Source organism: Polymorphobacter multimanifer (genome assembly GCF_014205635.1).
Taxonomy (GTDB): Bacteria; Pseudomonadota; Alphaproteobacteria; order Sphingomonadales; family Sphingomonadaceae; genus Sandarakinorhabdus; species Sandarakinorhabdus multimanifer.
In genome coordinates this window covers 1-46,876 of sequence record NZ_JACIIV010000028.1, presented here as the reverse complement: position 1 = coordinate 46,876, position 46,876 = coordinate 1, and the positions used below count along the sequence as shown (strand labels likewise).

38 protein-coding genes and 2 pseudogenes are annotated in these 46,876 nt (G+C 61.2%); 17 read left to right on the top strand and 23 right to left on the bottom strand.

The window, feature by feature from the left end; genetic code table 11:
• From FHS79_RS15680 to FHS79_RS15640, 9 genes and pseudogenes are all read right to left on the bottom strand, one after another.
• Positions 1 to 548 (bottom strand): annotated as a pseudogene (locus FHS79_RS15680) (hypothetical protein); the annotation flags it as partial.
• A 97-nt stretch (positions 549 to 645) separates the two neighbouring features.
• Positions 646 to 1,467 (bottom strand): DEAD/DEAH box helicase family protein, encoded by an 822-nt coding sequence (locus FHS79_RS15675; protein ID WP_184202286.1) that lies wholly within the window; start codon positions 1,465 to 1,467, stop codon positions 646 to 648.
• A 32-nt stretch (positions 1,468 to 1,499) separates the two neighbouring features.
• The gene (locus tag FHS79_RS15670) at positions 1,500 to 1,766 is read right to left on the bottom strand and encodes a hypothetical protein (RefSeq protein ID WP_184202285.1); all 267 of its coding nucleotides are present in this window, start codon (positions 1,764 to 1,766) and stop codon (positions 1,500 to 1,502) included.
• A 1,026-nt stretch (positions 1,767 to 2,792) separates the two neighbouring features.
• The gene (locus FHS79_RS15665) at positions 2,793 to 3,869 is read right to left on the bottom strand and encodes a DNA methyltransferase (RefSeq protein WP_243452940.1); all 1,077 of its coding nucleotides are present in this window, start codon (positions 3,867 to 3,869) and stop codon (positions 2,793 to 2,795) included.
• Between the two features lie 321 nt (positions 3,870 to 4,190).
• The gene (locus FHS79_RS15660) at positions 4,191 to 5,912 is read right to left on the bottom strand and encodes a flavin-containing monooxygenase (protein ID WP_243453356.1); all 1,722 of its coding nucleotides are present in this window, start codon (positions 5,910 to 5,912) and stop codon (positions 4,191 to 4,193) included.
• A gap of 236 nt (positions 5,913 to 6,148) precedes the next feature.
• Positions 6,149 to 6,301, bottom strand: a complete 153-nt coding sequence (locus FHS79_RS19465; RefSeq protein WP_207792390.1) for a hypothetical protein — start codon at positions 6,299 to 6,301, stop codon at positions 6,149 to 6,151.
• Between the two features lie 73 nt (positions 6,302 to 6,374).
• On the bottom strand, positions 6,375 to 7,622 hold the full coding sequence (locus FHS79_RS15650) for a thiolase family protein (RefSeq protein ID WP_184202281.1): 1,248 nt from the start codon (positions 7,620 to 7,622) through the stop codon (positions 6,375 to 6,377).
• Positions 7,619 to 9,151, bottom strand: coding sequence for a class I adenylate-forming enzyme family protein (locus tag FHS79_RS15645; protein WP_184202279.1), 1,533 nt, complete (start codon positions 9,149 to 9,151; stop codon positions 7,619 to 7,621). The genes FHS79_RS15650 and FHS79_RS15645 overlap by 4 nt, the downstream gene beginning before the upstream one ends.
• Before the next feature lie 40 nt (positions 9,152 to 9,191).
• The gene (locus tag FHS79_RS15640; RefSeq protein WP_184202277.1) at positions 9,192 to 10,412 is read right to left on the bottom strand and encodes a cytochrome P450; all 1,221 of its coding nucleotides are present in this window, start codon (positions 10,410 to 10,412) and stop codon (positions 9,192 to 9,194) included.
• 157 nt (positions 10,413 to 10,569) lie between these two features.
• On the opposite strand from FHS79_RS15640, the gene FHS79_RS15635 reads away from it, so the two are divergent.
• Complete coding sequence (locus tag FHS79_RS15635; RefSeq protein ID WP_207792389.1) at positions 10,570 to 10,887, top strand: EthD domain-containing protein; 318 nt, start codon at positions 10,570 to 10,572, stop codon at positions 10,885 to 10,887.
• An 11-nt stretch (positions 10,888 to 10,898) separates the two neighbouring features.
• Positions 10,899 to 11,639, top strand: a complete 741-nt coding sequence (locus FHS79_RS15630) for an SDR family oxidoreductase (protein WP_184202271.1) — start codon at positions 10,899 to 10,901, stop codon at positions 11,637 to 11,639.
• A gap of 3 nt (positions 11,640 to 11,642) precedes the next feature.
• On the opposite strand, the gene FHS79_RS15625 is transcribed toward FHS79_RS15630, so the two are convergent.
• The 3 genes from FHS79_RS15625 to FHS79_RS15615 all read right to left on the bottom strand — a co-directional run bounded on the left by FHS79_RS15625 (position 11,643) and on the right by FHS79_RS15615 (position 16,735).
• On the bottom strand, positions 11,643 to 13,217 hold the full coding sequence (locus FHS79_RS15625) for a fatty acyl-CoA synthetase (protein WP_184202268.1): 1,575 nt from the start codon (positions 13,215 to 13,217) through the stop codon (positions 11,643 to 11,645).
• 74 nt (positions 13,218 to 13,291) lie between these two features.
• Positions 13,292 to 15,709, bottom strand: a complete 2,418-nt coding sequence (locus FHS79_RS15620) for a TonB-dependent receptor (RefSeq protein ID WP_184202265.1) — start codon at positions 15,707 to 15,709, stop codon at positions 13,292 to 13,294.
• Between the two features lie 69 nt (positions 15,710 to 15,778).
• Complete coding sequence (locus FHS79_RS15615; RefSeq protein WP_184202262.1) at positions 15,779 to 16,735, bottom strand: alpha/beta hydrolase fold domain-containing protein; 957 nt, start codon at positions 16,733 to 16,735, stop codon at positions 15,779 to 15,781.
• Between the two features lie 245 nt (positions 16,736 to 16,980).
• Here FHS79_RS15615 and FHS79_RS15610 point away from each other — a divergent pair, with 245 nt between their 5' ends.
• Positions 16,981 to 18,024, top strand: a complete 1,044-nt coding sequence (locus tag FHS79_RS15610; protein ID WP_184202259.1) for an AraC family transcriptional regulator — start codon at positions 16,981 to 16,983, stop codon at positions 18,022 to 18,024.
• Between the two features lie 31 nt (positions 18,025 to 18,055).
• On the opposite strand, the gene FHS79_RS15605 is transcribed toward FHS79_RS15610, so the two are convergent.
• Positions 18,056 to 19,636 carry a flavin-containing monooxygenase gene (locus FHS79_RS15605; protein WP_243453357.1) on the bottom strand — a complete coding sequence of 527 codons (1,581 nt, stop codon included), beginning with the start codon at positions 19,634 to 19,636 and terminating at the stop codon, positions 18,056 to 18,058.
• Between the two features lie 367 nt (positions 19,637 to 20,003).
• On the opposite strand from FHS79_RS15605, the gene FHS79_RS15600 reads away from it, so the two are divergent.
• Positions 20,004 to 22,115, top strand: a complete 2,112-nt coding sequence (locus FHS79_RS15600) for a PQQ-dependent dehydrogenase, methanol/ethanol family (RefSeq protein ID WP_184202257.1) — start codon at positions 20,004 to 20,006, stop codon at positions 22,113 to 22,115.
• Between the two features lie 75 nt (positions 22,116 to 22,190).
• Here FHS79_RS15600 and FHS79_RS15595 read toward each other — a convergent pair.
• Positions 22,191 to 22,963 (bottom strand): annotated as a pseudogene (locus FHS79_RS15595) (IS5 family transposase).
• On the opposite strand from FHS79_RS15595, the gene FHS79_RS15590 reads away from it, so the two are divergent.
• Positions 22,962 to 23,315 carry a hypothetical protein gene (locus tag FHS79_RS15590; RefSeq protein WP_184202254.1) on the top strand — a complete coding sequence of 118 codons (354 nt, stop codon included), beginning with the start codon at positions 22,962 to 22,964 and terminating at the stop codon, positions 23,313 to 23,315. The pseudogene FHS79_RS15595 and the gene FHS79_RS15590 overlap by 2 nt on opposite strands.
• Before the next feature lie 37 nt (positions 23,316 to 23,352).
• A complete protein-coding gene (locus FHS79_RS15585; protein ID WP_243453358.1) occupies positions 23,353 to 23,607 on the top strand; it encodes a winged helix-turn-helix domain-containing protein in 255 nt (84 codons plus the stop codon).
• 128 nt (positions 23,608 to 23,735) lie between these two features.
• Here the strand turns inward: FHS79_RS15585 and FHS79_RS15580 are convergent, their stop codons facing one another.
• Both FHS79_RS15580 and FHS79_RS15575 read right to left on the bottom strand, forming a co-directional pair.
• A complete protein-coding gene (locus tag FHS79_RS15580; RefSeq protein ID WP_184202251.1) occupies positions 23,736 to 24,971 on the bottom strand; it encodes a serine hydrolase domain-containing protein in 1,236 nt (411 codons plus the stop codon).
• Complete coding sequence (locus FHS79_RS15575) at positions 24,968 to 25,477, bottom strand: MarR family winged helix-turn-helix transcriptional regulator (protein WP_184202248.1); 510 nt, start codon at positions 25,475 to 25,477, stop codon at positions 24,968 to 24,970. The genes FHS79_RS15580 and FHS79_RS15575 overlap by 4 nt, the downstream gene beginning before the upstream one ends.
• Before the next feature lie 309 nt (positions 25,478 to 25,786).
• On the opposite strand from FHS79_RS15575, the gene FHS79_RS15570 reads away from it, so the two are divergent.
• Positions 25,787 to 26,095 carry a hypothetical protein gene (locus FHS79_RS15570; RefSeq protein ID WP_184202244.1) on the top strand — a complete coding sequence of 103 codons (309 nt, stop codon included), beginning with the start codon at positions 25,787 to 25,789 and terminating at the stop codon, positions 26,093 to 26,095.
• Positions 26,096 to 26,338: 243 nt separating this feature from the next.
• On the opposite strand, the gene FHS79_RS15560 is transcribed toward FHS79_RS15570, so the two are convergent.
• The 3 genes from FHS79_RS15560 to FHS79_RS15550 form a co-directional block, all read right to left on the bottom strand.
• Entirely contained in the window at positions 26,339 to 26,539 is a 201-nt protein-coding gene (locus FHS79_RS15560; RefSeq protein WP_207792388.1) for a hypothetical protein, read from the bottom strand.
• Positions 26,540 to 26,666: 127 nt separating this feature from the next.
• Positions 26,667 to 27,059 (bottom strand): thiol-disulfide oxidoreductase DCC family protein, encoded by a 393-nt coding sequence (locus FHS79_RS15555; protein ID WP_184202239.1) that lies wholly within the window; start codon positions 27,057 to 27,059, stop codon positions 26,667 to 26,669.
• Between the two features lie 169 nt (positions 27,060 to 27,228).
• Positions 27,229 to 27,627, bottom strand: a complete 399-nt coding sequence (locus tag FHS79_RS15550) for a hypothetical protein (protein ID WP_184202236.1) — start codon at positions 27,625 to 27,627, stop codon at positions 27,229 to 27,231.
• Positions 27,628 to 27,704: 77 nt separating this feature from the next.
• Here FHS79_RS15550 and FHS79_RS15545 point away from each other — a divergent pair, with 77 nt between their 5' ends.
• From FHS79_RS15545 to FHS79_RS15535, 3 genes are all read left to right on the top strand, one after another.
• Positions 27,705 to 28,622 (top strand): hydrogen peroxide-inducible genes activator, encoded by a 918-nt coding sequence (locus tag FHS79_RS15545; protein WP_184202234.1) that lies wholly within the window; start codon positions 27,705 to 27,707, stop codon positions 28,620 to 28,622.
• Positions 28,623 to 29,024: 402 nt separating this feature from the next.
• Positions 29,025 to 29,324: a TFIIB-type zinc ribbon-containing protein gene (locus FHS79_RS15540; RefSeq protein WP_207792387.1), complete on the top strand. Its 300-nt coding sequence runs from the start codon at positions 29,025 to 29,027 to the stop codon at positions 29,322 to 29,324.
• A 450-nt stretch (positions 29,325 to 29,774) separates the two neighbouring features.
• Entirely contained in the window at positions 29,775 to 31,178 is a 1,404-nt protein-coding gene (locus FHS79_RS15535) for a trypsin-like peptidase domain-containing protein (RefSeq protein WP_184202231.1), read from the top strand.
• 609 nt (positions 31,179 to 31,787) lie between these two features.
• Here FHS79_RS15535 and FHS79_RS15530 read toward each other — a convergent pair.
• A complete protein-coding gene (locus FHS79_RS15530; protein WP_184202228.1) occupies positions 31,788 to 33,692 on the bottom strand; it encodes a hypothetical protein in 1,905 nt (634 codons plus the stop codon).
• Between the two features lie 3 nt (positions 33,693 to 33,695).
• Positions 33,696 to 34,316 carry a recombinase family protein gene (locus FHS79_RS15525; RefSeq protein ID WP_184202226.1) on the bottom strand — a complete coding sequence of 207 codons (621 nt, stop codon included), beginning with the start codon at positions 34,314 to 34,316 and terminating at the stop codon, positions 33,696 to 33,698.
• A 476-nt stretch (positions 34,317 to 34,792) separates the two neighbouring features.
• On the opposite strand from FHS79_RS15525, the gene FHS79_RS15520 reads away from it, so the two are divergent.
• The 3 genes from FHS79_RS15520 (at position 34,793) to FHS79_RS15510 (ending at position 37,883) form a co-directional block, all read left to right on the top strand.
• Positions 34,793 to 34,936: a hypothetical protein gene (locus FHS79_RS15520; protein ID WP_184202223.1), complete on the top strand. Its 144-nt coding sequence runs from the start codon at positions 34,793 to 34,795 to the stop codon at positions 34,934 to 34,936.
• A 409-nt stretch (positions 34,937 to 35,345) separates the two neighbouring features.
• Positions 35,346 to 36,056 (top strand): lasso peptide biosynthesis B2 protein, encoded by a 711-nt coding sequence (locus FHS79_RS15515; protein WP_184202220.1) that lies wholly within the window; start codon positions 35,346 to 35,348, stop codon positions 36,054 to 36,056.
• On the top strand, positions 36,057 to 37,883 hold the full coding sequence (locus FHS79_RS15510; protein WP_184202217.1) for an asparagine synthase-related protein: 1,827 nt from the start codon (positions 36,057 to 36,059) through the stop codon (positions 37,881 to 37,883).
• Between the two features lie 245 nt (positions 37,884 to 38,128).
• Here FHS79_RS15510 and FHS79_RS15505 read toward each other — a convergent pair whose 3' ends face one another.
• Positions 38,129 to 39,019, bottom strand: coding sequence for an ROK family protein (locus FHS79_RS15505; RefSeq protein ID WP_184202214.1), 891 nt, complete (start codon positions 39,017 to 39,019; stop codon positions 38,129 to 38,131).
• Between the two features lie 52 nt (positions 39,020 to 39,071).
• On the opposite strand from FHS79_RS15505, the gene FHS79_RS15500 reads away from it, so the two are divergent.
• Positions 39,072 to 40,088: a substrate-binding domain-containing protein gene (locus tag FHS79_RS15500; protein WP_184202211.1), complete on the top strand. Its 1,017-nt coding sequence runs from the start codon at positions 39,072 to 39,074 to the stop codon at positions 40,086 to 40,088.
• Here the strand turns inward: FHS79_RS15500 and FHS79_RS15495 are convergent.
• On the bottom strand, positions 40,058 to 41,329 hold the full coding sequence (locus FHS79_RS15495; protein WP_184202287.1) for an MFS transporter: 1,272 nt from the start codon (positions 41,327 to 41,329) through the stop codon (positions 40,058 to 40,060). The genes FHS79_RS15500 and FHS79_RS15495 overlap by 31 nt on opposite strands.
• A gap of 243 nt (positions 41,330 to 41,572) precedes the next feature.
• On the opposite strand from FHS79_RS15495, the gene FHS79_RS15490 reads away from it, so the two are divergent.
• From FHS79_RS15490 to FHS79_RS15480, 3 genes are all read left to right on the top strand, one after another.
• Entirely contained in the window at positions 41,573 to 44,059 is a 2,487-nt protein-coding gene (locus FHS79_RS15490; RefSeq protein ID WP_184202208.1) for a TonB-dependent receptor domain-containing protein, read from the top strand.
• Positions 44,060 to 44,063: 4 nt separating this feature from the next.
• The gene (locus FHS79_RS15485; RefSeq protein ID WP_184202205.1) at positions 44,064 to 45,107 is read left to right on the top strand and encodes a glycoside hydrolase family 68 protein; all 1,044 of its coding nucleotides are present in this window, start codon (positions 44,064 to 44,066) and stop codon (positions 45,105 to 45,107) included.
• A 644-nt stretch (positions 45,108 to 45,751) separates the two neighbouring features.
• Entirely contained in the window at positions 45,752 to 46,618 is an 867-nt protein-coding gene (locus FHS79_RS15480) for a lysozyme inhibitor LprI family protein (protein ID WP_184202202.1), read from the top strand.
• Positions 46,619 to 46,876 lie beyond the last annotated feature (258 nt).

Below are 46,876 nucleotides of genomic sequence, written 5' to 3'. Positions count from 1 at the left end.
CCCGATCGGGGGCCTTTTTGCAAACAACCGGGCCGCACCGAAAATGGCCTGCTTTTACACCGCCACACTGGCCTGGAATCCGACCGCCGTTGACAGCCAGCCGTGATGTCTTCAAGGGCCGTATCGCCAAAGAACGGCAAGAGGTGGACGCGGATGAGATCGGACTTCGACTTCACATATCCAGCATTGCGTTCGCCTAGCGTGATAACCTCAAACTCACTGGTGAACGCATTGGCGGCATCCTCGAAACTCGGACCAGTTGGCGTTCGCCGACGCCGACCATCGGCCGACGCGCCGGGTCCGGCGATAAGAGGCTGGACGGGGCTGTCCAGCAAGGGAACGCCCCCACGTCGGCGTTGGCGATCCTCTACGCAACGCTCCATATACCAGTCGCGTGCGAAGTCCTTGGCGGCAGCAAGGCTGACCTCTTTGGTGGTCTGCCGATGATTGAGGCTGCCCAGATAGGTCGAGCATTGCCAATAGCGACTGTTCTCACGCCGATAGACGTGAAGCGCTCCATCCATCAGCAGATGGCTTTCTGTCGGCATTACGAGAACTCCAAAATGTGTAAGACATGTGTAAGTCTTTTTGGAGGTCTCGTCCTTGCTCAAACCATTGGTTCTAAAGGGTTTTTGGCTTATTTTTTTAGGCTAAACACAATTTTGAGACGCAATGCGCCTCGTCGAGTACCCAAAGGCTGACCTCCCGCTGTTGCAGCGCTGAGCGGATCGAGGGAGAGCGCAACTGTTTTGGCGAGATCAGCAAGATCGCCGCGTCGCCCATCCGGACGCGTTCAAGCGCGTCATGGCGTTCGGGTATCCCTGATAGCGCATACGCCATTGGCCAGCCGATCCGCTCGTCCGACAGGCGGCCAAGGGTCTGCTCTAAACGGTGGCTGCAAGCGACACCCATCAGCAGTCGGCGGATGGCAGCATGCGCAGCAGGGAAATCGGGCGCAGGCCCGCGGAGGTGCCGAAAAAGGGCGTCGAAGCCGACTGATCCCTCGCCGCGCGACGTCAAGTAATGATACGCGAGCAGCGCGTCCGGCGCCTGCTGCGCCAGTTTTGCGAAAGCGCTGATCTGATCCGCAAGCAACTGCAACGCCAGCCGTGCGTTTGCGTCCTTCTCGGGATCGTTGATATGTCCCGCCTGGAGCCGCCCGTCACGGTAATGTTTGACGAGATGGTGGTAAGGATTTCGCGGAAAGGCCAACGGGTTGAGCCAGAGCGTGTCAACCGGCGCCGCCGCCAGAACAGCCAGCCGAGCCCTGTTGGCGACAAGATGCGGGATGTCATGGCGCAGGATATTGTGGCCGATGATGTGCTCGGCTTTTTCGCAGAACACCTCCAGCCGATCGAGTGCGGGATCAAGCGCGCCGCCGTTATGCCTGATCGATGCGTCACCATGAACGGCGGCAAAGGCAAAGAGCCGCGCCGACTTTGGATGGATTTCCAGATCGACCGACACGCAACAAGACAGGAACGGAGCGGGATCAGCTATCAAGCGCTCATCATCTCGGTGGGACGGATGACCGATACAGGAGGCAGCACTAGTGAGCCCAGACCACCAAGTACGCCTGTTTGCAAAGACCGATCGACCGCGTGAATGGCTACCGAGATTTCACTGATACAGTAAAAAACTAATGGGACCCCTGCCTCGGTGACACAGTTTCCAAAGCCGTAGACATCGGCTGGGTACAGCAGCCGTTCGCTCGTTTTAACACTGCCATGTTCGAGCATGGCAGTAACGAAGCCAGCCATTTCCACCAATGCTCAGTCCCCCGACCCCAAGCACCGTATTTGTCAGATATAGTGGGGTGCGCAAGTTCTGATTCAGCGTCGATCTCCGCCACTGTCCATCTACTTTCGATAAAATCGGTCACGAGCATCGGAGAAGCTGTCGCAGGCGGAGCCGGGGACGACATCCGAGAAAGCTTCTCGGCCGTGTCGTAGTGACTGGAAAGTAGGAAACGATCGTGGCTTACCTTGGGCTTTTTGGCGTGAGGTTTCGATGGTTTCCTTCTGGAGTCCAGAAGCAGCCTCGTGATGGCCGGTATCGAGATCAGCAGGTTGAAGCGCGAAGGTTATCTCGAATTCACACCCGCGCTTCAGGCATAATTCACGGTGACGGCAAAGGGTCGCGACTGGGTCGTCGACGCCAAGCCAGACATGTAACCGACCAGTCAATGATAGCCGGTTGATTTTGCCATCAGCGAAACCACTTGCTTGTTAGCAGCTACAGGCGCTTTGCCGTTGCACAACTAGATACCAACCTCGAGTCGTGACCGATCAGAAGTTGTTTCACACCCGATGATCGAATCAATCAATGTCACGACAGCACGCAACGCCGCTCCTGATCGCACATGGTGGAACAACGTCTACGCCGTTGGTCCCCTTGGCCATGGGCCTTGGCGGCCCCGGGATGAGCGAGGCTGCTATCCAAGATCTGGTGCAGAGCAATCCATCGTGCCTGCCGATTGCCGAAATCGATCCGCTATTCCTTAATCCCGTGCCCATGTGCAGAGAGCTTGCGACGATGCCCTAAGCATCCCCGTCCACGACCGCATCCACCGCGCGACAATTTCCGGCGAAACTTTCCACGATCTTGCCGGCGCCATTGCGGCAACGTCGGGCTGGGCGTTTCCGCGCGCCTAGGGGACGCCGTGTTGTTCGGTACCTCTGCCGGCTCCACGATTACCGGACTATCGACGTCATTTTCCCAGTCTTCCATGAGGGCCATAGCTTCGCAGACTTGATCATCGGTACTGCATCCCGACACGTCCCAACCGTTGTCTAGACACCCGCCAGCTTGGTGCGCACCTCGGCCGTGGTCGGCACCAACCCGCGCAGATGGCTGGCAGGCACTTCCACCTTGGGCAGCAGGAAGGCCGCCATATACAGATCGCAGGCCACCGCCACGTTCCACCTGGCGGGATCGGCCTTCCAGGCTTCGAACGCGGCGCGCTTTTTCTCGACTTGCCCCACAGTATCTTCAGGCATGGATTTGATGGTGCCCAGCCCCGCCGCCATCCGCCGGGGCGGCATCGCGCCGCCGCCCGCAGCGAAATCAAGCTGGCCCTGGCCCTTTTTGGCATCACGATTGCGCTGCAAATAGAACTTCGCCGCGTCCTTGTTGTCCCCGGTCCGTGGCTTGTAGGCCTCATCGGGAATGCCGTCGTCGAGCGCCCCGAGATCGAAGACGCCGAGCAGAGCATCGCCGCAGCGGATATTGGCATCGAGGAAACCAAGCGGCTGGCCAGGCGAGACGCTTTCGATCCACAGCGCCACCTTGGCGAGCTCGACCGCCATGGGGTTGCGGTCAACGCCGTGGATGCAACGCGACACGACATCGCGAAGTGCTGCCTGTACATCTTCCTTGCCGGCATCCTCGTTACGCAGCCGGGCGAACCGGTCGGCCATCCGCCGCGCCGCACCGAGCAGGAAATGACCTGAACCGCAGGCGGGATCTATAACCTTCAAGGCCAGGATAGCCGCGACCTTCTCGGCAGCCGTGGCGCCGCTAGCCTCGGCGCGCTCCAGCACCGGATCGAGCGCGGAATCGAGCAGGCATTCGACGAGGCTGTCAGGCGTGTAATAGCTGCCCGAGGTCTTGCGATCATTGCCCTTGGCGCCGCTGCCGAGCTGGAACTCGCCGGCTGCGCTGAGGCTCGGGCGGATCTCGAGCAGGCTTTCATAGACGCTGCCGAGTTCCTCGGTCTTCAGATCGCGCCAGTTGATGCGATGGGTGACGCCGTCCTTCCGGATAAATCCGAGGCAGAAAAGCGCTGCGAGAAAGCGCCGGTTGGGAATCTTGGCATCGTTGAGACTGGGCGTCGTGCTGGCGGCAAAAAGCCCGCCGAGCGCGGGCAAGCCAAGCAGGTCCTGCCCGCGCTCGAGACTGGTGGCCTGAGAGGCCTCTGGCGGTGGTTGATAAGGCCTCCCGGCTGCTTCATTTGCCCCCGGCAACTGGGGACTCGGGCCCCGGACCCCAAGATTTCGTGTGGCACCAGCTTTCGGCGGGCGGCGCGCTTTCAATAGACTGCGGCGCGGGATCGGTTTCGTCGTTCTGCCCATGAATGGAGCCTGAGGCCCTAGTCGTCGGAGGCTTTCTCGGCCACCGCCGCAGGCATCCCAAACAGCTGTCGGATGCAGCTTGGCTTTGCCGCCCTCACCGCAGAACCTCGCGGCGTTCTACTCCGCCGCTAGGTCTTGGCCAGCGCGGGCGGCTTCGAAGGCTTCAAGGCGCTCGGTGATGATCGGCAGCAGCGGCTCTGGGATAGGGGCTGGATCGGGCAAGCTGTTGAACTCGGGCTGGGCGGAGAGGATCTGTTCGCCGCGGCGGATGATGCAGCCTTCATAGCCTTTGGCGGCAACGGTGTTGCAGATGTCAGTGTAGACATTGAGACCGCCGGCGTAGGGCATGAAGCGGCGTGGCTTGCCAGGAATGTTGGCGCCCATGTACCAGCTGTTGGCGCGGGGCATGAGCGTGATGGCGGCTGTTTGATCGACGTGCAGGGACCATGCGTGTTGCGCCTGTTCGCTGGCCTCGACGCTGCCGGCCTGTGAGGCGGCGAGATGAGCAATGCAATCACTGACCCATTCGACATGCTGCTCGATGGCATTGAGCATGTTGGTGAGCACCGAGGGGCTGCCGGGGCCGGTGATGGTAAACATGTTGGGGAAGCCGGCGACCAGCAGACCGAGATAGTTGACCGGGCCTGCGGCCCAGGCTTCCTTGATGGTGCGGCCTCCGCGGCCGCGGATGTCGATGCGTTCGATGGCGCCGGTCATGGCGTCGAAGCCTGTGGCGAGGATGACGGTATCAAACGGGAATTCCGTGTCGCTGGTCTTGATACCTTTAACGGTAAAGGCTTCGATGGGGGATTCGCGCAAATCGATGAGGGAGACGTTTTCGCGATTGTACGTGGCGTAATAGCCGGTATCGACGCAGGGGCGTTTGGTGCCGAAGGGATGATCCTTGGGCGTGAGCTTGTCAGCGACGACCGGGTCTTTGACCTGTTCACGGATTTTCCGAGCGATAAAATCGGCGACGATCTTGTTAGCGTGTTCGTCGATGCCTTGATCGGCGAAGGCGCTGAGGATGCGGAAGCCGCCTATTTGCCAGCGGCGCTCAAGCTCGGCCTCGATTTCTTCAGGCGTGGCGCTTGAGATGAACTTGTCTTCGCGAACTTCATTCTGGAAGCCGTAGGGGCTGGCCTTGGAGGCGGCGGCATAGCCACGCGGATCGGCCTTCCAGCGCGCCATCTCGTCTTCGGGCACCGGACCGTTGTGGGCGGGTGTGGAGAAATTAGGGGTGCGCTGGAACACGGTAAGGTGTGCGGCCTGGGCGGCGATTTCGGGAATGGACTGGATGGCCGAGGAGCCTGTGCCGATGATGCCGACGCGCTGGCCGGCGAAATCGACGCCGTCCCGCGGCCAGCTTGAGGTGCGGATGATTCGGCCATGATAATCCTCGATGCCGGGGAAGGTGACGTCGGTGGGGACCGACAAGCAGCCGGTGGCGAGGATGAAGTGGCGGGCGGTTAGGGTTTCACTGCTGCCAAGTGTGACCAGCCAATGCTCTGCGGCTTCCTGCCAATGGGCGGCGGTGACGCGGGTGTGGAAGCGGATGCTGCGGCGCAGGTCGAACCGGTCTGCGACGTGACTGGCGTAGGCGAGAAGCTCGGACTGGGGAGCATAACGCTCGGACCAAACCCATTCCTGCTCGAGATCGGGATCGAAGGAATAGCTGTATTCGATACTTTGCGTATCGACGCGGGCACCCGGGTAGCGGTTCCAGTACCAGGTTCCGCCAACATTGCTGCCCGCCTCGATCGCCTGGACCGAAAGGCCCAGCTCCCGCAGGCGATTGATTAGGTACATGCCGGAAAAGCCTGCGCCAACGATGAGCACATCGAGATCGGTCGCGTGTTCAGTGGTCATCAGTGTCTCCCCAACGCCGTGTTTTTCTAAGCTAGCAGCGCTTTTGGCAGGAGGGTAGTTGGCGATGTCGAGAGGGCGGACAACAAGCCCGGGGCGTTGCGGCCCCCAGGCTGATTTGTCGCGCGCTGCAGCCGGTCAAGCGGCAGGTTTGGCCTCGATGGCGGCAAACGGCTTCGGCGCCATCGGCAGAACAGCTTAGATGGCTTCTACCGCTGCGTCTGCGGCGGAAGCGGAGGCTGGCATCGGCATATTGTGCGCAGCCTTGAGAGTTGGATAGTGCTTCCGCATTTTGGCGCGCCAAGCGGACGGTTGATGCCGTGGTGGCAAGTAACGCAGTTGACCTTAAGGGGATCGCCCACGGGGCCACGACGTGATGTCCGGATGTCGGTCAGCCTAAAGGGAGGTTGCCACTCAACCCGGAGCAACGCCGCCTCATCGCTGCAAGATGATCACTGAGCACGCCGCTTCATCAAAGCCCATGACACCGCCGCCATTCTCCGCCAGCGCCGTGCGGGCGCCTAAAACTTGCCGCGCACCAGCCTCTCCGCGCAGTTGCAACACCAATTCATCAATCATCGAAAGCCCCGTCGCCCCCACCGGGTGCCCCTTGCTCACCAGGCCGCCGGAAAGGTTGATGGGAATAGCACCTCCATGCGCAGTCTCACCGCTCTCCGCTAGCCGCCCACCCTCGCCAATGCCGCAAAAGCCAAGCATCTCGCTTTGATAAATCTCGCAGAACGAGGTCGCGTCATGAACTTCCGCCACGTCGATGTCCTTCGCCGTCAGGTCCGCCGCCCGGTAGGCCCGTTCAGCTGCCAGCTTCGAAAGCCCCGGTTCGTCCAGTCGCCGATATTTACCGGCAGTCATGGTGCTGGCGGCAATCCGCACCGCCCGCCCCCGCACCGCTTCTGGCTGGCGGGCCAGCCACGCGCCAGAGCACACCAGAGCCGCCGCCGCCCCGTCGCCGATCGGCGCACACATCGCCCGGGTCAGCGGCCAGCTCACCGGCCGGTCCACCAGCACCTCGTCGGCCGTCATTGCAAAGCGATATTGCGCTTTGGGGTTGTGCACGGCCGCCTGGTGGTTCTTGGCGCAGGCCATCGCAATCTGCCGCTCAGTGGTGCCATATGTGCGCATGTGCCAGGCAGCCTGCATGGCATAGGTATCCATGAAGATCGTTCGGCCTGGCCCCGGCGCAAATGGCTTACCCGCTGCCACACCGGCCGCGGCATAATAGCTCAGCCACTCCTCGCGGTCGTATTGGTCGATCCCGCCATCAAACAGCTGCACCGTCTTCTCCGGCGCACCGAGCGAAAACGTCTTTTCCACGCCCATGGCCAGGCTGAGGTCAGTCTGCCCGCTCAACACATCCTTCCATGCACCATGCAGCGCAATCGAGGCGGTGGCACATCCCCCTTCCACATTTATCACCGGCACCCGCTCCGGAAACAGCCCCTCTCGTACCAGCGGCGTCAGACAAACCTGCCCGCGAATGCTGCCCTGGCCGTCCGTCCACATCCCGCAATTGCCAAACCAGGCCATGCCGATGTCGTTGCCATTGGCCAGCCCGGCATCCGCCAACACGCCCATGTAAGCCTCGCGCGCCAAGTCCTTGTGGGATCGTTCGGAAAACTTGCCGAAGCGGCTCGAATAGCTGCCAACGATATAAACGTCTGTCATGCTGGTTGTTCCCAGGCGGCGCGCAATTCCCGCTTCAGCACCTTTCCGAGAGCATTGCGCGGAAATTCGGTCCGCAATTCGAGCCCCGCCAGCCGTTGGGTCCGCGCCAGCCGCTCATTGGCCCATGCCAGCAGCACCACCGGATCCGGCGTCCCGCGCGGGATCACCAGCGCCATCGGCGTCTCCCCCCATTTGGGGTGCGGAACGCCGATCACCGTCACATCCTGCACATCCGGATGCTCGCCGATCACCGCCTCGAGGTCCGCCGGATAGATGTTGAAGCCGCCCGAAAGGATCATGTCTTTCTTGCGGTCAACAATATGCAAAAATCCCTCGTCATCCACAAAGCCGAGATCGCCACTTCGCAAGAAGGCCCCGCCGGCCGCGTCCCGCCACATGATAGCCTCATCAAGGTCCGGTCGGTTGTGATAGCCGATCATGGTGCCTGTGCCACGGCCCACAATCTCGCCGATCTCCCCCGGCCCACACTCGACGTCATCGCTGCCCACAATGCGCATATCAAAGCCGATCACCGGTCGCCCTACAGCACCCAGACGGCGCGGTCGGTCCTGCGGCTTGCGCATCGTCGCGAAACCCTCGCTGAACCCGTAAAGTTCAAAAAGATTGGGCGTCATCCGCGCCACCACCGCATCGCGCGTGTCGGCCCGCAGCGGTGAGCCGGCCGAGAGCAACCCCTTCAGGCTCGAAAGATCATGCGCATCACATGCCGGATCATCCAGCGTTACAATGCACTGGGTCGGCACCATGAACGCATGGGTCACCCGATGCTGCTCGATCAGCGCTAGCGCGTTCGCCGCGTTGAACTGCTTCATGATCACAACGGTGCCACCCAGCAGCAGCGGCGGCAGCACCATGAACATCGTGCCGTTGGAATAAAGCGCCGTCGTCGCCAGCGCCACACTGTCCCGCGACATGCCAAGCTCAAGCGCATTGGACCACGCAAAATGCGTGCGCGCGCTGTGGCTCTGCACAATCCCCTTCGGCAAGCCGGTCGTCCCGGAGCTGTAGATGATGTTGAAGCGGTCCTCCGGCCGGCTCCACACCCCTGGATCGTCCGCGCTGGCCCCGGCCAGAAGCGTGTCGCCATCCACCCAGCCATCCGCCGAAAAACCGATGGCGATCCGCCGGATTTTGTCCGACAGCCCGGCAGCCTCCACCAGCCCGCGACAGTCTTCCGAAACAAACACCGTCTCGGCCCCGCTGTCCGCCAACATTCCCGCCAGCTGGGGCGGCGCCAGCATCCCGCTCACCGGCACCATGCAGGCCCCGGCCTTTACGATGCCGAACATCAGAAGCAGCATTTCCAGCGAATTGCCCATCACCAGTGCCACAGGCACATTACGGCCTGCCCCAAGCGCCAGCAGCGCATTGGCCACCCGGTTGGTTCCGCGGTCAAATTCGCCCCAGCTCAGCTGCCTGTCGCCGCAGATCGCTGCCGTCCGGTCAGGCGCAAAACGGGCGTGGGTCGCCCAGATTGTTGTCAGACTGGCAAAGGCCGCTTCCGTCATCGCAGGATCTTTTTCGCTATCAATCCATGAACATACCGCATCAACTGGTCAGCATCCACATGTCCCGCACACCGCGCATGGTCAGTGTGTCCATGTAAACTGCCGTATCGCTCTCTACCTTGGCATCAGGGAAGCGCGCCAGAAAACGGCCAATGGCAATGCGCCCCTCCGACCGGGCCAGAGGCGCACCCAGGCAGAAATGGATGCCATGGTTGAAGGTCAGGTGCCGGTTGGGCGTGCGCCCAATGTCAAAACGCTCAGGCGCCTCGAACACAAGGGGATCATGGTTGGCGGCATTCACCATGGCAAAAACCCGGTCGCCTGCTTTGAGCATCTTCCCGCGCAGTTCGAACGGTGCCTTCACCACGCGCACAACGGCACCCGTAGGCCCTTCGTAGCGCAGCATTTCTTCCACCGCGCCAGCAATCAGCCCAGAATCTGCAACTAGCCGCGCCTTCTGTTCCGGATTGGCGAGAAGCGCTCTGATGCCATTGCCAATAAGGTTCGTGGTCGTCTCATGGCCGGCGAACAGAAACAGGATGCACGATCCAATCACCTCATCATCGCTGATCTGCCCGGCCTGCTGCAGGCTGACAAAATGCGAAATCACATTCTCGCGCGGCCGTCGCTGCCGGTCCGCAACGGCATCCCGAAAATAGTCGGCCATCGCCACAATCCCGGCCCGTCCACTCTCATATTTGTCGTCCGAAGCTGTCGCATTGCCGAGAAATGGCTGCAAAAGCATCGACCAGTCGCGCAGTGTGTTCATGTCTCCCCGCGGAACGCCCAGCAGGTCCATGATCACGCTCGCCGGCAACGGATTGGCAAACTCACTGATACATTCGAACCGACCATCGCCACGCGCCGCAATCCGGTCAAGCAGCCCATCAGCCAGTTCGGCAATACCCTCCTCCAGCCCGCGCATCACGCCGGGCGTCACCACCTTGTTCAGCAAGCCGCGCAAACGCGTATGATCAGGCGGGTCCTTGAAGGCGACCCAGGTGTTCAGATAGTGAACAAGATCTCGCAGCTTGGCCTGTTCGGCGCCCGGCTGGTTTTCGAAAAACGGCGTCAGCCTGTCCGACGAAATGCCCTGGTTCAATTGCACGGCCTTCACATCGTCGTGCCGGGTCAAAACCCAACCCTTCAGAAGCGGTGACCAATGCACGGGATCATCTGCTTGCAACCGCAGCAACGTCTTCAGAGGCTGTTGAATCACATCAGGATCGCGCGGATCGAAAACCAGATTTTCGCTCGGCATGCGCTGCTCAAGCCTCCCCGAAATATGGCTTGCTGGTATCAGCCAGCCGTTGACATGGCAACCACTTGTTGGCTACGGTAAGCCATTAAAAAACAGGGTGAAACGCGGTTTTTCGGAGCTTCGCCAAGCCTGTATTCTTGCCTTGGGGAATATGCTCATGTTCAAGCTCATTGCACTCTGGTCGTCACCAAAAGCCGAAGACCTCTCGGCCTTCGAAACGGCATATACGAACGTACACGCGCGCCTCGCCCGCGCCCTGCCAAATCTCGCCGGCCTCGAAACCATCCGGCTCGGCGAAGGCCTTGAAGGCGCCGCCCCCGATTATCACCGCGTTGCCATCATGAGCTGGGCCGACAAGGCCGCGTTCGAACGCGATGGTCTCACGCCGGAATGGACCGCGTTGCGCACTGACGCCGGCCAGATGCTGGAACGGTTCGGCGTCTCGCTCAATTCATCCATGGGCGAAGACGCCTGAGGGCGCCGGCCATGGCCATCCTCGTCACCGGCGGCACCAAGGGCATCGGCCTCGCCATCGCCCGCCGTTTCGCCAAGCCGGACACTGATGTGTTCCTCAATTTCCGCGCCGATCTCGCCGCCGCCAATCAGGCCCGGGCCGAAATCGAAGCAGCCGGCGCCCGCTGCCATCTCGTCCAGGGCGATGTAGGCACGCCCGAAGGTGCTGCCGCCGTTCTCGCCGCCGTTGCCGCCCAAACCGATCGCCTCGACCAGCTGGTCCACTGCGCCGTCAAGGTTGTGCCAGCACCGCTGCTCACCATCGATCCCGCAGCCCTCACCGAAGCGATCAACCTCAATGGCACGGCCCTTGTCTATCTGGTGCAGGCCGCCCGGCCGCTGTTCCAGCCCGGCAGCACAGTTTTCTTCCTCTCAAGCCGGGGCAGCCGCACGCCGCTTCCCAACTATGCCGCCGTGGGTGCGGGAAAATCGCTGGCCGAAAGTCTCATCCGCTATCTCGCCATGGAGCTTGCCCCGCTCGGCGTCCGCGCCAATTGCGTCGCCCCCAGCGCCGTCGATACTCAAGCCCTGCGTCAGGTCTATGGCGACAAGACCCCCGAAATCATGCGCCAGTCTGCCGCCACCAACCCTTCGGGCCGCAACGTCGTCGATGATGATTATTGCAGCCTGATCGAGTATCTCGCCAGCCCGTCGGCCGCCATGATCCAGGGACAGGTCATCTTCGTCACCGGCGGTTCCTACCTCGCCGCCTAAACCTCAACCCCCCACAAGCGACAGTCGCAGATCCCGCTTCAAAATCTTGCCGCTCGCGTTGCGCGGCAGATTCTCAGCAAATATCACCCGCTTCGGCGCCTTGAATCCTGCCAGATGCTGCGCACAATGCGCCATCACCTCAGCCTCGCTCGGCCTATGCCCATCGCGCAGAACAATCACCGCCGTCACAGCCTCAATCCATTTGGGGTCTGGCAGCCCGATCACCGCAACTTCACTGATCGCAGCATGGCGGTAGAGTGCCTCCTCCACCTCGCGCGACGCAACATTCTCGCCGCCAGTCTTGATCATGTCCTTCTTGCGATCGACCACGGTGATATAGCCCTCGGCATCATGCGTGCCCAGATCGCCGCTATGAAACCACCCGCCCGCAAAGGCCTCCGCCGTCCGCTCCGGGTCCTGCCAATAGCCGCTCAGCAACTGCGGCGAGCGATGCACAATCTCGCCAATCTCGCCCACCGCCACCGGGTTCATCGCATCATCGACAATGCACGTCTCGACATGCAGCGTCGGCCGACCCGCCGATCCCAGCCGCTGCGCATGTTCCTCGGGAAAAAGGATCGTCGCCACAGGGGCAATCTCGGTTTGCCCATAAAGATTCCACAGCCTGAGCTGCGGCAGCAATTCGCGCAGCTCGCGCAGCACCTCCACCGGCATGATCGACGCGCCATAATATCCCTTGACCAGTCGTGACAGGTCGCAGCCACCAATATCGGGTGATCGCAACAGCGAAATCCACACTGTCGGCGGCGCAAAAAACGACGTGATCCGATGCTCGGACAGCAGCTTCAGCACATTGTCCGCCGCCGGCGAACTGGTGATGATGTTGCGTGCGCCAACATGCAGCGCCGGCCCGATCATCGCATCGAGCTGCGCACAATGAAACAGCGGCATCGCATGCAGCGCCACCGTGTCGGGTGTCCATTCGCAGTCGATGATGCAGCTCTGATACTGCCACAGCACGCTGTTGTGGGAGAGCATCGCCCCCTTGGGCCGCGATTCCGTGCCGCTGGTATAGACAATCTGCAGCAAGTCCTCGCCGCCGCGCGCTTCAGGCGCCAGCCCCGCATCGCTCCGCAGGCTCACCCATGATGGCACATCTGCCGGTGGTGACAGTCCCTCTCCGTCCATGCCAAGCAAATGCGAAACCAGCCCGGCGCCACCACCGCGCGCCGTCTCGATGGTGTGCATATCGGCAAACAGCACCCGCGCCCCGGAATGTTCAAGGATGTAGCGCACATCATCGACCGTCAGCATGAAGTTGATCGGCACCAGAACCGCATCGGCCCGCGCAATCGCAAAGCGCAGGGCCATGAAGGCATGGCTGTTGCGCGCCAATATCGCCACACGGTCGCCGGGCATCACGCCCAGCGCGCGCAGTCCCGCCGCCAGACGCTCCATCTCTTCATGAAATTCGGCATAGCTCCAGGTCACGTCGCCGCAGATGATCGCCGTCTTGTCGCCGTGCCGCTCTGCCGCCCGGCGCAGCATGGTCGAAAGCGACTGCGCCCGCGCCTGCGCGATGGCTGAGGAGTCGGTCCGGTTTGTCTCTGAGGCCATGGTCAGCTTTCCATCGTACGCAAAAACAAAGGGAGGCATGCGGTCCGCACGCCTCCCTTCAGACGGCGGAGATCTCAGTTCCAGCGGACCCGCAAAGACATCCCGTAAGTGACCGGCATGCCCACCGCCTGGGTGATGATGTTGTTGTAGGAGATGATGTTCTGGACATTGAAGGTGTTGAAGATGTTCTTGCCCCAAGCCGTCACCGTCAGCTTCTCACCCGGAAAGGTATAGCCGATCCGCGCATCGACCAGCGTGTAGCCGTCGATGTTGAACGGCACCCGGTTGGTCCAGCGATTGACGCCATTGTCGGGGATCGCCAGCTCGTCACCGGCGATATAGGCCGCCTGATCGGTGCGGAAATTGACCGAGGTGCCAACGAAGAATTCGCCGTCATTTGCCGTCGGGATGCGGTAGTCGATGTCGCCGATCAGCGTCCATTCGGGCGCGAACGGCAGCTTGCTGCCAGCAAAGTCCTTCTGGTCGCCGAACACGGTGATGCCCGAATATTCCTGGACCTTCGTCTTCAGGTAGCTCGCCGAACCGGTCAAGGTGAGACCATCAACCGGGCGGACCACGATGTCTGTTTCAAAGCCAAGGATATACGACCGCGGAACGTTATCGAGCCGCTGCAGCAGCCCGAACAAGCCGGTATTGACCGTGCCCTGGATCTGCTTGTTGCGGTAATCCTGATAAAAGGCCGCGCCCCTCCATGTGATGGCATTGTCGGCCAGCCGCGTCTTGAAGCCCGCCTCGTACGATGTCACCGATTCCTGCGTGGCCGGAAAGAACACCGCCTGCGTCGACCCTGTGATCACCGGGAAGGCGCCGGCCTTGTAGCCGCGCGAGATGTTCGCATAGAGCAGCGTATCGTCGGTCACCTGGTAGTCGATCCCGCCCGTGAACGAGATGTTGTCCTGCTTCAGGTCGATCAGCAGCGGCCCGCCGGGCACCCCGCCGGTGCCGATCGGCAGATTGTTCTCGTTCAATGAATAGCAGTCGCCCGGCCCGAGCGGAACGGTCTGGCCGGCGAGCAGCTCGCCCAACAGGGTGAACAGCTCCTGCACATTCTGGCTGGGCACAAGGTCGGTATTGCACATCGAGTTGGCGTTGCTGGTGTTCGTGTAGCGGACGCCACCCTTCAGTTTGATCCGGTCCGTCACATCATATTCGCCGCTGGCAAACGCAGCATAGTTGTTCATCACACCCGAATTCTGAATCGTGCTGATGAAGATGAAGTTGTTGGCAGCACTCGCCAGCGAGTTGGCACCATAGGTGATGTCCTGCTCCTGATCGACTTCGCTGTAATTGTATGTGGCACCCACGGTCCAGCGGAACTGCGCCCCCGACGCCGCGTTTGAAAGACGGACTTCCTGGCTGAAGTCGAAAATCCGGCCATTGTCGCGCGGGTTATCGACCAGTTCGAACCGCGAGCCGTCGAGGTCGAACGACATCTGCTGGCTCAGCGTGTTGAAGGTGGTGATCGAGGTCAGGTCGATGCTGTCCGAGACCTCATAGTCGGCGCGCAGGAAGCCCTGGAACAGGCGCCGGTTGCCACGCGGGTCGGGATTGGCCGTCGGGTCCTGAAACTCATTGCCTACACGGCCCGTCGTCGACCAGTCGGCGGCACGCAGGTCGCGCGGCGTCAATGGCGTTGTCAGTTCCTCAACCGTGGGCGCGGCGGGGTTGGAGGGCAGCGAGGCGATTATCTGCAGCGCTTGCGGCTGCGACCTGTCCACCGAGCCATTGAGGTTCAGCTCGAACTTCAGCTTGTCGGTCGGCTCCCAAACCGTGATCAGGCGGGCGGCGACATAGCCCTGCTGGCCGTTGGTGTCGGGCCGGGTGAAACTATACTGCCAGTCATCGCGGTGCCCGGCGTCTATGGCAAGGCGCATGCCAATCGTGTCGCTGATCGGGCCGCTGATAAAGGCTGTCCCGTTGATCTCGTTGAAGCGGCCATAGTTGATGTTGAACCCGGCCTGCAGCTCATCGGTCGGCTTTGCAGCCACGAAGTTGATCGCACCACCGGTCGAGTTCTGGCCGAACAGCGTGCCCTGCGGCCCCTTCAGGACCTCGACACGCTCAAGGTCATACATCGAGCGGCCCGAAAGCACGGGGAAGGACATCGGCGCCTGGTCCATTGAAAGGCTGACGGCGGGATAGACGCCGAGCGAGTCCGCGTTGAAGCCGACGCCGCGCAATGTCCAGACCGGCGTGCCGTGTGTCGATGGCGATAACGCAAGGCTCGGCACCGAGCTCGCAAGCTCTTCGATCCGCACGATATTCCGATCCTGCAGCATCGAGCTGTCGAACGCCACCACGCTCGACCCGACCTTGCTCAGGTTCTCGGCGCGCTTGTTGGCGGTCACGATGATCTCGCCGTACATCTGCTGCTCTTGATCAGCAGCAGCCGCGGCAAAAGCCGGTTGCGTGGCGCAAAGTGCGATCAGCGCAGTGGAAGAGGCCAATACACAATAAACGATCTTCTTCATATAACTCTCCCCAGGGTCTATACGATTTTTTTGTTTTTATTATTGTTATTATTCAATAACTTTTTGTAATTAGCGACGAATGGTGTCAGCGAATAACAAAACAGCCCTCCGGATGATCCGGTCAGCCGTCGGAAAGGCCGCCCGCATGGTGGCAATGCCGTGAATGAGACCGCTCGCCTCCACCAGATGCGTTTCAATACCCATAGCCGCCATCCTCGCCGCCAACGCCCGGCCCTGGTCCCGCAACGGGTCAAGCCCTGCCGTCACGATGACCGCAGGTGCCAGATCAGCCGGCAGCGGATGCAAGCCCGGCGAGGCTTCCGCGCCACCCCGGTCAGCATGGTTGGGCAGATAGTCGTCAATAAACCGATCCATCAACTTCCGGTCGAGAATGAAGCCCTCGGCGAAGTCGAGGTATGAGCCCTGCTCCGGCGCAGTGGAATCGACCAATGGATAGATCAGCAGCTGCGCCACCACGGTGCCGACCATCTCGCGCGCCACATACAATGCCAAATTGCCACCAGCGCTGTCTCCCGCCACAGCCAGCCCCGTCACGTTCGCCTCCAGCTCTGCGGGGCTGCCCGCCAAGTAGCGCGCAGCCACCATGCAGTCATCATGCGCCGCCGGGAAAGGATGCTCGGGCGCCAGACGATAATCCACCGCCACCACCCTTAGGCCGGTCGCCGCCGCCAGCAGCGTGCAGAGCGGATTATGTGTATCGAGATCACCGATCACCCAACCACCGCCATGCGTGTACAAGATCACCGGGCCAGCCTCGGCCACTCCCGGAAAATAGGCCCTCATCCGGCAGCCGGCCGCCACAAAGTCGCTCGTTCGCACGCTGGCTTCGGCCGGCACATCGAACACCGCCCCCATCTGCAGATAGGTGGCCCGCATATCGGCCGCGGTCATGTCCGCCAGATGAGGACCGCCCTGCTCGGCCACCCCGGCCAGAACAGCGGCAGTTTCAGGAAGGATGAAAGGACCGCTCATTCGCCGCGCTCCATCAAGCAGCAGCACGAGCACCACGCCACCGGCCGGCCTGGCATTTGCTGCATCTTCAGCGCCGCAGCAAACTGCGGGCGGCCATCCAATTTCGTCACGGCATGTGATTGAAAAATATACATACCCCCCCCTATTCTTCTAGGACAAGGTTGATGGCTTTGCGCTCGTGCCACCATGACTATAGTCGCCAACTTATTGACACATGCGGCCAACGGCCGGTAGCGTTCCCGCAATAAAAAAACACAGTTCTTCGGGGGGTGGACAGTATGGACACCAAGGCTCTCTACGCGGCGCTGCCGGATTTGAGTGCGCGTATCATGCGTAACGCGCTGGTGAACGATTTTAACCTCGATTGGAGCGCCTTCTGCCGGAACAGCAGCCTCCGGCCGGTGCTCCTCGATGATCTGGCAAGCGAGCTTTTGGTCCAGGAGGAAATTCTGCTTCAGCAGGGGTTTGCCGATTTCACCGCCAACGCACCCACCATCTGGTTCGATATCGGCCTCCGCTATCGCTCCATCAAATACGGCTCGCTCGGTCTCGCCATGATGACAGCCGGAACCTTGGGGGAGGCGCTGCAGATCGCCTGCCGCTACCAGTCGCTCACCTATTCGCTGATCAACTATCACTATGTTCCGAATACCAACGGCGCCTGCGCGCTCGTCGGCTCCTGGAGCGGCAGCTTCCTCAATCTCCACGATTTCACCGAGCATCGTGATCTCGGCGCCATCCGAACCTTGGTGGCCGATCTCATGGGCGGTAATCTGCCGCTGGAGCGCGTCACCGTACGCGCTGCCCCCCCGCACAACTGGTCCGAGCTGCGAAAGTATTTCCCGTGCCCCGTCGAGTTCGATGCCGATCAGACACAATGGATCTTCAAGCCTGGCGCCGCCAATCTCCCCCTGCCGCTCGCAGATAATGAATTGCTGTCGCTCTATTGCTCACGCTGCGATCGGGCCCTCGACCGCACCAAGCCCAGCGGCCTCATCCGCGATCGACTGGCCGAGCGGCTGATCCGCAGCGACGGCTCCTCGCTCAGCGCCGTAGAGGCCGCTCATCTCTTCGCACTCTCGGAGCGCACCCTCCACCGCCGCCTCGCCGAGGAAGGCACACGCTTCTCCACCCTTGTCGATGACGCCCGCTACGCCCGCGCCCGGGAATTGCTGCTCGATCGGCGCAACACCATTGAAATAGTCGCCTTCGCCCTCGGCTATGCCGAACCCTCCAGCTTCTCCCGCGCCTTCAAGCGCTGGGCCGGCGTCGGCGCGCTCGAGTATCGCCGCCAGAAGCTCGGCCTGGAGATTGGCCATTGAACCAAGCCCATGCCGACCAAGGCCAGCCCACTCAACTGTACGAAAATTCCTCGCCATCAAGGTCGATCGCCGGAATGTCCTGAGCCTCCAGCCAATAGTCCTGCGAATGCCGCCATTCCGGCAAGTCGCCCAGCCGCTTGGGCATCTTGGCCATGTCCCGCTTCAGATAGCCGGGATTGAAATTGTCATCTTCGATCCACGGCGTCAGCGCCTCGCCCGCCAACGATTGCGGCACCACGATTCCCACCTCGGATGCCTGCCGCTCATCCATATGTTTTAGCAGCCGGCACACAAAGTCGCCGAGCAGATCAACCCGCAACGTCCAGGCCGCGCGGAAATAGCCAAAAACCCACAGCATGTTGGGCACGCCGGCGAACATCATGCCGCGATAGGTCGGCGTGCTGGACCAATCCACCGTCTTCCCATCAACCTCGAACGTGATGCCCCCCATCACCAACAGCTTGAAGCCGGTTGCCGCCACCACAATGTCGGCCTCCAGATCGTCGCCCGAGCCGAGATGCATGCCCGTCGGGGTGAAATGGTCGATGGTGTCCGTCACCGCCGAAACCTTCCCCTCCCTGATCCGCTCGAACATGTCGCCATCGGGAACAAACGCCAGCCGCTGCTGCCACGGCCGATAGCTCGGCGTGAAATGCGGTTCGAACTGGAAGTCCGGCCCGGCATATTGACGGATCATCTCCTTCAGTTCCTCAAACACCATATCCGGCTCTTCCCGCGATCGCCGGTCGAGCGTTTTCAGATTATCCAGATAGTCCAGCCGCGCGCAGCGATGCACCGTCTCCTCGTCCACCCCAATGGCCCGCAGCCGGTCCGCCAGATCGCTTCGGTTCGGATAGCAGAAGAAATAGGTGGGAGAGCGCTGCAGCATCGTCACGTGCGCCGCCTTGTCGGCCATCGCCGGAATCACGGTCGCAGCCGTAGCACCGGATCCGATGACCACCACCCGCTTGCCGGCATAGTCCATGTTCTCGTCCCACTTCTGGGCATGAACCAGCTTTCCCCCAAAATTTTCCATGCCGGGCCAGTCAGGCAGATAGGGGTTTTCATGGTCATAATAGCCCTGACACATCCACATGAACCGCGCCCGATAAGTCGCGCCGGCCGATCCGTCACGGCGCCGCGTCTCCACCGTCCAGCGCTTCTCCTCACTGGACCATGAACAGCGCACGATTACCGTGCCAAAATGCATGGCCCGGCCAAGATCAGCATCCGCCACCACCTGCCGTAGGTATTTTCGGATCTCGTCCGCCGTCGCAATCGGCGGCCCCACCCATGGTTTGAACCGATAGCCGAAGGTGTAAAGATCGGAGTCCGATCGCACCCCCGGATAGCGATGGGTGTGCCAAGTCCCGCCAATGTCCTCCTTCGCCTCCAGGATGGCGAAGCTCTTGTCCGGACATTGTGTCTGCAGATGATAGGCGCTGCCGATGCCGGAAATCCCCGCACCCACAATCAACACATCATACTCCCGCACCGCGGTCGCGTCGCTCGGCACCAATTGTTCCAGCACGTCGGGCACATCACCCTCCTCGTCCAAAATCACCAACACCGGCAAGGCAGCGCTCCACACGCGCTCTGCCGAAATTTCCACCAAACCAAAATGCCCAGATGACCGCCACAATGGCAATTGCGCGAACTGCCAACAATCTGCCCGTGTTCGCCACCACCCCGGATATCACGCACCACACCCCTCCCAAATTGTGGGGGATTCCGGCCGCCAGCACCGTCCCGACAGCACCCGTCAGACACCCCTCCCGAGCCCGCTCAACGTTCGCAAAAGACCCCTGAAACAGCCCCGCCGAACCGCCTGCCAAACCCTATGTTGCGGCCATTGCACACAGCAGGAGGTCTATTGCCGCCGCCAAAACTGGTGATAACATGAACGGGGCGAGAATTCCTGGGGAGGAAATCATGAATATTTTTAAAGGAGTTAGCGTTTTAGCACTCGCAACCAGCCTATGGGTATTGCCCATCGCGCAAGGCGGGGCTGCCACTTCGCCAGCCGCACAGGTCACTGCACAGCGGCTTCTCGCCACGCCGCCGACCCCGGCAACTGGATGACTCACGGCGGCACTTACGCCGAGCAGCGCTTCGCCAATCTCGATCAGATCACCGCCGCCAATGTTGACAAGCTCGGCCTCGCCTGGAGCTATGAGCTTGACACGAACCGCGGGCAGGAAGCCACACCGCTAGTCATCGATGGTGTAATGTACACCACCACCGCCTGGTCAAAGGTCGTCGCCCTTGATGCCGCCACCGGTAAGGAACTCTGGACCTATGATCCCGAAGTTCCCAAGGATCGCGGCCACGCGGCTTGCTGCGACGTCGTCAATCGCGGCGTAGCCGCCTGGAACGGCATGCTCTTCCTCGGCGCTCTCGATGGCCGGCTCATCGCGCTTGATGCCGCCACAGGCAAGGTCAAATGGTCCACTGTCACCATCGATCAGAGCCAGCCCTACACCATCACTGGCGCTCCACGCGTCGTGAAGGGCATGGTCATGATCGGCAACGGCGGCGCAGAGCTCGGTGTGCGCGGCTACGTCAGTGCCTATGACGCCATGACCGGCAAGAAAGTCTGGCGCTTTTACACCATCCCCGGCGATCCCTCGAAGGGTCCCGACGGTGAAGTCTCTGATGAAGTCCTGAGAGCCAAAGCTGGTGACACATGGTCCGGAAAGTATTGGCAGGCCGGTGGTGGCGGCACGGTGTGGGATGCCATCGTCTATGATCAGGAACTGGATCAACTGTACATCGGTGTCGGCAACGGCAGCCCCTGGAACCACAAGGTCCGCTCAGATGGCAAGGGCGACAATCTCTTCCTGTCGTCGGTCGTGGCCCTCAATCCCGATACTGGAAAATATCTCTGGCACTATCAGGGTACACCGGGAGACACTTGGGATTTCACCCAGACCCAGCCGATCACTCTCGCAACGCTCCCCATCGAGGGCAAAAAGCGCAAGGTGTTGATGCAGGCCCCCAAAAACGGCTTTTTCTATGTCATCGACCGTGAAAATGGCAAGCTTATCTCGGCCAAAGGCTTCGTTCCGCAAACCTGGACCACCGGCGTCGATATGGCAACCGGCCGCCCCATCGAAGTGGCCGGCCAGCGCTACCCTGACAAGACTACGGCACTGGTCTCGCCGTCGGCTCTGGGCGCCCACAATTGGCATCCGATGGCCTTCAGCCCCCAAACAGGTCTGGTCTACCTGCCAGCGCAGGAGATCCCCGGTGCCTACAAAACAGATACCGGCTATTCGCACAAGCAAGGCGCGTGGAATCTCGCGGTCGCCTGGGCCCTCAACGCCCCCACCAACAGCCTCGAGGCCACCAGGACCACACGGGCCATGTTGAAGGGCCAGTTGGTCGCCTGGGATCCGGTCAAGCAGCAGGAAGCCTGGCGCGTCCAATATGATGGCCCTTGGAACGGCGGCGCACTGGCCACGGCTGGCAATCTTGTCTTTCAGGGGAACGCCAAGGGCGGCTTTCAGGCTTTTGACGCAGCCAATGGCAAGACGCTCTGGTCATTCAGTTCCGAACGCGGCATCGGAGCCGGGCCGATCAGCTATATGGTGGGCGATACGCAATATGTGGCCGTGATGGCCGGCTATGGCGGCGCATGGGGCATGGCCGGCGGCCTGCCCGATGGCCCTCAGCGCATCCAGCCCAATGGCCGGGTGCTGGTATTCAAGCTCGGCGGAACGGAGAAGCTGCCGGCTTATGAATCGCCTGAACTGGCGCCACCCAATCCGCCGAAAGATCGCTTCACAAAGGCCCAAATCGCCACCGGTAAGGACATTTACGAGGGCAATTGCGGCATCTGCCATGGCGGCGGCGCCCGCTCCAGCGGTCTCGTGCCAGATCTGCGCCGTGCCAGAGCCCTGTCAGAACCAAAGCTCTGGTCCGAAGTGGTCCACGGTGGCCTGCTGCGCGAGCAGGGGATGGTCAGTTTCGCCAAATGGTTCTCCAAGAGCGAGATCGAGGCCGTACGCGCCTATGTTGGTGAGCAGGCCAAATTCCTGGCCACAGAAGAAGGCCAGCGGTTGGAACGCGAAGGCGCGCTCGGGCAGTAAGCCTGCACCGGCGCCGCCCACGTCAGCCGGCTGGCCTTCTTCGCCCTTTGTATGGCGTCGGCGAAGCCGTTAGCCTCACAAGCGCGGTACACCGAGCGGATAGTACGTTGGGCCAATAGCCCTGCAGCGGCTACAAGAGCGCTTCGCAAAGCCCCCTGCCCGCCCCATTGCCCGCCGCAAGCGCCAATTCCGGGACAGGGTCACCCGCCATGGACGCTTACGTTCATGCGTCGGAATGAGGCGCTTGCTAAAGCAGGGCTTCCACTTGCGATTGCTCTTCGGCGGGATGTTGGGCGTGGCCCCCTGGTCGTGGATCATCTCGCGGATGCGGTCAGCGTCATAGGCCTTGTCGGCTAGCACGATGGTGCGCGGGCCGAGATGGTCGAGCAGCGTGTCGACGATTTGCCCATCGTGCGCCTGCCCAGCGGTCAAGCCGAGCTGGATCGGGAGCCCTTGCGCGTCGACGACGACGTGGATCTTGATTGTGAGGCCGCCGCGTGATCAACCGAGAAAATGATCTGGACCCCCTTTTCTGCCGTCGCAGCCTGCTGGTGCGCCCGGATGGAAGTGCTGTCCACCATCTGGATTTCGCCATCGTGCGCAGCGCTGATGGCGTTCATCAGGCGGCCCCAAACGCCTGCATCTCGCCATCGATTGAAGCGGTTATAGCACGTCGTGCGCGGGCCATAGCGCTCTGGCAGATCGCGCCACGGCGCGCCGGAACGCAGCACCCAGAAGATGCCGTTCAGCACGCGCCGGTCATCCACGCGCGGCACACCTGGCGGCTTGTTGGGCAGAAGCGGCTCGATCACGCGCCACTCGAAATCGGTTAGATCATATCGGCTCATGCCGATGCTGAATCAGAACCAAGCGAGAAAGAAAAGCCATCCGGTCACACGTATGTTGCCGTTTCAAGCACATGTCCCTTACAACATCGGGATGGATGATGATCAGGAGCAAGCCGCGAACGACGCATTGCAGACCACTTTCCACGAAGCGGCCCACCAGTTCTCCATAGTGTTGAAAGAGCTTCACCGGACGAACCCTTGGCCCGAGAATAGGGTTTTGGGTCCGGCTATCAATCTGCTTGCGACCGAGTTGTGGGACCGTTGCTTCAGCCTCACCGAAATCTCTTCCGCTCTAACCGATGCAGCGGCTGAACTGCCGCGCTATGCAGCCGGCGACGAGCTCCGTCCCTGACGTCGATTAATGGGTTTACGGCCTAGTTGGCCATGGCGTGACACGCGACGGCGACGCGGTGCACCTGACGCGCAAAGAGAACGACGTGCTGGCAATGCTCGCCCGCAGCCCCGGCCGTGTGGTGACGCACAGAGCACTGCTCACCGCCGTCTGGCCAGATGTCACCGACCCGCCCATGGAGTATCTGCGCATCGTGGTGCGAAACTTGCGCCAGAAACTCGAAACCGACCCGTCCCGCCCGACGCTCCTTCGCAACGAAACGGGAATTGGTTATCGGCTCTCGACCGACTGAGCCAGAGCCATAACGAAGCCCGTCGGCGGCAAGGCTGTAAAGGGGCACCGGGGCAGGTCCCAAGCGTCCGTAAGGGGACCGTTCGGTGTCGGCAGCACGAGATACTCTGGTTCGTAGCCACGCCAGTATCAACGTCCTAAAAAGTCCGCCTGCGCGCGTTTATGCAAGCGCGCCATGGCGTCCTCGGTTTCAAGGTCGGGCGTGCGGTTCATGAGTACGATGATAGCGTCACCCCTTTGCTTGTCGAAGTAGAGGCTGGTGTAGACTCCGAGATCGGAGCCTGAATGACCCGTGAGCCCATTACGGTCGCGCCAAAAGAATCGCTGCCGGTCGTCAATTTCGGCGGGAAGTTGCAGCTTCAACATTTCCTCGAACGAAGCTTGAGACAGCAGCTTCCCCCTGCCGTATTTCGCGTGCGCCAGAATACTTTGCGCCAAAAGTGTCAGGTCACGCGCGGACGCGTTGACGCCGCCGTCAGGGTAGTTCGGGTTGCCGAATTGCGGATAGACCTCTAGGCGGCGATCGGCGCTGGTCGGTCGGAAGATCTTGTTGACGAGATAATTGCGCTTCGGCTGCTGCGTGCTGGCGCAAAGGCTGGTGTAGGGCAGGCATTGGGCAACCTCATACCGTGTCGCCAGCTTGCCGACGGGATAGTCTGCCAGCAGCCACGAAGCGTTTGCCATACCCAGCGGCTCGAACACGTTGTTTTTTGCCAGCGCGGCAAGGGAAGCGCCGCCTACCGCCTCGGCGACCGCCCCGGCAACGCCGGCGCCGAGATTGCTGTATTCGCGCGCGGTCCCCGGCTTTGCATCCAGAAAGTGAGCACCAGCTTCATATCGCGTGCCATCTGCCGAGACTAGGCTGCGCAGATAATCCGAGAGCTTCGTGGGCGAGGCTGCCCCCTTTTGGTAATCCGCGATTTCATAATAGTCCTCGATTCCAGAAGTGTGCGTCGCCAGTTGGCGGACTGTGATCGGCGCGCCACCGGCATTCGGATTGTTCACGCGAAACGGCAGCAGGCGGTTGATGTCTGCATCGAGGTCCAACAGCCCCTTGTCCCTCAGCTGCAATAGCACAATCCCGAGGATCGGCTTGCTGATGGAGGCAATATTCATCGGCGTGTCGGCCGTCATCGGCCTTCTGGCCTCAACATCCGCATAGCCGTAGCCCTGTAAATGCACGACTTGCCGGGCGCGCACCACGGCAATGGCGATGCCGGGGATGGCCTGCTCGTCGATCAGGGCGGTAACAAAGGCGTCGAAGTCTTTGGCGTCGGCCGAGGCGAGCTTCTGCCGGGGGGCGAGCGCCCAGAACAGCAGCGCCGCCAGCGAGACGACGAGGATTATATAGGCGGTTTTTTTCATGATCGCGGAGACCCGAGTTCGAACAGATCCCAGAAACGATCTGCCATACTTTTGTTGCTAAGAGCGGCCATGGCGATGTCGAGCACGTCACCCAGATCGGTGCCAATGTCCCGGTTCAGCCTGTCGAAGACCTCGGCGGCTTCCACGTTGTACTGATTGAGATAGACGGCCTGGGTCTGGCCAATATCTGTCAGGATATACTCAACACGGCGCCTGTCGGTCTCGTCGGTGCGCGTTGCGACGATGTTGAGCCTGCCAAGCGTACTAAGGTGTTGGGCAACGGTCTGATGCGGGTGCGCCAAAGCTCGCGCCACTTCGGTTACCGAGGCCGGCCCGCGTTTGCCCAGACAGAGCAATGTGGATGAACAACTGACCGGGAAAATCATGCCTTTGTGGGCATAGACCTCGGTCACCTGACCCTGGATCAGATATGCGAGGTCGAGCAGTTTTTTGGCCGTATAGGCCTTTTGGATGATGGCGTTGTCATAGAAATCTCGCTGGCTCATGCTATTCGCATAGCAATGCGCAGGGTATTGCGCAATGGCCTGCGGAATCCGATCCGCCTGCCCACTTGACCTACTTTTGGCAGAATGAATGATGTCTCAAAAGCCACTCGAAAGCCTATGCCATTCAGTCATCTATCAAGATGTAACCGCGGTCGCTGGCAATGCGGGGAGCGGCCTATGTTGACACCGAAGCGAACTTTCAGCAGAACTGCAGTTAACAGCCTTCGCAGTCCGCCTGATGGCCATCTGGCACCCTACATCATCTCGACGATGCGATGCGAAGTGCGCTATTCAGTTGCCGCTATGTTTATGGCGCTCTCGCTGCTTCTTTTGCTTCAGGCTCAAGCCGCGTCTCGGGGTGAACCTGCTTCCGCCGACATCGTGGTGCTTGGCGAGACGCTGAAGGCAATCCGCTTCTCCGGCGGGGTCGACAAGCATGGCCGCGTTCGGTGCAAGGTCAAACGCTCGAGCGGAGATCCCGGACTGGACAGGCTGCCGTGCCGGGCCGTTTATGAGTGCGCCGAGCGCAGCCTCAAAACCCAGGTCGAAGTGCAGGGGTGCATGGATGAACGGCTTGGAGCCTACGTCAAGATGCTGGGCGCGGGAGATCCCCTCTAACTTGACCAGGCTTGTAGCCTCAATCGTAGATCGCCTTTCCGCGTGCTAACCCGAATGGCCTCGCGCTGTCCGAAAGGGGACCCGCTTAGTCCGGATCGAGCAGTCGTGATCCGATGTCGATTTTTTGGTGAAGAACGCGAACGACGTCGATCGCGTCAGACGTCTCCCGATACACGATGAGATGCGAGCCGGCCCGGTACCGCGGCGCGGGCACAGGGTCGCCCGATTCTGCTGCCATAGAGGTTATGACATGGCTCCAGCCTTCGATTTTCGCGCGATGTCCATGGACATGACGGCTGTCAGTGGCAGCGGCCCGAATGTCGGATTGAAGTTGCGATCAATCCCGCGCGGGCCAAGACCGGTCATCGTCTCCGGCACCAACCCTGTACCCAACATCGCCGTGCGCAATTCGCGCGGCTTTAGGAACATGGTGGGGTCAACCACTGCAGCCGCCCTGGCACAAGGTTCTTGAGCGTGCTCACGTAGCGGACATCGTCCGACCACCACTGGTCCGCGACCTTGTCATAGATGGTCAGGCGATTACGCATCCGGACCAGGGGTTTTCCCCGTATCAATTGGGAATGACCGCGGATGACTTGCGGACACGGCGCACGTGCGAGCGGTAGAGCGCAGGCGCAAACACATAATCATAGGCGAGGCTGGCAAGCTGCTTAATCACTGGCAACCCCATGAGCTTTCCAAGCAGCCGATAGCGAGGCATCTGGGCCCACAGAACCAAAAACGCCGGAACGCCGGATATGAGCACGCCATCGTGATGCACATACAACCGGCGTGCCGCCGTATCGTCATCGAGCTCCCAATGGTCCAACGCGTCCGTATTCGCGTCGTCAAACCGGATCGGCAGGCCTGCTTCGCCAGCATATCGGGCATAATGCCCGATTTCGACGTTACAGATCGGGCATTGGGAATTGTAGAGAACCGCTGTGGTCAGATCTTTGTCCATCAGCCTTCGTTAGCGTCAGTTCGGCAAGACGCTATCGCGCACCTCGCCGCAGGACAGAACAGCACACTCTCGCTGTCTTCGACACATCCCGTATGATGATCACTCCACCACGTGGATTTGATCTGCGGTCGAGATGTAGTGGCCGGACATGAGGCACGCCGACGCGCAGTCAGAGGCTGACCTCATGTTTGATGATGGCGCTGGCAATGGCGGCCCCGTAAAAATATGCCGCCTCGAGGCAGGCGCCAAGACACAAATCACCGCCGACGTACAATGTCCCATCTTCACCGCGCAGAAACGGCGCGCCGAGCGGAGCAGTCGTGCGGGCACTCCGCCCGCGGTCTGCAGCAGCGTCACGCGCCGAAGTCGTTGCAACACCGAAGGCGTCTGCCAGCATCGCACGTATGCCGTCGGCAATTTCTCCAAGTGTGTCTTCCAGATGCCGTTCGCTCCGATCGGTTCTGGCCTGCGCCGCCAAGGTGCTCAGCGTGCCCCTGACAATCGCAATGGCAAGATGCGGCGACGAAAAATCCGCTCCTGCCAAACCAGGTTTCATCATGCTGCGCATTGGGTGTTCATTCAAATAAATCGACACTGTTGAAGTCATTCGATAGAAGGAGGCTATTGCCGGAAGGAGCTTCGTGCATGCCGACCTTGCGACAATTCGAGTACCTCGTCGCTGTCGCCGATTCCCAAAACTTCGGTCGAGCGGCAGTTGCCTGCCATGTGTCGCAACCGACGCTCAGTCAGCAACTGCGCGCACTTGAGCAACGTCTCGGTATGACATTGATCGAGCGAAATTCGTCGGGTGCGCAGCTGACGCCGATCGGCCGCGAGATCACGGATCGCGCGCGGCGGCTGATCGTTGAGGTCAAGGACATAAGCTCGCTCGCCCGGCGCTCTGGCGAGCTCGTCATGGGCACCCTTCGCCTTGGTGTCACCCCAACTCTCGGTCCCTACCTCTTGCCAAGGATCGTGGCAGCACTTCACCGCGAGCAGCCAGATCTGCGGCTGTATATCCGGGAAGGTATTCCCGAGGAACAGGCACTCGAACTTTCGCGTGGCTCCCTGGACATTCTTCTCGGCCCATTGCCGATCGTCGGGGACAGCCTCCACGTCATGCCATTGTTTCGCGAGCAACTGGCAATCGTCGCGGCTCCTAATCACCCGCTCTCACGACTGCCGGAACTGACGCTGCGAGACCTAGAAGGGGCGCAGGTTCTCAGCCTCGAGTCGCGTCACCACCTCCACCGCCAGGTCGCCGCGATCTGTTTGGATCTGGGAATGGTATTGCTCCGGGATTATGAGGGCACGAGCCTCGATTGCGTGCACCAGATGGCCGCCTCCGGGCTTGGGCTGGCTATTCTTCCGGAGCTATACATTGAGTCAGATGTCGGCGGACTGGCAGGGATCCAAGTGCTCCGACCGCAAGGATGGCACTATACCCGCCACATTGCAGCGGCCTGGCGGTCAGGTGCGGCGTATGGCGACGCGTATCGCGCAATTGCTCTACGCATTCAGGCGGACGCTCAGCGGCTTGTTAAAGAAATTAATTCAATTTGATGCCGTCCATAGGCTCAGGCTATCATCGACCTTGCAAAATTGGATTGGTACGCGATTACAGCGTCCCGTAAATGTCCATTGCGGGCCGGGCCCCCCTGGCAGTTGTTATCCCTGATAACTGCGATGTCGGACCGCATCGGGCTGGCTCGATTCAAGTCCCTCCCTCCAGACTTGCGTCTTTGCCGGCCCGATCCTCCCATCATCACCTGGAGACAGCCCGTGTCCGATTCAGACCACCGCCTATTGCAAACACTAACCCAGCTTGAGTCCAGAATACGCAGCGAACAAAGTTCGCGAGCACCAAATGCGTGGTGGCTCTTGCGACTAAAAAAGCTTCGGCTGGCAGCCAAGGATCGTTTGAGCCGACTGCGCGGCTTTCGCTCGCAGAGCAAGGTATGAGTCATGCGAAACCCTGCAACAGTTGCGGCGATGGCCTGCCCGGTCTGCTCGACCGGGCTTACGCTCTCCGATCGGTCAGGCATCGAGATCGATTATTGTCAAGCCTGCCGAGGTGTTTGGCTGGACCGAGGCGAACTCGACAAGATTATTGAACGAAGCAGCTCGTATATTGAACCAAAAAATCAGGGCGGTGACCACAGACGACCGAACGAAAAGCCGATCTCCTATGCAAGCGGCGATGATGATGATCACTATCGCCGGAAAAGCCGGAAGAAATCGTTTTTTTCAGAACTGTTCGACTAAACTCGAAACCGTATCCGGTGATGGCCGTGGCAAAGTCCTTGACGATTTGACCGATGCGTTCGGTTCTTCGACGTGGATTTTTCGCATGATAATATGAGAGAGCCAGTCGTTTCCAACAATTGACATAAAGGGTCGGTCTTTGAGGTGAATACGCATTGGAGCGAAATCGATGAAAGTAATGGCCATTCATCTGTTATTATAACCCGAATACAGCATAGTGATTTTATTTAGGGAGTTGTTCGGCGCGCCAACCAGCACCATTTGGCCGTCGATCTTGAGCCGACCCAGAACGGCGAGCTTTATCTCGAGGCTCCCCGGCTTCCAGACCAGACTTTCGCCTCCAAAGCCTTTTTGCGCTGAAAATCACATCGCTCAAAAATGCCAAGGTTTGTTGTTATCGACCAATCAATGGGCGCCAGAAGTTCGGACACATCAATTCAAGGACACTCTATGGCGCAACTGCTTTTTGCCGGCTTTATTGCCCTGATAACCCCTGTCGCCGCGATGTCGGCGTGTGCGCCATTGAAATTACCACCAGAAGGATCCGGGCGATCGGACATTGTGACGGCGGTCATGCCAGCGGTCGTGCAGGTGCAGGCGCGGTTTGGCCCGGACACCAATGAAAGTTACGAAGAAGCCCTTGGCGACGCGATACGGGAAACCCAGGCCAGTACCCGGCAATCGCTTGGCAGCGGCTTTGTGGTTTCCGGCGATGGGCTGGTGGTGACAAACGAGCATGTCGTGGCGCAGGCCAAACAGATCACGGTGCGCCTCGCCGATGGCAGCCTCAGAGGCGCAATTCTTGTCGGCAGTGACGAGCGAACCGATATCGCCCTCCTGCGCATGGAAGCTCTGGCACGCTGCTACCCCGCGTTGACATGGGCGGATAGCGACAAAGCTCGCGTCGGTGAAGATATCACGGCGGTTGGCTCGCCCTTCGGGCTCGGCGGCTCGGTATCTGCGGGGATCATTTCTGGCCGCGGCCGAACGCTGGGCGATGGGCCCTATCACGATTTTCTGCAGATCGACGCTGCCATCAATCAAGGCAATAGCGGCGGGCCTCTGCTTGACACGCGCGGGCGAGTTGTTGGCATCAACACCGCCATCCTCGCGCCCGCGGGTGGCAATATCGGCATCGGCTTTTCGCTGCCCGCGGCCATGGCGCAGCGCGTAATCGCCGAGTTGCTGGTGCAAGGCAAGGTTAGCCGTACGCAACTGGGCCTGAGTGTGGAGAGCTTGACCGGCGATATCGCCGAAGCTCTCGGGCTGACGTCGAGCAACGGGGTGCTGGTTATCGGTGTCGAGCCGGGCAGCCCGAGCGATCGCGCCGGAATTGTTGCTTCCGACGTCGTGCTGTCCGTGGACGGCCGTGCTGTTGCCGGCATGGGTGCACTCTCGGCAGAAGCGGCGACTTTCGAGGCTGGTCGCGCTGTCCAGTTGCAACTGTGGCGAGATGGCAAGCCACTTTCGCTTCAACTGCTTCCCGCTGCAAAGCCCGACGCTGCATTTCGCGCGATGGAGCTGGCGAGCGAGGCAACTCCAGACTCGTTCTTTTCGCTGGCTGGCCTTCGGCTCGCCGGAACAACGAAGAGCATGAATGAAGTTGCAGGGCAGGCGGTATCGGCCGGGGGGCTGATTGTGGTTGCAGTGTTACCGAACAGTCCAGCCGCTGCGCGGGGAATTGCTGCCGGCGACATCATCATCGGGCTGGCCGGCAAACCTCTGGCGTCGACCGAACAGTTCACCGATGCAATTTCCGCCACACGTCAGGCAGGCAGGCGCAACATACTTGTGACGCTTCTCCACGGCAAGAATATGGAGTGGATGGCCCTGCCTGTCGATCCAGAGGACTAACCATCTTGCTAAGTTTCGCATGACCACTTCTCATTTGCTGCGTCCACAGATTGTGGCAAGGCAATGCTGCATTCTCGTCCGGAGGCGTTTGGGCATAGTGCCGGAGGTGCTATCGGAACATCCGATTATAATGGGGGTGGAGGGACCGGCCGGATCTCGCCGGCGAGATGGACCATGCTGAGGAAGTATTCGGCGAGTTGGTCGTAGCGGGTGGCGATGGCTCGGTTGATTTTCAGGTGGTCGAAACCGGGGCATGGCAAGCCCCACCTCATAGCCAAGGCGTTTGCGACGGCATTGGAAAGCGCCTTCGACACAGTAGGTCGCTCCCAAGCCGGGGCCGCGATTGCGTCGTCGACTCCAGAGCTCAAGATTTACGAAGGCCCGGTAGTCCAGCACAGCAAGGGATCTGGCATCGGCCCGCCCCTTAAACGCGAGGCATCGGACAAAATGCTGAAAACCATTGTTTCCAGCGCGCCGATAGAAAGCTGGGCGGGACCGATCCTTGGCCCAGTCCAGATAAGGCCAGCGCGACCATTGGGATATAGACAACGTTAAGTGGAACAAAACGAGAAGCCGGCCTGGCCATTGCCCTGCCCTGTGCCAAGACAGCTAGGCCGGACCCCGACAAATGAGCTCCCAGATGCTCGCCGGCTTGTCGACCGCAAGGCTCGAACAGCGCTGTTCTGCAAGCTGTGTTCGGGACAGGCTGATGCGGCGGCCGGCCGGCCCTGACATCTTTCCTGTAACGACTATCTCGTCGGGATCGGTATCGGCATCGGCATCAGGCAGCACATCCTGGCCACGCGCCAGTCGATTGGACTCATCGGGGGTGCCGCCAATCTGAACCGCAACGGCCTTGAATGATAGCGGCCCGATGACCAGCGGTTTTGCCAATACAAGGCGTCGCACCGGTCGCCGCAGTTGATAACCCAATGTCTCCAGCCATGGCCGTCCTTCAAGGCGCCCGCCCAGAATCTTGACCAGATCGGCGGCCAGCGATTTGGAAACCAGCGGCAGCTGCCAGCTTTTCTGTATTGCGGCGTCGACCTGGAAGCTTGCCATTCCAGGCAGTTCGGTGGCGCCTCTTGACGACCGTCCGCGAGGGACGACCAGCTTCAGTCGAACCGGTCGCGCTCCGGCTTCCTCGGGCGACAGTCGAAGGCGCAGTCGGTCGTGCGGGAGCGAGCTCAGCTCGATACTCCCGCTGAACAGTTCCCCGTCGTATCCACGCAGCCATAAGATATTCGTGGCCGCACCGCGCATTAGTGCAACGACCGTCTCGCGGGCGCCGCTCGCTTCGGCCGTCTTGCGGCCTGCATAAGTAATGGCCGCCTGTCGCGCGCCGCTGCCCAGCCCTAGGCGCATCGCGGCGACTTCGTTTAGCAACACGCCCGGAAGATCGCCGGTGTCGAGCGCCAGTTCGACATTCTTTCCCGCAATCTTAACAAGCAAGGGATTGCTCGGCTGCAATTCGACCCATCCGTCGGGCGATATCGCCGGCGCTGTTGCGACACTGATAGGGGTAGAAGGAGAGCCCTGCGAAGTTTGGGGAGCCAGCGGCGTTTCCATCGACCTGTTCGTGTTCGCCAGCTTATCTCCCGAAAAGCGCACCGCTCCCGCAATCTGTATGTTCGAAGGCGATGCAGGCCCTGTGCAATAAAACGCTATGGACATCTCCTGCTTGTCGACGACCAAAGAGTTACAGCCCTGCTCCTCGAGCTGGGCGCGCGACAAGGTCAGCACAATCGTCGGTTTCTCTCCGGTCTTCGGCCGTGGCTGCCGAGCCGGCATCGCGACAACTCGCGCAGCGAGGGCGCTAAATTGCAATCTGCCAAGCTGCAGTGGCTGGGCCAGTTCAAAGCGACGAACTTTGTGGCGGATGCCTAGGCCGGCCTCTTCTTCCCACTCCTCGCCGGTGAATCGGCCCGCGATGACAGACTTCAGGTCAACGCCAGGTGCTGAGCTAATGAGGGGCAACAATGTCCTGATCGACGGGTTCAAAGTGACGGCAAGCCGAGCGGGCGAGAGATTAACGAGGCCATAGGCGGTGCTATCGACACTGCCGGCCAACGGCATCCGCAATGCCAGCGGCGCCTCATTGCTTCCGATCTTCAGCCTCACCCGATGATGCGGTACCGCCATGATGCCGATGGTGCCGTGGAGCGGCAGCGTCAGTCGTCCCGGAAGCCAGTAAAGTTGCTGCTCACGTTTCAAACCCGCGATTTCCAGCATGGCGCCGGCTCGACGGCCGGTAAGCTTGGACGTGCCGTCGAGTATCAAATCTGCTTTGGTCGTGGCGCCAGACCGCAGCCCGAGCTGTTCCACAAAGCTGTCGTTCAACGTGACTTGATCGACGGTGCCGACAACAAACGAGAGCTCTGCGGGCTGGCCGGCGATAGTGACATGAACAGGTTCGTCGAGCGCAATCTCGAACACTGGCGGCTCCGACGCATTTGCGGTGGTCGGCCGGCCGAAGTCCCACAGCAACAAGAGCAACAGGAGGCGATGGAACACCGTTCACCTCCTTCGCTGAGACAGAAGCTTTTCAGCATCGGGCCTGAGTTCGCCTTTCGGCGTTACCTGCCGGTACAGCGTCTGCCGCGTGACCCCGATCTCTGCACTCAGGTCGGCAATCTTGGTTTCCGGCTGTCCCAAGGCTACTTGGGCGAGTCGCAGTTTTGCGACCGTCATCTTGAACGGCCGCCCACCGTTGCGGCCGCGGGCCCGCGCCGCCACAAGGCCGGCGTTGGTGCGCTCGACGATCAGCTCCCGCTCGAATTCGGCCAAAGCGGCAAAGAATGCAAACATCAGCCGACCGTTGGCGGTGTTTGTGTCGATCGACGCGCCCGGGCCGGTAAGCACCTTCAGCCCGACGCCGCGGGCGTTAAGGCCCTGCACCACGTCGACCAGGTGCTTAAGGTTGCGCCCGAGGCGGTCCAGTTTCCAACGGACCAGCGTGTCGCCTTCACGCAACGCCTTCAGGCAGGCATCGAGCCCGGGCCGATCGTCGCGCTTGCCGGCTGCGCGATCCTCGTAGAGCTGGTCGCCAGCGACGCTGGCTTCGATCAGAGCATCGCGCTGCAGGTCAGTCACCTGGCTGCCGTCGGCTTTCGAGACCCGCATATAGCCGATCAGCACGCTTTGTCCTCCCAATCTGTCGTGTCACGTAAACGTCCGTTTGCAAACGGGTGACAGCGGACCCCTCCCAATCCGTCGCAATGCCACGCCCCCTGCCCTTCCGCCCGTGCCTCGCTACCTTCCGGATCGGACCCACCGACAGCTGTGTCTCGATCAGCGCGACCGAGATGTGGCGCGGCACGCGAGACCAGATATGCTGCCTCAGCAAGCGCTGGCCATTTCGAAGCGCGCAGTTCTGTCAGGACGCCTGCAGCGATCGCCGGCGCCGACGCGGCGGTGCCTGGTCCACTCTGCGGAGGCCCGCCGGCGCGCGAGATCCACGCCTCAAACGTCGCGTCTGTGAACAGATAGCCGGCGGCAGCAAGTTATCGCGCCAGGTTCTGACAGTTGAAAACCTCACTATTGACAGCCTGACTTTGTGCCGCCAAGTTACAATGCCGGAAGGAAATCCGGTGTCTTAATAGAGGATTTTGTCAATGCGCAAGATCAAGGACGTATTCTTTAAAAAAGAATTGACTAGCCGACTGGAGACGATGGGGCAGGTTGCCGAGGTCACCAAGGGCGGCGCTGGATGGATGATCGAAGGTTGGTCGACTCGGTCGCAAAAGGGCTGGAAGTAAGTCTAAGTGGCCGCCTGCCTGCCAACAGCACATCAGGCCTGGTGAGCAGGCGGCCATTGCGGGGCATTGGGGCCAAGAGCTGCTGTCTCCCTTTACATCCGGCTGGGTAGAACGCGTAAGCTGAGCTGCTTTTGCATCGTTGCCGCTTATTTGGACACCGGAATCAATTTATTCTGCAACCAGCGAATGTCGATGCAAAGACGCATTTGCAACCGCGAATTCAAGCTCGCGGCGGCAGATTGGCCTGATCCGCGGCGCCTTGGCAAGAAACAGGCGCTTGCAGGAGCGCCGGCGCAATTGATGTTCGCAAAAGCGCCTCGATAGCTGGTGTCCGGGTGCAGGCGAATTGCAACTCCGATGGACCGGTTGCGAAACGCAGGTCGATTTGCACAGGTTACGGGGGGGCAATATGACGTCGCCGCGCTTTTTGTTGAGCGAAACAGCGTACATGGCCATGTGCGACGACCAGATGGTCTTTATGGACGCCAGAAACGGTCAATACCTGCTTCTTTCCGGCGCCGACACCGGATACGTCAGTCCTATCATCGCAACACCCGGATCGAAATGCGAGCTGTTTGAAACGATAAGAGTCTCAACGGAAGCCCTCGAAGTCGCTGCTGAACTTCAGAAACGAGGACTTCTGACCGCAGAAGCGACAGGGAAACCCTATCGTCCCGTTGTCTATCAGCAGGTGGTGCGCGAAATTCCCCGAATCGTGAGGACGGATCAACCAGAGCCCGGCATCAGGGACATTGCCCGTTTTGCAACGGCCTTGCTGATGGCCCGCATGATGATCAAGACCAAGTCGATAGATCGTATTACCAAGACTGTACATGGCTGGAAAACTGCGTCGCGTGCGAAGCCGGAGCTGCAGGAATTCTCTGAAGCTCTTGAACTGTACAGGCGGACCAGGCCGCTTTTCATGACGGTGGAAAACAACTGCTTTGTCGAAACATTGTGCATGTTGGCCCATTTCAGGAATTACGCCTCCGCTTTGACCTGGCGGATCGGGGTTCGGCTGCAGCCATTCAGGGCGCATGCCTGGTTGCAGTGGGGTGATTTCGCCGTTGATGACGAGGCTTGCACGATTCACGAATATACCGTGATCATGGAGATCTGATTGTATCGCTATATTGCCTTCAGTACCACACCGAGATCAGAAGCGACTCGATCGCAGATCGTCGAGTTGATGGACAATATAGAATCTTGCCAAATTCGGAAGTGGCAGAAGATACATGACACACATGATCTGTTGATCTGGCATTGCAGCGCCGAACACACCACCGGCAGCCCCCTGGTGCTGGAAGACGGGACAATCCTGCTTGGAAAGACGTTCAGCAGAGCGGCCGGGTTTCCCGAATGGCGGAACGATCCAGCTTTGACCTCTGCAACTGGCGGCTCGTTGCGCGACCGTGTCGCCTGGCTGTTCGAGAATATCTGGGGTGATTACGTCGGCTTCCGTGCCAGCCACGGGCACGAGGATCTGCAGGTGTTCCGTGATCCATGCTGGGGCTTGCCCTGTTTCCATCTCTGCTGGCGCGGCACGGACGTATTTGCTTCCAACGCCGAAGTGTTCACCCGATTGCCAAGGCAGCGGTTCAACATTGATTACAGCGCCATTGTGGGCGCTGCCGTGCTTCCCAATGTCAGCAAGTTGGGCACCGGATTGCGTGAAGTCGACACGGTCTTGCCCGGAGAGCTTTCGACATTTTCAGGGGAGCGCAAGCGCGAGTACCTGTGGGATCCGGTCCGCCTGGCTGAAAATCCGCTGACGCTGCCGCTCGACGACATCGCGGCGCAATTGCGAACCATCCTGGATGCCGTCACCAAAGCCTTGACGAGGCGCCATACCAAAATCCTGCACAACCTCGGGGGGCTCGATTCGTCGATTGTTCTCGCCTCGCTGGCCGAGACGCGGGCGAGCGGTTCTTTTGCCTGTGTCACCCATTACAGCGATTCCTTTCGCGGCGACGAGCGACACTATACGCGCGCGATGGCGCAGCACGTCGGGGCCGACTTGATCGAGACGCGGCTTGATCCGTCGCGGGTCGACCTCGAGGTTCTGGAGCGACAGGAGCTCGGGCCCTCACCCTCCAGCGTATTCGATTGTCTGCAGATGGCCGGGGACCTTTACGGCCTGGCACGCGATCATGGCATCGACGCGTTCACCTATGGCTTCGGGGGCGACAGCGTTCTCTATCACATGCCGGGAATTCTTTCGGCCCTCGACCATGTCAGCTTGCGTCAGCCCCTGGCGCAACTGCCGCGCGTCGTGCTGGATGCGGCACAATATGGCGGCAGGTCGATGGCGCGCACGGCCGGCAGTGCGGTGCTGGAGCGCTTCCGGCCGCTCGATTGCAGCAGCTATGTGCTCGGCCTGATACCGCCGCAACCCCGAACGCAATTTCTCAATCAGGACCTGGTGGATGTCGGCACTCTCAAGGCCGGTCTTCATCCCATGCTGCACCCCCCGAAGAATTTCCCGAAGGGCAAATATCTTCAGCTGGTTACATCGGCTTTTTTGAATATCGACTATCACCTGTCACAGCCCGGCTATCCCGAGGTGGACCGAATCTACCCAATTCTAGCGCAGCCAGTTCTGGAACTGTGTCTGCGTCTGCCGACCTGGCAGCAGGTCTGTGGGGGAATAGACCGTTATGTTGCCCGCATTGCATTCAAGGACCGGCTTCCGGCCGCCATTGTCGGCCGCGTCAGCAAAAGTACACCGGAAGAAATCTATGATCAGGTGTTCCTGAAAGAATGCCCAAGGCTTCAACAAACCTTGCTGGACGGGATATTGGTACGAGAAGGCATCCTGTCGAGACCGTTGGTTGAAAAGGCGCTGGCTGGTCAAGAGCAGGAACTGCCGGCTTCAAAGGCGGCTCTGCTGCAATTCCATGATTGGGAGGTCTGGGCCAGGCGCTGGCAATCTGCCGGGCAACCCTGACAGCTTCCAGGAGGCGTTGACAAATTCACGCATCCACAACCGGATTGAGACGAGGTGGATGAAGCCGAGGTAGCTGTCCGCAGTCTTGTCATTGAGGTGGTCCCGGATTCTTGGACAGGGCGTTAAGCGAACTGCGTCGCCAAACTGTCGAAACAGGCGGGACCAGCTCACTGCAGCATCTGTAAATAACGCCAAAGCTTTCTGATACGGCATCATAAGCAGTTCGGTCGCATTGGAGACCGCGGTCAGAGCGCATCAAACGCCAACGCGATGGCGCCGAGTGGCCCGGCATCATTACCAAGGCCAGGACGACAAACCATCTCGTCCAACAAGCTCGCTGTGCCATGGCCGTAGTATCCGGCTAGCCGCACGGCAACAAGTGGAGGCAGCTTCTCGAAAAGACGCGGCTGCCCCACCGCAACCCCACCCCCAATGACAATCTTTTGCGGCGATACAGTAAGAATGAGTGTGCCGACTGCTTCAGCCAGATCGGCCGCGACCGCTTCCCAGACGGGATGTTCGATCGAGAACCGGCTGGGGTCGTCGCCGGTACGAGCGGCGATGGCAGGGCCGCTGACAAGCCCTTCCAGGCAGTCGCCATGAAAGCGGCAGACGCCTGGAAAACTGTCACCGGGCAGACGGCGGATGCGGATATGGCCGAATTCGGGGTGCATCGCGCCGTGAAGCGGACGGCCATCGACGACGATCCCAACTCCGACCCCAGTGCCGATGGTCATATACACATGCACGCTGGCCTCGCGGGAGGCTCCCCAGCGGCCTTCTGCAAGCGCAGCACCATTCACATCGGTATCGAACCCGATGGGCACATGAAACCGCTGGCGGAAATGATCGAGAACGGACGTATCGGCCCAGCCCGGCTTCGGTGTATTGGTGATGCACCCATATTCGGCGGCTCGGTGATCGACGCACACGGGACCGAAGCTGCCAATGCCGATCGCTGCGAAATCCCCGTGCACCGCTTGTGAACGCAATAGCCAGCAGGACAGCGCATCAAGCGTCGGGGCCGGCGTTGTGGTGGGCAGCTGGATACGGTCGATGATGCTATAGCCGCGTGCCACGACGGCAATGGACTTTGTTCCGCCGAGTTCAACACCCGCAAAAAGAGGATCGCTCATCGATCTTCAATCCGACTTGTGCAATGGGGCTGCGGGGCTGCTAGTGGCATCCATGATCCGAACTCTCACCGATCTCGCAAAGGCTACTGGTCTCTCGAAGTCCACCGTCTCCCGGGCGCTCGCAGGCAACCCGGTCATCGCGATCGAAACGCGCCGCCGCGTTGCCGAACTCGCCACACAGCATGGTTTTCAGATCAACCAGACCGCGCGGGCGTTGCGGATTGGCAAGGCGCAGGCGATCGGTGTCGTGCTTCCGCTCGGCCATGAAACCGGGCAGCACCCGTCGGATCCCTTCTTCATCACCATGGTCGGCCATCTCGCCGATGCGCTCACCGACCGCGGCCAGGACCTGCTGCTGAGCCGGGTGATCCCCGCCGACGACGGCTGGCTCGATCGGATTGTCGCTTCGGGTCGTACCGATGGCATCATCATCATCGGCCAGTCGGACCAGGGTGCCATCATCGACCGGGTGGCGGCGCGGCATCGGCCGCTGGTTGTCTGGGGCGCACATCTGCCGGGACAATCCTATTGCTCGGTTGGCACCGACAATCTGCGCGGGGGTGCCCTCGCAACGACGCACCTGCTCGCCGCAGGCCGCCGTCAACTGGTATTCTATGGCAATCCGAAGGTGCCGGAGATCGGTTTGCGGCTCGAAGGGCACGCCAATGCCTCTGCCGAAGCCGGCCTTGGCGTGCGCATGGTGCCGGTGCCAATGACGCCCGAAGCCGCCTATGCCATGATCGCCGCCGATCTGGCGCAAGGCGCGCCGATCGATGGCATCGTCGCAGCCTCCGACACCATCGCAATGATGGCAATTCGTGCTCTTGCCGAGCGGAACCAGTCGGTGCCGGGCGATGTGGCGGTGGTCGGTTATGATGATGTGACGCTCGCCGCGCACACCAACCCACCATTGACCACGGTGCGCCAGGACCTGAAGCAGGGGGCCGATCGCCTCGTAGACCTGCTGTTCCGTCGCATGGCCGGCGAGGACACCGAATCGGTGATACTGCCGCCCGAGCTGGTGGTGCGCGGCTCGAGTCATGACGGCTGCGCCACGCTGCCGGGCTGAATGCGCAATGTTGCAAGACCTGCAACAAGCATGAGGCCACCCGACAGCATCAGCACATTGCGCGGGTCCCCACCGAGCAGCGGCGAGTAGATGAGCGGCATTGTCAGGCTTTCGACAAGCATCGGCACCACGATGAACATGTTGAAGATGCCCATGTAAATGCCCGTGCGCGCGGGCGGTACGGCGTTGGCGAGCATGATATAGGGGCAGCCCATCATGCTCGCCCAGCCTATGCCGATGCCGAGCATGGGGAGCGCCAGCAGCAGCGGATCGGTGATGCCCGGTACCGTGAGGATCGCGGCGCCCGAAATCGCAAGCGCTGCAGCATGGACGCGCGGCGCACCCAGCTTGCGCGTGAGCGGCACCATCGCGAAGCCCGCCAGAAACGCGACGAAATTGTAAAAAGCGCCGGCCTGCCCGGTCAGCAGCACGGCATCCCTGAAGCCGGCCGTCGCCGGATCCCCGGTCCCGAACACCGAGCGGCCGATGGCGAGCGCAATATACTGCCAGTAAGCGAACATCGCGAACCACTGGCAGAGCATCGGCAACGCCAGCCGGCGCATGACCGGGGGCATGTCGTGCACCGCCGAAACGATATCCGCTGCAGCGGTGCGCGCCGAAAGTGGCTCGCTGCGCATTACGGCAATGGCGCCGGCACCAAGCGGCAATTCGGGTACCCGCCACACCGACCAGTAGATCGTCGTGATCGACAGAAAGGCGCCGATCACGAACGCAATGCGCGTGATGACCGGAATGCCATTGGCATCGACCATGTCGCTGCCGATGCCCCACCAGACCAGCAGCGACGGGGTGAGATAGGCAAAAGTCTGCGCCAGCCCGGTGAAGCTCGCCTGGGTGAGATAGCCGAGCGGTCGCTGGTCGGCGTCGAGCCGGTCACCCACATAGGCGCGATAGGGCTCCATCGTCACATTGTTGGCGGCATCGAGAATCCAGAGCAGGCTGGCCGCGACCCACAATGCCGGGCTGTAAGGCATGGCGAACAGGCAGAGGCTGCACAGGATGGCGCCGATGAGGAAATAGGGCGTCCGCCGCCCCCAGCGACTGACGGTGCGGTCAGACAGCGCGCCGATGATCGGCTGCACGAGCAACCCCGTCACCGGCCCTGCCAGCCAGAGCAGCGGCAGGCTGGCCTCCTCGGCGCCGAGATAGCGATAGATCGGCGCCATGTTGGCTTGCTGCAGCCCGAAACTGAACTGCAGGCCCAGAAAACCAATGTTCATGTTGACGATGGACAGCAGCGACAGCTTGGGGCGAGGCGCTGCCGGCGTCGCGGCAAAGCCGGCTTCGTCAAGCGTCACACTGGGTCCCGCAGCCATCATCCCTCCCCAAATGCCGATTCCGGCCTATTGACGCCAAGGCTATGCGCAACTGCAATCGGTTGCAAGAATATCGTTGCAATCGATTGCAGAGTCAGAATAGCGTGTCTCCAAGCCCGGAAAACGGGCGCAACTGGGGAGGATGCGATGACAGGTTTGCGAACGCTTCTGCTGGCAGGTGCAACAGCCTTGGCCCTGAGCCCGGGGCAGGCGCAGGAAACCATGCCGCCGCCACCGCCACCGCCACCGACACCGGCGGTAGACGAGGGTGAACTCGTGGTCACTGCCATCGCGCGCGGCGCCGACAGGCTCACCACGTCGATCTCGGTCAGCTCGATCGGCGCCGAGGCCATCCAGCAGAACGCCCCGCGCTCGGTCGCCGAAGTCTTCCGCAATCTGCCCGGCATCCGCGCCGAGGCTTCGGGCGGAGAAGGCAATGCCAACATCTCGGTTCGCGGGCTCCCGGTCGCGTCGGGCGGCGCCAAGTTCCTGCAGTTGCAGGAAGATGGCCTGCCGGTGCTGGAATTCGGAGACATCACCTTCGGCAATGCCGACATCTTCCTGCGCGCCGATTTCTCGGTGGCGCGTGTTGAATCGGTGCGCGGCGGCTCCGCCTCCACCTTCGCCTCCAACTCGCCCGGCGGTGTCATCAACCTCATCTCGAAGACCGGCCGCGAGGAAGGCGGTGCCATCCAGGGCACGATCGGCCTCGATTATGGCGAATATCGACTCGACGCCGATTATGGCGGCCGGCTCGGCGAAGGCTGGCTCTATCATGTCGGCGGCTTTTATCGCCAGGGCGAGGGTCCGCGATCCGCAGGCTATGATGGCAACAGGGGTGGCCAGATCAAGGCCAATATCACCCGCGAGTTTGCCGAGGGCTATGTCCGCGTCTACGGAAAATATCTGAACGACCGCGCCATCGGCTATCTGCCCAATCCGGTGCGCGTCACCGGCACCGATGCCAATCCGCGCTACGAGAACATCCCCGGTTTCGACATCAACAACGACACGCTGCACAGTCGCAACTTCACCACCGTGCGCACCCTCGACGGCGAAAACCGCCCGACCATCCGCGATATCCGCGATGGCCAGCGCCCGCTGGTCTGGTCGGGCGGCTTCGAGGCATCGGTCGATTTCGCCGAGGGCTGGAACATCATCAACCGCTTCCGCCTGTCCGACATTTCGGGGCGCTTCATCTCGCCCTTCCCCGGCGCGGTTGGCGATGCCCAGGCCACAGCCGACAGCATCGGCGGCCCCGGCGCGCAGCTGCGCTTTGCCAGCGGCCCGCAAGCCGGCCAGGCGATCACCAACCCCGCCAGCCTTGGCGGCAACGGCCTCCTCGCCAGCATCGTGCTCTTCGATGTCGAGCTCAACAGCCTCAACAACATCACCAACGACCTGCGGCTGACCAGGAGCTTCGATGCCGGCGCTGCCGAGATCGATATCACCGCCGGCTTCTATGCCAGCCGGCAGGATATCGACACCGCCTGGCTGTGGACCTCACATCTGCTCGAAGTGCGCGGCAACGGCGATGCGGCGCTCATCGATGTCTTCAACGCCAGTGGCGCGCCACAGACCGATGCCGGCGCGGTTGCCTATTCCGCCAGCTTCTTCGGCAATTGCTGCCGGCGGCGCTACGACCTGCGCTACACGACCAACGCCCCGTTCGTCTCCGGCACCGCGCGCTTCGCCGATCTCACCCTCGATGCCAGCCTTCGTTATGATTTCGGCCGCGCACGTGGGCAGGTTTTCGGGGCCGATCTCGGCGGCGGCCGGGTGGGCATAACAGCGGCAGACCTGAACGCCGATGGCCGCATCTCGGTGCCTGAAACCCGGGTCGGCACCATTCCCTATGAGGCTCCGTCACCCCTCAACTATGATTATGATTATGTGTCCTATTCGCTCGGCGCCAACTATCTGGTGACCGACACCGCCGCCATCTTTGCGCGCTACAGCCGCGGCGGCCGCGCCAATGCCGATCGGCTGCTTTTCGGCCCGGCAATCGATACGGTCACCGGCCGCCTGATCGACGCCAATGCCGGTGTCGATTTCGTCCGCCAGGCCGAAGCCGGCGTCAAGTGGCGGCAGGGGGGCGCCACCCTCAACGCGACCGCCTTCCATGCCCGCACCGAAGAGCAGAATTTCGAAGCGACCACCCAACGCTTCTTCAATCGCGAATATCGCGCCTGGGGCGTCGAAGTCGAAGGCGCGCTGCGCCGCGGCGCCTTCCTCCTCACCTCGACCGGCACCTGGACCAGGGCGGAGATCACCAGCGACGTTCTCAACCCCGCCGTCGTCGGCAATCGTCCCCGCCGGCAAGCAGAGTTCATCTACCAGATCAGCCCGCAATACGACACCGAGCTGTTCACCCTGGGCGCCAACATCATCGGTACCACGGCGTCCTTCGCGCAGGACAACAACGCGCTCAAGCTGCCAGGCTTCGCGCAGGTGAACGCCTTTGTGGCAGTGCGGCCACTGCCGCGCGTGATGGTTTCGGTCAATGCCAACAACCTCTTCAACGTCGCCGGCTTCACCGAAGCCGAAGAGGGAAACATCCCTGCCAACGGCATCGTCCGCGCCCGCGCCATCAACGGCCGCACGATCTCCGCGGCATTGCGCTACAGCTTCTGAACGCATGACGACCCACTGGACGGCCACCGCACTGGCTCAACTTGCCACGTCGCAATGGCCGCAAGCGCCGCTCATCAGCGCCGCCGATATCGATGAGCCCATTGTTCCGGGCCATTGGCTGTGGGATTTCTGGCCGGCGCAGCTCGAGGACGGCAGCGTCGCGGAGGTGGAGGGAGGCGCGCTGTGGTTTGCCCTCAGTGCGCCGCATAGTGTCGATCCTCTCGAACGGCACCGCGTCGCGCGCATTCGTCTGCTCCACAAGGGACCGGGTGGCTGGCATGATCTCGGCCTCGCCATGCCGGACGGCTGGTCTCCGGGCAGTCGGGAGTGGTCAGGCAGTGCGGTCTTGCGTGGCCGCGAACTGACTTTGTGGTTCACCGCCGCCGGCCGCCGCGGCGAAACGACGCCGAGCTTCGAGCAGCGACTGTTCGAGGCGAAGGCGCGCGTCGAGCCCGGGCCGCGACTGGAAGAATGGTCACCGGCAACGGAGCTCGTCGCCAGCGACGGCACGATGTACGATCTCGCGCAGGCAGCGACCGGTAGTGTGGGCACCATCAAGGCCTTCCGAGATCCGGCCTGGTTTCGCGATCCGGCAGACGGCAAGGCATGGCTGTTGTTCACCGGCTCAGCCGCAGGCTCGCGGCATACGCACAATGGCGTTATCGGGATTGCCGAACAGGTCGGCAGCGCCTGGCGGTTGTTGCCTCCGCTGGTGAGTGCCGACGGGGTGAACAACGAACTCGAGCGCCCGCATCTGGTTGTGATAGGCGGGCGCTACCATCTGTTCTGGTCGACGCAGTCCAGCGTCTTCGCGCCTGGAGTTTCTGCACCGACTGGCCTGTACGGGATGGTCGCCGATCAAATCAAAGGGCCTTGGCGCCCGCTCGGCGGCAGCGGATTGCTTGTTGCCAATCCGGTTGCGGCACCCGATCAGGCGTATAGCTGGCTGGTCGGTAGCGATGGATCAATTTCGAGTTTTGTCGATGTGCTCCCCGATGGCACATTTGGCGGAATCTTTGCTCCTGAACTGTCGTACTTTCGGCTTTAAATCGGCACTGGCACCAAGTAGGGCCACTGGGCATCCTGACGGTCCGGCTGTCCCCGCTGCTAAAGTTCGGCACAACCCAGGCATCTTCTATCGAGGGAAGATGGCCTTGCTGATTGGGGCCGACGCTTTCCGCGCAACCAAAGCGTTCACCCGTCGTACTGCCAACGGGATGTGCCCATGGCAAGATTACGATGAGCGACAACGAAGAATGGCGCCGCCGCAAGGCCGAGGAACTGGGCCTGGTCGATACCGGCCCGAGGCTGTCACGCACGCTCCCTCCGTCCGCATCCGAAGCAGGCGCCGTACGCGCACCGGCGCAGGACGACGACACCGGGCGTGCGCCGACTTCCATTCTTACACCGTCCGACAGTTCCGACGATGTCATTCACGTCGATCGCCGCTGTCGTGAGGCTGCGACACCGGCCGAGGAACAGCCCCAGGCACCGCGGCACGGCACCTCGCCGACACCCCCCATACGGACGCTGTCGGACATTCCTGACGATGCCATTCACGTCGATCGCCGCCGTCAGGTGCCTCCTGGGACGCCCTCTGCGCAGCCGGCGGGGAGCCCGGTTCCTCGGCCGCCGCTACACACAGCGTCGCCCGCCTCGGCGCGGCGCCATTGGCGTACAAGGGCGGCTGCTATGCTCGCTATCGTTGCGGGACTTGCGATTGCGCTGGTCCTTGGCTGGTGGCTTCGGGGTGCTGTAGCGCCAGCCGATACCCGGTACATGGTCCCGACAACCGCCGCACCGTCGACCGATCCGGGAGCACTCGCGGCGCCGCTGGAGCGCGCCCAATCCGACGCCTCGGACGCTGCCAGCGCGGCACCGGAGGCGACGGTCGACTCCATCACCGCAATGCAGAGTCGCAACTCGTCAGTTGTTACGCCACGGCCTGTCGAAGGCGCTCCAGCGAACGTGCCTGACACCCCGGCGGCATCGCCTCCAGCAACATCACCCACCCGCAAACGCTCTTCCGCTGCTTCGCAACACTACACCGAAAAGCGCACACGCGCTGTGTTGACGCCAGGCGGCGCACTTGCAAAGACCGCCGACCGCCCAAGCGGGCCACCTGCCGCGCACGGCCAATTTACCGCCCCGCGCGCTGTTGCCGCACCGGGCAGGGACTTCAGCCCCAGCTTCAACTGCCGCCGCGCTACCTCGTGGGTAAACCGCATGATTTGCAACGACGAGGAACTGGCGGCGCTTGATGTGCAAATGTCCGACGCCTATGGTCGCGCCATCGCCGCCGAGGCGCCGGCCGGCAAACGCCGCATCGATGCCAATCAAGCCAATTTCCTAGCGCAGCGCGCTCATTGTCGCACCTTAGCCTGCGTCGATCGTGTCTATCGCATTCGCATCGACGAGCTGCACACTCGGTACATCTTTCCGCGCAAATATCCGCAGCCCGACATCTACCCTGAACTCCGCGCTGGCAGTGTCGGGCTCCGCGCCCAAGTGCCGGAGCTGGACAACGGCAAAGTTACGATTTCGGTTAGCAAACGTTAGCAGCGGACGCTTCGCTTCCCGCTTTGGTCTTAAAGCAGGCTTGCGCTGGCAACTATTTTCCATTCCGACAACTGCAGTCTCACCTAGTACAGAAAGTTGCAGAACAAACCACGAACTGTCGGAATGCCCATTGAAAACGTTGCCCTGGCAAAGGACTCTTAATGGTCGTGTCCCAGGTGGTGGTGTAGGTCGCGGTTGGCCATCGGCGATCTTCGGTTAGGTTTGGGTTGCAATATCCAACCAACGGAGATCACCGAT

Bases quoted from the DNA above. Each gene is read 5' to 3' on its own strand.
- FHS79_RS15650 (WP_184202281.1), bottom strand. From the start codon at position 7,622: ATGACAGACGTTTATATCGTTGGCAGCTATTCGAGCCGCTTCGGCAAG.
- FHS79_RS15645 (WP_184202279.1), bottom strand. From the start codon at position 9,151: ATGACGGAAGCGGCCTTTGCCAGTCTGACAACAATCTGGGCGACCCAC.
- FHS79_RS15640 (WP_184202277.1), bottom strand. From the start codon at position 10,412: ATGCCGAGCGAAAATCTGGTTTTCGATCCGCGCGATCCTGATGTGATT.
- FHS79_RS15635 (WP_207792389.1), top strand. From the start codon at position 10,570: ATGTTCAAGCTCATTGCACTCTGGTCGTCACCAAAAGCCGAAGACCTC.
- FHS79_RS15630 (WP_184202271.1), top strand. From the start codon at position 10,899: ATGGCCATCCTCGTCACCGGCGGCACCAAGGGCATCGGCCTCGCCATC.
- FHS79_RS15625 (WP_184202268.1), bottom strand. From the start codon at position 13,217: ATGGCCTCAGAGACAAACCGGACCGACTCCTCAGCCATCGCGCAGGCG.
- FHS79_RS15620 (WP_184202265.1), bottom strand. From the start codon at position 15,709: ATGAAGAAGATCGTTTATTGTGTATTGGCCTCTTCCACTGCGCTGATC.
- FHS79_RS15610 (WP_184202259.1), top strand. From the start codon at position 16,981: ATGGACACCAAGGCTCTCTACGCGGCGCTGCCGGATTTGAGTGCGCGT.
- FHS79_RS15600 (WP_184202257.1), top strand. From the start codon at position 20,004: ATGGGTATTGCCCATCGCGCAAGGCGGGGCTGCCACTTCGCCAGCCGC.
- FHS79_RS15590 (WP_184202254.1), top strand. From the start codon at position 22,962: ATGCCGATGCTGAATCAGAACCAAGCGAGAAAGAAAAGCCATCCGGTC.
- FHS79_RS15580 (WP_184202251.1), bottom strand. From the start codon at position 24,971: ATGAAAAAAACCGCCTATATAATCCTCGTCGTCTCGCTGGCGGCGCTG.
- FHS79_RS15575 (WP_184202248.1), bottom strand. From the start codon at position 25,477: ATGAGCCAGCGAGATTTCTATGACAACGCCATCATCCAAAAGGCCTAT.
- FHS79_RS15570 (WP_184202244.1), top strand. From the start codon at position 25,787: ATGGCGCTCTCGCTGCTTCTTTTGCTTCAGGCTCAAGCCGCGTCTCGG.
- FHS79_RS15555 (WP_184202239.1), bottom strand. From the start codon at position 27,059: ATGGACAAAGATCTGACCACAGCGGTTCTCTACAATTCCCAATGCCCG.
- FHS79_RS15550 (WP_184202236.1), bottom strand. From the start codon at position 27,627: ATGCGCAGCATGATGAAACCTGGTTTGGCAGGAGCGGATTTTTCGTCG.
- FHS79_RS15545 (WP_184202234.1), top strand. From the start codon at position 27,705: ATGCCGACCTTGCGACAATTCGAGTACCTCGTCGCTGTCGCCGATTCC.
- FHS79_RS15540 (WP_207792387.1), top strand. From the start codon at position 29,025: ATGCGAAACCCTGCAACAGTTGCGGCGATGGCCTGCCCGGTCTGCTCG.
- FHS79_RS15535 (WP_184202231.1), top strand. From the start codon at position 29,775: ATGGCGCAACTGCTTTTTGCCGGCTTTATTGCCCTGATAACCCCTGTC.
- FHS79_RS15520 (WP_184202223.1), top strand. From the start codon at position 34,793: ATGCGCAAGATCAAGGACGTATTCTTTAAAAAAGAATTGACTAGCCGA.
- FHS79_RS15515 (WP_184202220.1), top strand. From the start codon at position 35,346: ATGACGTCGCCGCGCTTTTTGTTGAGCGAAACAGCGTACATGGCCATG.
- FHS79_RS15505 (WP_184202214.1), bottom strand. From the start codon at position 39,019: ATGAGCGATCCTCTTTTTGCGGGTGTTGAACTCGGCGGAACAAAGTCC.
- FHS79_RS15500 (WP_184202211.1), top strand. From the start codon at position 39,072: ATGATCCGAACTCTCACCGATCTCGCAAAGGCTACTGGTCTCTCGAAG.
- FHS79_RS15495 (WP_184202287.1), bottom strand. From the start codon at position 41,329: ATGAACATTGGTTTTCTGGGCCTGCAGTTCAGTTTCGGGCTGCAGCAA.
- FHS79_RS15490 (WP_184202208.1), top strand. From the start codon at position 41,573: ATGACAGGTTTGCGAACGCTTCTGCTGGCAGGTGCAACAGCCTTGGCC.
- FHS79_RS15485 (WP_184202205.1), top strand. From the start codon at position 44,064: ATGACGACCCACTGGACGGCCACCGCACTGGCTCAACTTGCCACGTCG.
- FHS79_RS15480 (WP_184202202.1), top strand. From the start codon at position 45,752: ATGCTCGCTATCGTTGCGGGACTTGCGATTGCGCTGGTCCTTGGCTGG.